Genomic DNA, 57355 nt, shown 5'->3' on the forward strand with positions numbered 1-57355 from the left:
ATTTATAGGTTCAAGTAAAGTAGCTAACGGACTGAAAAAACTACACCCGAAAGTGAACCGCTTACGAGCAATTCTAAGTCTGGATGCTAAGAATGCAGCTATTGTTACTCAAAATGCTAATCTTGATGTAGCAGTAAGCGAATGTATTCTGGGAGCGCTTTCATTCAATGGGCAGCGTTGTACAGCTTTAAAACTTATTTTCGTTCAAAAAGAAATTGCGGCAGAATTTACTATGAAGCTGAGTGAAGCTGTTGCTGCTCTGAAAGCAGGCTTGCCATGGGAAAAAGAGGTAAAGATAACACCACTTCCAGAAGTCAATAAACCACCTTATCTGAAAGAATGTATTGATGATGCGATAGCAAAAGGAGCCGCTGTTTTAAATAAAGATGGAGGCTATACCGAAGAATCATTTGTCTTTCCGGCAGTTGTTTACCCTGTAAATAGTGATATGAAACTGTATCATGAAGAACAATTTGGCCCTGTAATTCCTGTAGTTCCGTTTGAGGATATTGAAGAGCCAATCGATTATCAGGTACATGCCTCTCATGGAATGCAGGTGAGCATTTTCAGTGAAGATCCACAGGAAGTAGCAAAGCTGATTGATCCTTTTGTAAATCTTGTAAGCCGTGTCAACATCAATTGCCAGGCACAGCGTGGGCCGGACGTATTCCCATTTACCGGAAGAAAAGATAGTGCAGAAGGTACTCTTTCTGTTTTTGATGCCTTGCGCTCATTCTCAATAAGATCTCTGGTAGCCGCGAAACTTACAGACTCTAATAAAACTTTATTGAATACGATTGTAAGGGAACATGATTCTAACTTTTTAAGCACAGATTATATTTTTTAAAGTTAATAGCAAACTGTATTTAACATAAAATTGTAGATATAAAAAAAACATAACGATAAGCCTGACAGAAAATACTGTCAGGCTTTTTTGTTTTTTTACTAACTTCTGTAACATTTTTTTTCAATGGAAACTAACTGTATACAGTAACAAGTTATGACCTCATTAGAGCAAGCGTTTATCCATAAGATTGAAAAACATAAAGGAATCATTTTTAAGATTTCCAAAATGTATATGTCCGAAAAAGATGACCAGGACGATCTTTTTCAGGAAATAACCTGCCAGTTGTGGAAGGCATATCCAAACTTTAGAGGTGAAAGCGAATTTTCAACCTGGCTGTACAGAATTGCTTTAAATACAGCGATTATTTTCCTCAAAAAAGAGAAAAGAAGAAACTTTATTATTAACGAGAATTTATCCAATCATTTTATCCCTCAAGAAGATTATAATGATGAAAAAGAAGAGCGAATGAAAGAAATGTACAAGGCAATCCATTTACTCAACCCCATCGATAAAGCTTTTATTTTTTATTATCTGGAAGACATTTCAGGTAAACAGATTGCCAACCAAATGGGAATTTCCGAAGGTAATGCAAGAGTAAAAATGAACCGCGCTAAAAATAAATTGAAAGATATCTTAAATCAACATAGTCCTAACCCATATTAAATCATAATCCAATGAATATAGATGAATTGAAAAATACCTGGCATGAAGATAATACAGATGAAACCCCTGAAATAAGTATAGATCAGAGAAATAAAATAAATCTTCCCCTTGAAAAAGTACGCAAAAATATGCGTATGGAATTTTGGTGGGTAGTGGGAATTTTCGTTTTTGCATTCCTGGTTTGTTCAGTTTGCCAACCCTTTAAACTTCAATTGTATATCACTGTTTTGATTGCTTCAATGCTTATTGTTACCATTTTCTTTTACAGTAAGTTTTTCAAACTGTATAATAATATCAGTAATACAGAGCTTAAAACCAGCGATTCTCTAAAAGATCTTGTCACCCAGCTAAATCTGAATAAACAATATTATTTATCTTACTATATCAGTTTTGCACCATTTATAGTATGTGAAATTCTTATTGTCCTCGAATTTATACCTTGGCCACAGCCTTTAAGTGAGACTAAAATAGCATTCATTTTGATTAGCAGCCTTGTTGGTGGTTTATTTTTATTGTTTGTATGTGGTAAATTTTGGTTCCATCGTTATTATGGAAGATACATTGATCATATAGAGTCTCTGTTGAATGAACTGAGGAAGTAAATTTTAAAAGGATCGGCGGGCTGAAAGCCCGCCGATCCTTTTTATTATTGTAAAAAAATGTAGAATTTCTCAGTTTCCTTTTTATTTAATTTTTGTCAGCTTTTTCCTTTCCAATTTCATTCCGGATCCAATCCAGCTGAGGATCTTTTCTATCAATAATATCCTGCATACTTTCTTTGATCTCTACATTAGGAACAACGCCTTTATGGGTTTCTGAAAAATCAATATTCGGTTGTACAAGAAGGAGTCCGATCGGAAATCTGATCTCAGAATTTGGTAATTTCTGATAAGAATAAAAACCGGCTACCGTTCCGTCATTGGCTCCTCCGGTCTCTTCTCCTACAAGGGTTGCTCTTTTATCATTTTTAAGCTTTGCTGTAATGATGGAGGATGCAGAGAAGCTTCCGCCGTTGATCAAAACAAAGACTTTCCCATGGAAAGCTTCCTTATTGGGTTTTGTAGGTTTGTCAGCTTTCATTTTATAGAAAACTTTTCCGTCTTTTTTATAAGTACTGAAAGCCTGAGCAAAAAAGTAACTTGGATAGGAGATACTCTTAATTGCATAATCTAATGGAGAACTTTTTCTGAAATAGTTGGTTCTCAAAGGAATGTCCCGTGAAGTAACCTGAGAAGGTTTTATCAGAGTAAAAGGCTTATCAGTAAGGTAAGAATACAGATTATTGATCTCATAAAGAGAGCCGCCATAGTTGTTGCGGACATCAATGATAAGATAATCTGACTTTGCATTCTTTATCTTTGAAAAAGTCTTTTTATAAAATTCATCCGAATATTCTCTGGAGAAACTTTTCACTTTTATATAAGCGATGGTACTGTCTTTATCCAGAAATTTAAAACTTCGGTTATAAGAATTGCTGGAAGCGACATAATCGTTCAGTTTTTTTTCCTGAGTTCGCTTATTCATTTCCTTATCCATTTCAAGATCAGTATCAGATTTAGATTCCCGGCTCAAAATATAGGTATGTTTTTCTCCCTTATAAAGAGTCTCAATAGTGGCTCTGTCGGAAAGTCCATTTTCAGCTGTATAATAACTAAAGAATAGATCTTTCAAGAAGTAAGGTTGAAAAGTAGTATTATACCCATCGCTGCTAATCAGGTTTTTGTATTTTTTGATATAGTCTGAAACCGGAATATTGTTGATAGACAAAACTTCAGTTCCAGGTTGAATATTCTCAATGCCATCCCTGTTTTCCGTAATATACATCTGCTCTCCGGAAATATAATATTCAAATCTGCTGAACAACCCCTTTTTATGATCTAAGGTTTTGATTTCTCTTTTCGTAAATTTTTTTCTGGGAATTCTTAGTGAAAGATGTCCTTCCCGGATTCCAGCAATCACGGGCTGAAATTTAAAATAAAATTCTAGTGGAGTAAGTGGCTCGGTGATGGTTTGTTTAAGGCTGTCAAGCTTTCGTTCCAATTCCTTTTTGGGAATATACCAATAGAGTTGAGGATGCATCTGCTGAAGTTTTGAATAAGCAAAATCCACATCTTCTTTAAGCTGCTCCGGGGGAATACAGGAAGCCCGCTGTTCATTGTGCCTTTTAATAGACGCACATGAGGAAAGCATGGCCAGAATAAATATTACCGAGTAATTTTTCAATAGATCTTTGAGTTTTTTTAAGCTGCTAAAATAGAAAGTTTAAAATTAATCATTACTTAAATGAATAATAAATTTTCTGAAATACATGATAAATTTAGTTAAAAAAATGCACTCAAACACATCTTATTTTCATGTAAGTGCAAAAGTCGGTACCTTTGGAACTTATTTTCTTACAAATGATGTATTGGATTTTAACGATTGTAATTGTATTGATCGCAACCTATTTTATCGTAATCAATGGGATGGCATTTGGAGCAGTTCCGAAAGGAAAACGTTTGAAGCGAATCAAACAGTCGAAACTTTATAGAAATAAACAATTTCAGAATATCAGTCATACACCTTCCATTGCGGAAGGATATAAAATGAGCAAGGTAACCTATGATTTTTTCTTAGGTAAAAAGCATCCGTTATTGAAACCTTTAAAAGAAATTCCTTCTATTCATACCGATTTAAAGAGTCTAGACAAAAATACAGATGCCTTTATCTGGCTGGGGCACTCCTCTTATTATATACAAACAGACGGGGTTTCATTTTTAATTGATCCTGTGCTAAGTTTATATGGTTCACCTTTTAAATATTTCAACAAAGCATTCAAAGGTGCTGATGTTTTTAAACCTCAGGATATACCGAATATTGATTATCTGGTGATTACCCATGACCATTTTGATCATCTTGATTATCCTACTGTGAAGTCCATCAGAGATCGCACAAAAATGGCCATTGTTCCATTAGGAGTAGGAGCTCATCTGGAGCGATGGGGGTATACAGAATATCAGCTTATCGAAGAAGAATGGGAGACCACAGTTGAGTTAATAAATAATATTAAACTAACCTTTACCCCTGCCAGACATTTTTCCGGTAGAAGATTAAAGCAAAACGATACGCTTTGGACTTCCTATGTATTGGAGACTCCCACAAAGAAAATATTCTTGGGTGGGGACAGCGGTTATGATTCCCATTTTAAAACAATAGGAGAAAAGTATGGCCCATTTGATTACGCTGTTCTTGAAAACGGACAATATGGTGAAGCCTGGAGATATATCCATACTTTACCTGAAGATGTTATTCAGGCGGCTGTCGATATAAATGCCAGACATATTCTTCCGGTGCATGCTGCAAAATTTGCATTGGCACTTCACCCATGGAATGAGCCATTACAAAAAATAACAAGTTTAGGTAAAGAGAAAAATTTAGATATCCTTACCCCGAAAATCGGAGAAGTGGTAGATCTGAATAGCCGAGACCAGCAATTTACCGTCTGGTGGGACTAAGCATGCCAAATATCTTTATATCTTCTTGGATGATTTTCAAATTGTTGACGAACAAAATCACATTCCGGGTCTACAAGCAAATCTTTTTCTTCTGCATAGCGAACCAGCTCATCCAATAATAATTTGGCATAGCCTTTCCCTTCACGCTCTTCATCAAGCTTGGTATAATATACAATAAGAAGTCTTCCGTCAACCTCTATGGACATATAACCCGCTTTTTTCTCATCAATAAACAACTGCAGTTCATCCTGATATGGAGATACCATAAATTTTATATTTTCCATAATTATTGAGATTTGGTTGATAATAAAATAATATTGAGAACTCCCGAAAGCATTCTCTTCCTTAAAATTACAAAATTATTTAACATGAAATAATAGTTTTTGAAAATCTTAACGAATTTTATAAGAGGATGAGATAAAAGATAAAAGATAAAAGATAAAAGATAAAAGATAAAAGATAAAAGATAAAAGATAAAAGATCTTGTCGTTAAACAACTAAAGCATTCGGATATCAGCATCAATAGAGGAGGGCTTTAGCCCGCCTGAATAAATTTTAGAAACATTCCATTGGCTTTAGCCAAAACCTAAATCTCACAACCCGCATCCTGAACCCCGCATCTCGTACCTCACTCCAACCAAAAACCCTTCCTGTTTAATAGGAGTTAAAATCAGTAAAGAATAACCTAGTTATGATTGAGAATCAATAAAATGACTTATTGTTGTAATTTATTTCAAACATAATCAGTTGTTTATGGTTTTTATTAACAAGTATTGGGAATTATGATTAATAATTGGCACTTTAATTGACTATGTCATTATGTTTAATTTAAAAGAGGAATGAAATGAAAAAGTTATTGCTAACAGCATTTTTGATTGGGACGTTCAGTCTGAGCTACGCCCAATCGGATTATTATAATGATTATAGAAGGAGTATATCAGATATTAATTGGCAGACAGTAGTTGCAGATTTACTACTTTCTACAACACAAGCTAACCAAGTCTATGCATTGAATGACAGATATCGTGATTATAATTCATGGAATAGAGTATATGTGGTAGAGCCTGGAAGATGGAGAGGAGACCGATATTCAGAATTAGAAAGAATTCTTGGACGAGAAAAATATATTATTTTTAAAAATAGATATTATAGAGGACAAAATCCTGTAATTATATACGGACGAAATAAAAATGATTATAAAAGATACCGTAAAGAGCAGGAGAAATACTATAAAGAAAGAGCTAAGTATTACAAAAAACAAAATAAGCACAACCATGGACACCATGGTGACTGGGATTAACCATTATCAACTATTATATATATTCACTATTGAAATGGCTGGCATTCGTGCTAGCCATTTTTATTATAAGTAATGAGTAATATTGCCATTAAACAAATATTTCCTATACATATTAATATCAATAGGAGTGGGCTTTAGCCCGCTCAAATAAAAGAATAGCCTCCATACGGCTTTAGCCAAAACTTAAGATTCTTCGTTCTGCTTGTACGTTTTCAATAAGACTTTCACTACTTAGAAAATGTTCATAAAAATATCAATAGAATCAATGACCATCAGTACTTCCTGCTCCCATCTTTCATCTTCCCGCCTCTAAATTCCCTTTCTTAAAATTATATCCATTAATTTGTTTGAATTTTATAACTTTGAAATATGGAATCAAATGAATCAATACAAGGTTTTTATGAACGAAATGCTCCCGGATTTGGATCTTTATGTTTAGGGCCCAACAAAATGGGGCACTTTAATGTGTTTTCACGAGATCACTGTTCATTGTTATCACCATACAGCAGAAGAGATTATTATAAAATTTCACTGATTATAGGAAAAGGAAAGCTTCATTATGCTGATAAATGGATCTACGTAGATCGTCCCGCATTATTGTTTTCCAATCCTATTGTCCCTTATTCATGGGAAGCTGATGATGATAATCAGAAGGGATGGTTCTGCTTATTCACAGAATCATTTTTACAGAATGGGAGCCGTTTAGGAAATCTTCAGGATTCACCATTGTTTAAAATCGGCGGAACTCCGGTGTTCTTTCTGGATGAAGATCAACAAACGGTACTTTCAGATCTCTATATCAAAATGATGAAGGAAATTGAATCGGATTATGTTCATAAGTATGATATGCTGAGAGCCTATCTCCACCTGATGATCCATGAAACCATGAGAATGCATCCGGCAGAAACATTTGAACCTTACCAGAATGCATCCCAAAGAGTAGCAACCTTATTTATGGAACTGCTGGAAAGACAGTTTCCGATTGACAGCCCTGAAGCTTTTTTGAAGCTCAAGTCTCCCAATGATTATGCACAGAGTCTTTCCATTCATGTGAATTCTTTAAATCGTTCCGTAAAAGAAATTACAGGGAAAACAACAAGCCAGCAGATTACCGCAAGAGTGATACAGGAAGCCAATGCCTTGTTAACCCATACAGACTGGAATATTGCTGAAATTGCCTATGGACTGGGCTTTGAAGAACCTGCTTATTTTACCAATTATTTTAAAAAACAGACAGGAATAACCCCCAATACTCTAAGATTGAACCTTGTTTGAATTTTATAATTCTTAGTTTGAATTCTATATCGGTGATCGCTGTTGCATGTTCTAATTTTGTCCTATAAAATTAAAATCAAAACCGTCATGAAATTTAAAAAATTAGGAAACACTGGTGAACAACTTTCTGCTATTGGATTAGGTTGTATGGGAATGAGCTTTGCTTATGGGCCGGCAGATGAACAGGAAAGTATCAATACATTGCACAAAGCATTGGATTTAGGCGTTAACTTCTGGGATACCGCAGATATGTATGCTGACGGAGAAAATGAAAAATTAATCTCTAAAGTTTTAGTCCCTAATAGAGATAAAATTTTTATTGCTACAAAATTTGGATTCAGATTTAAAGATGGAAAAGCAAGCCATAGCGGTGCTCCCGGAACATACTTTGATGGGTCTCCGGAATGGATCAGAAAGGCTGTAGATTTAAGTCTTCAAAGATTAAAAATTGATACAATAGATCTTTATTACGCCCACAGAATTGATCCCAATGTTCCCGTTGAAGAAACAGTAGGAGCTATGGCAGAGCTGGTTAAAGAAGGGAAAGTAAAATATATCGGCTTGTCTGAAGCTTCTCCGGAATCCATCAGAAAAGCCAATAAAATTCATCCTATTGCTGCTTTACAATCAGAATATTCTATCCTTACCAAAGATATTGAGAATGAGATCCTGCCAACCATCAGAGAATTAGGAATTTCATTAGTGCCTTATTCACCTTTGGCAAGAGGTCTTTTTGCTAATATCAGTGAAGTACAAAATCTTGATGATAATGATTTCAGAAAGTCTTTACCTCGCTATCAGCAGGAATACCTTGAAAATAATACAAAATTAGCCAATGAAATCAATGAGTTTGCTGCTTCTAAAGGAGTAAAAGGAACTCAATTGGCATTAGCATGGGTCTTGAATCAGGGAGACGATATCATTCCGATTCCGGGAACCAAGCGTATTAAATATCTGGAAGAGAATGTGGCTGCTGCTAATATTGATTTATCTCAGTCCGATTTGAATATGATCGATGCCATTTTGAAAAAATATCCGAATGTAGGAGAAAGGTATAATGAAGGTTCAATGAAACTGGTCAACAACTAAATATTAAACTTACACTGGGTTTCTGAATATCAGAAGCTCAGTTTTCCTATAAAATATATTGCACTTATTAATCTAAAACATTTCCATTTCAGGAGGTGTTATTTTAGTTATAATGAATGCAGAAACACCATCAAAATTATGAATAGAAGAGAACTATTGAAAAACGGATTGCTGGCAGGAACACTAAGTCTTGTTCCTTTTTCAAATGTATTTGCAGAAACGAAGACCACCTCAGAAAAAACAGGAGATGATCTTTCAGGATTTAAAAAGATTAAACTTGGAGAATTAGAGCTGTTTATTCTGACAGACGGATATATTCATGAAGAAAACCTGAATTTATTTTCGCCAAGAGGAAACATTTCTGAATTGAAAACCATCCTTAAAGACAATTTCAGAGCTGATAACTATATTGATATGGCAATCAACATCCTGCTTGTTAAAACAAAAGATAAACTGATCCTAATGGATGCAGGAATGGGCATATTTGCTGATGAAAGAACTGGTTTTTTATTAAAAAGCCTTCAAAAAGCAGGATTCTCAGCCAATGATATTACGGATATTTTTCTTTCTCATGCTCACCCTGATCACATGGGTGGAGTAGTAGATAAACAGAATAAGTTTGTTTTTCCGAATGCTGCTGTTTTTATTTCAAAAATAGAGCATGATTTTTGGATGAATGCTTCCCTTAATGATTTTAATAACAGTGCTTTGAAGGCTCATCCCGAAATGCTGACTCAGATCATTCCGGCACTTCAGAATATATTGAAAGCTATTCAGCCAAAGTTGAAATTTTATGATTTAAACAAGACGCTGTATAATCACTTCAATTTTCAATTAGCTCCAGGGCATACACCTGGTTTAACTGTCACTACAATATCATCAGGGAATGAAAAGCTGATGTATGTTGCTGATCTTATTCACTCAGATATTATTCTTTTTCCTCATCCTGACTGGGGATTTTCAGGAGATACGGATCTGGATATTGCAACCACTTCGAGAAAGAAATTTCTTAAGCAGTTGGCGGATACAAAAACCAGAGCATTTGCTTCTCATTTGCCATGGCCGGGACTGGGCTTTACAAAAATAAAGACTCCGGGATTTGAGTGGATTCCTGAAAGTTTTATGAATTAGAAGATCCTTTAAGATATTGAATAAGAGCGGACTGTTGTCCTTATGATAGAGGAAAACAACCCGCTCTCGTTATTATGATTCATGTATCCGGCTTTAGCCAAAGCTTAAAGCTTACCCACTATCAGTTCTGAAGAATATAATTTTCTGAACATGAGATACGTGAGGGTAAGAACAGAGAAAGCAATGATGGCATCTACCGTTGCAGGAAAGCCAAGCACCACAATTTTGGAGAAAAAGGCAAAGATGATATCAAAGAACATTCCTGCAAAAACCCATTCTTTAAGCCTTAATAATGTATTGGGAAGCAGAAGGACTGCAATACCTGATAGTTTAAATACTCCTAAAATATAAATGAAATGTGGCGGATAGCCTAATTGACGGGTAATATCCCATACTACAGGGTTTTTAGTAAGTTCAAAGAAGCCGCTGGCTCCAAACCATAATGACATAAAAATTACTCCCGACCAATAAATGATTTTTGTTGTTCTTGTTTTCATTGTTGTATTGTTTTAAATATTATTGTACTGAATTGAAATTGAATTTTGCTGATCCGGAAATTTCTCCTGTTTTCGAATTCTGGATAAATGCTATCACTTCCCAGTTCTCCTTAGAAAATGATTGTGGAACTTGAAATATAGTTATTCCCTCTTGCTGTGTATTGAAGGCTATTGAGTTCTGTTGATGCACGATTTGCCAATGTTGTAAATGGTGGCCTTCATTTTCACCCTTGCCCACATCGGTAGAAGATTGTTTCTCAACCAAGGTTACCAAAAGCATGTTTTGAGAAGTTGTGGTAGTCCCATCATATTGTACCTGGATTTCATTTTGAGCCACCTTTGCAGAAAGACTGATGTTGGTATTTTGAGAACCCGATAATGCTGTTTGAAGTGCTTTGTTGACTGCATTTTCATCAGAACCCACAAACTCAGTTTTTCCATTGACAACTAATTGGGGAGTATACACCTGGGAATTTAGAAGATGACTGTACAGTTGTTGGTGTTGAGAATTTTCTGCAGAACTGAATCGGTCTTTCCATCCTAAGCGATTCCAATAATCAACATGATAGGATAAGATATAAACGTTTTTATTTTTATACTCTTTTTCAATCTTTCCCATCAGCTCATCGGCAGGTGGACAGCTTGAGCAGCCCTCCGATGTAAAAAGTTCCAAAACGGCGAAGCCATTGTCTGCTGTGGCTGGATTCTGTTTTACCTCTTCTTTCCCATCTTTTTGTACGAAGGCAAAAGCAGAAAATAATGATAAGGTTAAAACCCCGGTTGTAATTACATTTTTTAGTATCATATCTTTTAATTTGAATCAAAAGTAGATACTGTTGAGACTCAAAGAAATGTCAAAATAGCTGAATCAGACAAATTGAGGGGCGAACCCGGAAAATGAAAAGAAGAATATTTTTGTATAGGCTGGAAAATAAAAATTGCAACTCTATTGTAAGAGCTGCAATGATTGATTTTTAATAAGGAAAAGAGGATTATCTATTCTCCAGCCACGTGAAAAAGCTATGCGTTTTTTCTTTATTGATTAAAAGCTTTTCAGGAGTTTCAATGATAAGTTTTACCAGAATTTTACGTTGAAAATAGTGTTCCATTTCCTTAATTGCTTTAAAATTAACAAGATATTGCCTGTTAACCCTGAAGAATTGCTTGTCAGATACCTGTTCTGCAATCTGCCCAAGTGGCTGGGTAAGCGGAAACTGTTCTTTAGAAAATGTAACAAGGTGCGTAATTTCATTATGGATATAAAAATAGGCGATATCTTCAGTAGGTACAGTAGTGTATTTCTGATTTTTGAATACCAGGAAGCTGGTTTTTCCTTGTGGTTGGTTGATTCTCTGTAAAAGTGCATTCAGGTCAGGAAGTTCATTGTTCTGAAAGAAACTCTTTAAATCATCAACCTTTTTCAAAGCTTCTGCAATGTCTTCTCTGGAAAATGGTTTCAATATATAATCCACTCCTTTACTTTTAAAAGCATCCAGCATGTATTGGTCAAAAGCTGTACAGAAAATCACAGGGCATGTAATGTCCACAGCATTGAATATTTCAAACGAAAGACCATCTGAAAGTTGGATGTCCATAAAGATGAGGTCTGGTTTTATACCGTTTGATAATGCTTCTATACTGCCTTCAATGCTGTCATAGACTCCCAGTATCTTTGAGTCCGGTTTAAGGTCTGATATTAAATTCTGCAGGGACTTTGCCGCTCTGAATTCGTCTTCAATGATGATGATATTCATGGATCAATGGTAGTTTTATCTGAAATGTTTTTTCGTCTGAATGAATAATAATATCCTGCTCCAGTAAATGCTTGTAGCGCATTTTAATATTGTCAAGGCCTACTCCCAGGGAATCTTCTCTGCTAAGTTTACGTTGAACAGGGTTTTCAATAATGATATGTTTTTCAGTGTTATATATTTTAATGTGAAGAGGCTTGCTTTGTGAAACGATATTATGTTTGATGCAGTTTTCAACCAACAGCTGAAGAGTAAATGGCGGAACTAAAGTTTGAAACGTTTTTTTATCAAGTTCCTGAGTAAAGGCTATGCCATCGCCAAAACGTGCTTTTTGGAGGAAGAGATAAGCATCTACAATTTTCATTTCTTCCTGGATGTTGATGAGATCCAGTTTTCTGCTTTCGAGAGTGAAGCGGTAAAAATCAGAAAGCTTTACAATGAAATCAACAGTTTCTTCGTCATGGGTTTCAGCCATAGATTTCAACGTATTCAGGCTGTTGAAAAGGAAATGTGGATTGATCTGTTGTTTCAGTAATTCGTATTGAGCGCCAAGATTGTCGCTTTTTACTTTTTCCAGTTCCAGTTCTACCTGCTGGCCGGTATAATTATTCTGCAAAAGCGTTAAAAACATATAACACACCAAATTGATAAGAATTCCGCGTACTTCCACCATCAGCATCACAGGGCCAAAATTGATATGCGAAAGGATCAGCTGCTGAATCCATGCTAATCCGAACATAATAACCATTCCAAACGCCAACACTACCAATAGCCTTGAGTAGGAAATATGTTGTCTCCGTTTCACTGTACGATTCAACATATAGATATTGACATACCACATGATTACTGAAAATGCAGCAGTGATAGCTGAATTTACAATGGCTTCCTTCCAGTTGAATTCATGGGAAGCGAGCTGAGGTACAGATGATAAAATCCCAAGAAAAATGGAACTTATCCAGATAATGGCTAGTGAAATTCTTATTTTTTGCTGCTGCATCAGGACAGTAGATTTAAGAAGGTTAAATTAATGCTTTTTATTGCAAAATGATTATATATCTTTTGTTTTAAGGTCTGCTAACCGGGAGATAGCTCATAAAATAATGTATTCTTTCTTCTTTATTGAAAGAAGTACTCTTTACGGCTGTATTTTGTATTTCATAAGAAACATTTCCTGTAGTATCTGTTTGAATCGTTTCAATACTGACTAATTCACCTGTAATTGTCCCTCCGATATATTGCGGATTGTCATGATAACGCCATGTAACCAGTTTCATTAAAGATCCTGCATCAGGTGTATTGCTTGCTTTTGACAAAGATTCTAAAGCTTTTTCATTGCCATATAATGCAGACATGGTTTTGTTCTTAGGATTTAAAGAGGTAGAAATAAACTGAAGATGACCTGGATCAAAAACCACTCTCATCAACCCGTTATTGTTATCATTGTTTTTCTTGCTGCACGAAGTAAGTGATATAAAACTTACCAGTAGGATCACTATTGTATTTTTCATTTTTTTTGTAGATTTTGAATAAGTCTTTGGGTATTTACTTTCATGGGGACATCAAAAAGATAGCCTGTTTTTTCTGCCAACTGCCTGTGGCAGGCAATGCAGGATTCTTTAGCAAAAGATTCGCTTTTGCCGGTAGGGTGAAGGTCTTTCCCTGAAAACTTGGCAAATCCCCAACCTTCAGTATCTGTATATTTTTCGGTATCTTTTACCATAAACTGAGCATTAATGAATTCTCCTGCTCTGATTTCTCCATTAGATAGCTCTTGCTGTTTCCATACAGATTTTACTACAATGCTGCCATCCGGCCACGGGTGAAAATTTTCTGTTTCAATGGCCTTTACAGCAATGTCATTTCCATAAATAACCCGAATAGAATTATCGAAAAGAGTACTCATGCTAATAACTTTCCAGTTCTTGAAATCATCAGTGTATTGAACACCGTTAGGTGAGACAGGAAATTTATTATTAGAAGTGACAATTGCCTGAGGTATTGGGATTATTTCCTTATTTTTTACAGGAATATTAGCTGCAGATAGAGAAAGCGTATATTTTTTTACAGTTTCAATATCCTTTTGGGTAATCTTGGCAGAAGGGTGGAGGATTGTATATTCATGGAGAGGCATTTTTCCGCTTTGTATCATATTCAGAATAGCATACATTTTTCCTTTGTGTTCGGCTGGAGAAAGCTTCTCCCATTCTGAAAAATTAAGGACTTCTCTTGCTCTTTTCACATCTTTATTTACAGCCCATGAAATAGGAGCTATTTTGTCATACCAACTAAGGTTCTGTTGATTAGAATGGCAGCTAAAGCATGAGTTTTCAAGAATAGCAATAACTTCTTTGGGAGCTTCAATTTTTCCTGTAACCGGTTTTCCTTCGAGGGGCTGGCTGAATAGCTGCAATCCACCAAAGATCCCTAAAATCCCAAGAAAGGCAATCGCAATGGGATTTCTTTTTTTCTTTACGGTATTCATAATGAGTATTATTTTCTGTTTTATGGTTCAAAAGTAAGTGAGCAGAATGGGCTCTGAAATGAGAAAAAGGCTGAACCGGACAAAAAGGTGGGTGAAAAATGAATTTTACGAGGTGAAAGTTAAAAAAAAATCCCAGAAAAATAATTTTCGGGATGTATTAGGCAGTGTTTATAAAGTGATGCGGGTGGTTTCTGTCTTTTCACTTTGATCTGTTTTTGTACTTTGTTTACAGGATAAAACTAACAGAAAAGTTAATAAAAGAAGAAGTGAGTCTTTCGTAATAATGAGTTTTATTCTTGTAAATATAGAAAAAATCACAAAAAATAGAGTGGAGTACTGCTAAAATCAAAAAACCTCGCAAATTGCGAGGTTTTTGTATGATGAATTGAGTCTCTAAAGATTAGATTCCGTCAATAATTTCATTTAAAACAGTGCTAGGTCTCATTGCAGCATACGTTTTATACGTATCCGTTTTGTAGTATCCTTCGATATTTTGAGGTTTACCTTGAGCACCGATTAATTCAGCATTGATTACTTCTTCGTTTTCCTTCATGGCAGCAGCAACCGGAGCAAACTGAGCGGCTAATTCAGCATCAGCAGTTTGGTTAGCTAAAGCTTCAGCCCAATACATTGCTAAATAGAAGTGAGAACCTCTGTTGTCGATCTGACCTACTTTTCTTGCAGGAGATTTATCCGTAGCTAAGAATTTAGCGTTAGCTTCATCCAATGCATCTGCTAACACCTGAGATTTTGTATTCCCTTGAGTTTGTGCTAAATGCTCTAAAGAAGCTTGTAATGCTAAGAATTCTCCTAAAGAATCCCATCTTAAATACCCTTCTTCTAAGAATTGCTCAACGTGTTTTGGAGCAGAACCTCCAGCACCTGTTTCAAATAAACCACCACCATTCATTAATGGAACAATAGAAAGCATTTTTGCAGAAGTACCCAATTCAAGGATTGGGAAAAGGTCAGTTAAATAATCTCTCAATACGTTTCCTGAAACAGAAATTGTATCTTTTCCTTCTCTTGCTCTTTTTAAAGTTTCAGTCATAGCATCTTTTACATCAAGAATTCTGATGTCAAGACCTGTTGTATCGTGATCAGCAAGATATTTTTCTACTTTTTTGATGATTTCTCTATCGTGAGCTCTTCCTTTATCTAACCAGAAGATCGCAGGAGTATCAGAAAGTCTTGATCTGTTGACAGCCAATTTCACCCAGTCTTGGATAGGAGCATCTTTTGTTTGACACATTCTGAAAATATCATTCTTTTCTACTTTTTGAGAAAGAAGAACATTTCCTGCTTCGTCCTGAACCTCTACAGTTCCGTCAGCAGATAATTGGAATGTTTTATCGTGAGAACCATATTCTTCAGCTTTTTGAGCCATTAAACCAACGTTTGGAACGGATCCCATAGTTGTTGGGTCTAATTTTCCATGTGCTTTCATATCATCAATTACAGACTGATAGAAACCTGCATAAGAACGGTCTGGAATGATACAAACAGTATCTTCTTCGTTTCCGTCTTTGTTCCACATTTTACCTCCGCCTCTTACAAGAGCAGCCATAGATGCGTCAACAATAATATCAGAAGGAACGTGGAAGTTAGTAATTCCTTTATCAGAATTTACCATTGCCACTCTTGGCCCTTCAGCTAATGCTTTTTCAATATCAGCTTTGATGTCAGCCTCCTGTGCATTTCCTTTGATTTTTTCAAAAAGATCAGCAAGACCGTTATTTGGATTAATATCTAAAGACTTGAAAGTCTCAGCATATTTAGTGAATACTTCTTTGAAGAAAGTTTCTACGATAGCTCCAAAAATAATTGGATCAGAGATTTTCATCATGGTAGCTTTAAGGTGAGCCGAAAGAAGTACATTTCTTTTCTTAGCTTCTGCGATAGCTTCCTGAACGAATACTTTCAAAGCATTAAGGTTCATTACAGAAGAGTCAATTACCTCACCAGCCTGAAGACCGGCAAAATCTTTTAATACTGTTTCAGCACCATCATTTCCTTTGAATACGATTCTGTATTTTGTAGCGTTTTCTAATGTTGTAGAAGTTTCTGTTCCGTAGAAATCACCATTGTTCATGTGAGCTACATCAGTTTTGCTGTCAGAAGCCCAATCTCCCATTCTGTGAGGATTAGCTTTTGCATAGTTTTTAACAGCTTTTGGAGCACGTCTGTCAGAGTTACCTTCTCTTAATACAGGGTTTACAGCACTTCCTAATACTTTAGCATATTTAGCTTTAATTGCTTTTTCTTCATCATTTTTAGGTTCAGCAGGGTAGTTTGGTACTGCAAAACCTTTTCCTTGTAATTCAGCAATCGCTGCATCTAATTGAGGAACAGAAGCAGAAATATTTGGTAATTTGATGATGTTAGCATCCGGTTGAGTTGCCAATTCTCCTAATTCAGCTAAAGCATCACCAATTTTTTGATCATCCTTTAAGAATTCAGGGAAGTTAGCTAAGATTCTGCCTGCCAGGGAAATATCCGGAACAGCGATTTCGATATCTGCTGATTTAGTGAAAGCTTTTACAATAGGTAAAAACGAGTGAGTAGCCAGCATTGGTGCTTCATCCGTTAATGTGTAGTAAATTTTTGATTTTTCTGACATTATACTGTTATTTATTATTTGAAATTAAAGTCCCACAAATTTACTAAATATGATTGTTTTTTTAGGGAATTTTTAAATAAAAAAAGAAGCAAAAAGCTTCTTTTGATTTTTATATCTGAACAATGGTATATTCTCCGGTTCCGTTAAAATTGATATTAAATTCAACCTTGAAGTTTTTAGGAGTAGAATTAAGGTTGGGAATTTGAATCAGATCACCTCCGATATCCAGACTTCCGTCACTTAAATTATCCCCTAAGGATTCATCATATCCGTTTGCTGGTAAATTAATTTTGAATCCTGAGAAATTAGATGATGTTAAGCCGCTTATTGTTGTTGAGAATTTCTGAGTAGCCTGGTTATAAGTGGCAGGAGAAATGATAATAGATGGATTACTGGAGTTAGGTGTAATTTTTGGTGTTATATTCATAAGCTGAAAACGTATGCCACCAAGTCCGAAATTCTGTATTCCAATAGAATAGAATCCATTGGAAGAAGCTGTGAGATAGGTGCCGTTTGTTACTAAATACCCATTATCTGCTCCATACACTTGTGCTGAAGATGCAGGAGAAGTGATGAACTTAACCTGTGTATTGGAAGACAAATATTTATATCCGATTTTCTGACTATTTACATTTCTTAATTGTTCAGCAGCCGTAGCATTAAAGTTATTGTATGACCCATACATGTATAAATCAGCAGGGAATACATTATCAGAATTGGGTGTCGTAGGTAAAGTTAGGTTTCCTGAATTATCAACACTCAAGGTATAGTGAGTACCATTAGGAGAAACCAGCGTGATGCCTTGTCCCGCACCTGTCACAACAGTTTTACTCACCTGGGCATAAGGAACACTCATCAATTGATTAACTCCAACATTTACATAATTAGAGCCTCCTTGCGGATCCATTTCTACTTTTACAAATTTTGTATTGCTTCCCCAATTGATAGCCCCGAAACTCCCTGTTGTTGCTGCTCCCTGTCCGATATTAAGATTAACAAGCCCTTTAGAGTTGGTTGTTTTATTATGAGTTTCACTATATAAAACATTCCCTGTAGCGGCATTTTCCAGAATGCTTATTTTTAAAGAAACATTCCCGTTTGAAACAGGAGCTCCTGAAGCATTGAAAGCAATGGTCTGATAACTGAAAGCTTGTGGAACCTGTGCACAAAATAAAGCCGTAAGACATAATCCTATGGAAGTATAAAGTTTTTTCATGTTGAATAGTTTTTAAGGTTTTTTGATAATTTTAACTGGTTTGATATCAGGATTTTTGAAGGATACCATGTATACTCCCGGAATAAGAGTTCTCAAATCAAGTTTTCCCGATTCCAGTCTGGATTTTAAAACAAGTTTCCCTGTAAGGTCATAAACTTCAGCTTCCTCAATCTTGGATCTTGAGCTTAATGTAATATGAATGAAATCAGCAGTCGGGTTAGGATATATTTTAGCCTGTTCTTTCTCTATTTGAATTTCAGATGCCCCCAGCACTTGTAAAACCGATTGATAAAGGATTCCCATTGTGCCGGAATTAGCTTGTTCAGGATCTGTCGGGATAACGTAGATTTCGCCAACAGAATAAGCAAGATTCTCAGATGAAACAGCTCCGGAATTAATACTTCCTATTGCAGATTGGGAAAAACCGAAAATAGGTACTCCGAACAGTACAAGAGTAATTTTTTTTCGCATGTTTATTAATTTTTTAGGATCGCGAATATAAATAAAATTTTGTTTAAAATCTTGATTGATAGATAAAAGCATTTTTAATTTTACTTTAAGATTAATTTAACCTTATATTTCACAGGAAACTTTTCTATTTTGATTAAATTTGAAAAACTAAAAAAATAAATATTATGTCAACGACAATCACTTTAAAAGGAAACGAAGTACACACTATAGGAACATTACCAGCAGTAGGAACTACTGTTAAAGATTTTGCATTGGTAGACTCAGGATTAGCTGTGAAAACTCTTGAAACTTTTGGAGGAAAGAAAAAAGTATTCAATATTTTCCCAAGTATTGATACTCCTACTTGTGCAGCTTCTAGCAGAAAATTCAATGAAGAAGCTTCAAAATTAGAAAATACTGTGGTAATCAATGTTTCAAAAGATCTTCCATTCGCATTAGGAAGATTCTGTGCTGCTGAAGGATTGAACAACGTTGAGACTCTTTCAGATTTCAGAAGCAGCTTTGGTGATGATTATGAAGTAACAATCACAGATTCTCCTTTGAAAGGATTATTAAGCCGTGCCGTAATTGTTACAGATGAAAACAATAAAGTAGTTTACACGGAGCAGGTTTCAGAAATTGCTGACGAACCTAATTATGATGCAGCGCTTGCCGCATTAAACCAATAGTAGAAATAATTTTTGTAGAAAGCCTTGTGAATATATTTTGCAAGGCTTTTTTTGACCTCTAAATAGATCATGATATGATATCAAATCATTACGAAAAATACGGAGAACTGTTTCAGGTAGATCAGGAACATTTTGATGAGTTTTATGCCCTTCTTAACGATACCCATATTGTAAAATCAGATTTCTTTCTGAAGGAGGGAGAAAAGTGCAAGTATTTGGGGTTTATCAAAAAAGGAACAATCAGATGTTTTTATATCAATGATCAGGGACGTGAAATCAATTTTGGGTTCTATTTTGAAAATGAATTCTTTACTGATTATGAAAGTATACTTTGTGATACCGTATCCAATATGAATATTCAGGCATTGGAAAATTGCGAGATTTTATTATTAAGCAAAGAGCATCTGCAAACATTATATCAGAAAGAAGCTTATTGGCAGAAATTCGGACGGGTGATGAGCGAGAAAATTTATTTGGATGCCAAAAAAAGAATAGATGACCTACTATGCCTGTCTCCGGAAAACAGATATTTAAATCTTCTAAAAAAGGAACCACTGCTTTTTCAGAAAATAGCACAGAAACATATTGCCAGTTATCTGGGCGTTACAGAACAATCATTGAGTAGAATCCGAAGCAGAATCGTAAATTAACTTAAGTTAATGCCAAATGATATTTTTGTTGGTAGCTTTACCATTATCAAATTTTAATACTTATTATTATGGAACAGAAAGATTTAACCATTATTTTGGTACATGGAGCTTGGGGAGACGGATCTCACTGGCAATACATTATTCCTTCCCTTACAAAAGCAGGCTATAAAGTAAGAAGTGTTCAGAATCCTCTTACGTCATTACAGGACGATATTGAAAAAACAAAAGACCTTATTGATGCTCAGGATGGGAAAGTTCTTTTAGTAGGACATTCTTATGGAGGTGCGGTGATTTCAGGAGCCGGAAATCATGACAAGGTTGTGGGGTTAGTCTATATAGCAGCCTTTGCTCCGGATGCTGGTGATAGTTTAGGGGCTTTACTAGGAAGAAGAGAATCTCCGGGTGGGGCAAGTATTTATCCTGATAATAAAGGTTTTTTATGGATTAAATATGATGAATTTAAATCCGCATTCTGCCAAGATTTGGATGATGAGAAAGCTTTGGTGATGGCGTTATCTCAAAAACCTATTCATGGGCAGTGTTTCGGAGATACAGCAGGTGAACCGGCATGGAAAACAAAACCAAGTTGGTACCAAATATCATCAAATGACCGTATGATCCCTGCTGAAACTGAAAAAGAAATGGCAGAACGCCTTCAGCCTAAAAAGGTAATCACATTAGATGCAGGGCATGCTTCATTAGCTTCGCATCCTGACGAAGTTACGCAGCTGATTTTAGAAGCAGCATCTTCACTTTAAAAAAGATAGATTAAAATAAAGATTAATAAAGCTCTGGAAAATTTTAAGTATTTTCACAGAGCTTTTTTATTAAAAAAATAAAGATGGTAAAAAGAATCGTAGCCAATATAAAAACAGATGATCTCACAAAAGGGAATCTCTTTTATCAGGATATTTTAGAGCTGGATGTTTTGATGGATCATGGTTGGATCAAAACTTTGGGTACTGAAGAAGAAGCTAAAGTACAGATTAGTTTTGCTGAACAGGGTGGTAACGAGACCGAAGTTCCGGATTTGTCTATAGAGGTTGATAATATAGATGAAGTGTATGATAAAATGGAGAAAGCAGGGTTTAGGATTGTTTATGATATTACTAATGAAGACTGGGGAGTGCGCCGCTTTTTTGTAAAAGATCCATTTGGAAAAGTTATTAATATTCTTTCCCATCAATAAAAAAGTAACATCATTCAATAGGAACGGTCTTTAGTCCGTTTTCATCAAAAAGAGAATCATCTGGCTTTAGCTAAAACTTAAAAATAATCTATTCAATCCCTGATTATTATGAAAGCAGAACAAATTATTCCTATCCTAAGAATCTTCGATTATCAGAAAACCCTTGAATTTTATATTGACTGGCTTGGCTTTGAAATAGCTTGGGAGCATCGTTTTGAAGATGATATGCCTGTTTATATAGAGGTTAAAAAAGATAATATCATTCTTCATCTGAGCGAACATTACGGAGATGCAAGTCCCGGAAGCAGTATTTTTATCTGGGGTGAAGGTGTGGCAGAATACCATAAAGAACTTATTGATAAAAAGTATAAATACAATCGCCCCGGACTTGAAAAGACATTCTATGATGCTGTTGCATTTACGGTGCATGATCCTTTTGGAAATAAAATTATTTTCAATGAAAAATACAATCAGCACAAACATGAAGCCTTAAAGTTCCATTCAATAGAATAGAAAGCAATCGTACTCAATCTATTATTGTTGATGAAGAATGATAGAAAATCATAAATCATTCCCTCTTTAACTTGATTGAAATCATCATCTGTTTAGAATATTAAGACTAACTTTGTTTCTTTACAATAGAAAATGAAACGTTCAGGAACAGCAGATCTACCTCTTCACTATGGCAAAGTACCACCATGGCTGTATGAACGTATGTCTATTCTTGGGCTTTCCATTGTTGAAGCAATCCTTACAGATTATGGTAAAGATGAGGTTCTTCGCCGGTTAGCAGATCCATTTTGGTTTCAGAGTTTTGGAGCTGTTATGGGAATGGACTGGCATTCTTCAGGAATAACTACTTCAGTAATGGGGGCTTTGAAACGTTCCATTAATCCCAATTCTCAGTCGTTGGGATTGTATATCTGTGGCGGAAAAGGAAAATTTTCCAGAGAAACCCCATCAGAGCTTATTCAGATTGCTGAAAAAACAGGTTTGGATGGGAATGAGCTGGTAAGAGCCAGTAAGTTATCCGCTAAAGTAGATAATACGGCTATTCAGGATGGATATCAGTTGTATCTGCATAACTTTATCCTGTCAGACAATGGAAGCTGGAGTGTTATTCAGCAGGGAATGCATGACTCTGACGGAACAGCAAGGCGTTACCATTGGCATTCCGCAAATATAACTTCCTTTGTGGAAGAACCTCATACCGGAATTAATGGGATTTCAAGAGGACGAATTTTAAATCTTACGGATTCCGAAGCTGCTGAAAACAGAAAAGGAATCCTGGATATTTCCCACACAGATTCTATTGACGTGATGAAGGATTTTTCAAGATTAATTCTTCCTGCCCATCATGATGTGCAGGCCTCTGACGTAGATCTTAAACGGTTGGGAGCTCTTTTGTATATGACCCGAGAGCAACAACCACAAAATTTTGAAGATTTATTGATGCTGGAAGGAGTAGGCCCTAGAACGATGCAGTCTTTAGCTCTGGTAAGTGAAGTGATTCACGGAGCACCATCAAGATTTTCTGATCCTGCGAGATTTTCTTTTGCTCATGGAGGAAAAGATGGCCACCCATTTCCGGTTCCGATTAATGTATATGATGAAAGCATTAGTATTCTTAGAAAAGGAATAGAAAAATCAAAACTTGGAAATTCAGATAAGCTGAATACTTTGAATAAACTTCATCAGATTGTAGCTGCTGCTGAAAAAGACTTTACTCCCGATTTTGATATTCAGGAAGTCATTGAAGAAGAACGTCAGAATTCATGGCGTTTTGGTGGAAAAACAGTGATGGATGATGCTCAGAAACCTGCTCCTCCTAAACCTATTCAGCTCTCTTTATTTTAAAGAAAGAAGCAAATCCAATTACTGAGAAACTTCATTTTAAATCTTAACTTCTCTATAACAACGATCACTATGGTATAGCAATTCCCTTCAGTTGGAGGGGAGGGGCAAATCTTCGATTTGACAGGGTGGTTTTCTCCAGTACTTAAACTTCTGTTTAAATATGTGATATTGCTAATTTATCTTAAATTCAGTGAAATATGTGGTATTAAATCATAAATAAATCATTTTGTTTAATTAAAGTTATGGATATTTCAATTTAAAATTTTAATTTTAAAGTCTTAAAAAAATGACCTGATGACCTATAAATCCCTAGAAGTGTGTTACGATTTTCCGTTTTTTCTTCAGGAAGAACTTGATGAAATATTTAAGGCTCATGAAAAAACATCCTTTCAAAAAGGAGAGTTTATCCTTGAGGAAGGAAAAATGGCAAACGAATATTATATTCTGGATAGCGGATTGGCTCGTTCATTTGTTAATGATTTTAATGGAAATGAAGTTACTACCCATTTTTTTGTTGAAAATGAGGTGATTATTGAGGTTCTCTCCATGTTTCAAAGGATTCCGACACAGGAAAATATTGTCTGCATCACCGACTGCGAATGCTGGAAACTGGATTATGATACTTTCCAGGAGCTTTTTCACAAAATTCCTAACCTAAGAGAATGGGGAAGAGCATGGATGTCTAAAGAACTTTTTGATTATAAACAAAGATCGGTGGAAATGTTCACCCTTTCAGCGACAAGAAGATATCTGAATTTGTTGGAGCAAAAATCAAAGGTTATACAATTTGCCCCTTTGAAGCAGATTGCTTCTTATCTTGGAGTGACAGATACTTCTCTGAGCAGAATTCGTAAAGAATTGGTCTCTCATCCTAAGAAAATTTAAATCTTGCCTTATGGCAAGTTGATTTCCATTACTCCTTGGTAATTTTGGGTAAAAGTTTAACACCAAAAATTATTAAAAATGAAAATCAATCAAATCTATATCAATTTACCTGTAAAAGACGTACAGAAAACCAGAGCATTCTGGACAAAGCTTGGTTTTTCTATTAACGAACAGTTTTCAGATGATAAAGCAGTATGTGTGGTGATGAAAGAAGATCACATTTACACGATGTTTCTGAAAGAAGATTTTTTTCAAACCTTTACCAATAGACCTTTTGCAAAAGGAGATACCACACAGGTGCTTCTTGCTATTGGCGTAGAGCGCAGAGAAGAAGTAGATGAGATGGTAAATACAGCTATTGAAAATGGGGGTTCCAAATACAGTGAGCCTATGGATCACGGATGGATGTATCAAAATGCTTTTGCAGATATTGATGGTCATCAGTGGGAAGTAATGCATGCAGATCCTTCGCAGTTTCCAGACAATATCTAACCAATTTTATTTTCATATCAACATAGAAGTCATGTCAAACGAAATAGAATTAGTAAAAAATCAAATCAATATTACCTATAAAGTAATTTTGATTAATACAGAAGGAATTACCCATGAAGAGTCAATGATTTTTCCTAATGGGGAAGGCAATTGTATGAATTGGGTCTTAGGGCATCTTATTTATATCAGAAATGGTCTGCTGAATATTTTGGGCGGAGAATCGATTTGGGATGCCGAAAAATTTTCGGGGTATAACAGAGGAGCTATTGCTTTAGAAAGAAAAGATGAATTTGTAAATTTTGATGAACTGAAATCTTACTTAAAACAATCCCAAGAAAAATTAGAAGAGAAACTGATTGGCCTTGGACACTTTCCTGTTGAACAGATCAGCGATATTGCAACTCTTTGTTTCCACGAAAATTATCATAGTGGACAGCTTGGATATATCCGTAGGCTTCTGGGAAAACCGGGAGGGATAAAATAATAGCACAAAGAAGTTGATTAACCTTGGAAATCTGTGAAAGAAAAATAGATTCCAGACTGCCCTTCTGAACTTTGTTCGCAGATCTTCAATCTGTACTCTGAATAATAAAAGAAACTGTTGACTTTTTATTTTATTTCGGGGATGGTGCAGATTAGGCAGATGATTGAGGCTTAAAAACGTATGAAATCTGTAAAATATACCGGGAAAAGATCTGCATTACTCAATTTTATCGAAGATAAAATCTTTGCGCCTTAAAAAATATAGAGTTTACAAATTATTCGCGCCTTTGCGTTTTTCTAACCATTAATTAATATAAAAAAATAAAATAATGAACACACCAAAATCAAAAAAAATGGAGCTCATTATTCCGGCTTATAGAATGCATACCCAAAGCTTTGTGAATGTTTTGGATGGCATTTCGGAAGAAGATGCACTCAAAAGAATTGAAAACAAAACCAATCATATCGTTTGGATGGCAGGAAACTTCTTGAATATGCGTTATGGTTTGGGAATGGTATTAGGTCTTCAGGATCAGGATCCTAATAATGACCTGTTTTTTCAGGGAAAAACATTGGATGAAAGTTATACCTATCCAACATTAGCCGATTTGAAGAAAAACTTCCATGATATTTCTCCAAAAGTATATCAGAAGTTGTTTGAAGTAACGGACGAAGAATTGGATGAAATCTTTGAAATAGGAATGAATATTCCCTTTATTAAAGAAACCAAACTCAATTTTGTAGGAATGTGCATGGGTCGTGAAGACTATCTCAGTGGGCAAATCGGTTTGATGCGAAGAGTTTTAGACTATCCGGGAATGAAATATGATGTAGATGAAAACCTTACCTATTAATGATGAGCCCGGTAGAAAAAGGATATAAGCGAGTTAACGGAATTCAGCTGTATTATGAAATCTATGGTTCCGGAAAGCCTGTAGTTTTGATTCATGGAGGCGGTTCCTCTATTTTATATGATTTCAAAGAGGTCATTACAAGGCTGGAAAACAAATTTCAGCTTATAGGAATAGATCTTCAGAATCATGGAAGAAGTGAACATCGTGATATTCCTGAAACATTTGAGCAGGATGCTGATGATGTGGCTGCACTTTTATCAGAACTGAATATTGATAAAGCTTCATTCTGGGGCTTCAGTAATGGCGGAAATACAGTCATGCAGATTGCACACCGTCATCCGGGGAAAGTAGAAAAGCTGGTGGTTGCCTCAGCGTTTTATAAAAGAGAAGGAATGATGGACGGCTTTTTTGAAATGATGGCGGAAGCCACTTTTGAATCGATGCCTGAACCTTTCAAAATCAATTTTTTAAATCTGAATCCTGACTTTTCTAAACTGGAAAACTTCTTTGATAAAGACAGTAAGAGAATGCAAACCTTTGTAGACTGGGATGATAAAGTGCTGAGTTCTATAGAGTCCCCAACCTTGTTCATAAGTGGAGATAAAGATGTGATGAAACCGGAACATACCATAGCGATGTGGCGGTTGGTAGAGAATTCACAGGTAATGATCCTTCCTGCAACACATGGAGTGTATATGATGGCTGATTTTGATGGCAGTCTCAACGAAAATTTAGTCAACTTCACGATAAAAGAAGTAGAAACATTTTTAAATACATAAAAATACAGATTACATTCAATTTTTTCACATCAGGACATTGGTGCTATTTGTGAAACTATTCGTGGTCTAAATAAAACAATAAATAACAATTAAAATTAAAAAATCATGGCAAAATTAAATCCGTACTTAAATTTCGATGGAAAAGCTGAAGAAGCTTTCAACTTTTACAAATCTGTTTTTGGAGGAGAATTCGTAGGCGAAGTTCATAAAATGGGAAATGCTCCCGGCACCGAAAACCTTTCTGAAGAAGAAAAAAACAGAGTGATGCATATTGCATTGCCTATTGGAGGAGACCTTTTAATGGCTTCCGATATCGTTCCCAGCTTCGGCCAAAAGCTAAACGTAGGAAATAATAATTATGTTTCTATTTTTCCGGATTCAAGAGACGAGGCAGACAGGCTTTTCAAAGGACTTTCTGAAGGCGGAAATGTAGAAATGCCAATTGAAGACCAGTTTTGGGGCGACTATTTTGGAAGCTTTCAGGATAAATATGGTGTTCATTGGATGGTAAATTATAATGAACAATACGGGAAATAATCTTATATTTAACTAATTATAAAAGGAGATGCCCGTTTTCGGGCAGCTCTTTTGTTTAATCATTAAAAAATAGAACTATGGATCCAATTAAAATAGACATCACCATTTTAGCACCGGTAGAAAAAGTATGGAATTATTTCAATGAACCTAAGCACATCACAAAATGGAATTTTGCCCATGAAAGCTGGCATTGTCCTAGTTCTGAAAACGACCTGAAGGTAGGGGGAAAGTTTAAAAATAAAATGGAAGCAAAAGATAAAAGTTTTGCATTTGATTTTGAAGGAGTATACGATGAAGTAACCCCACACGAGCTTATAAAATATCACATGGAAGACGGACGTAACGTAGCGGTAATCTTTGATAAAATAGATGAGAATACCACAAAAGTCACTGAAGTTTTCGACCCTGAAAAACAAAATTCTGTGGAAATGCAGAGAGATGGCTGGTATGCTATCCTTAATAATTTCCACAAGTATGTTGAGAACCATTAACTATATTTTTTGTAGCCATGATCAATTTAGTTATCATGTCAAAGAGTTTAAATTCCATTTATACTGTCAATTATGATCCTGAAGATGAATTTCTTTTAGGTGTCATTGCAGTACCAGCAAGGAGAGCCTTGAGAAAGGAAAAGATAGATTCTTTGGAAAAGCTGTCGGATTATTCTGAAAAAGAGATCTTACAGCTGCATGGTTTCGGAAAAAATGCAATAATGAAGCTGAAAGATCATATGAAGGAGCACCAAATGTGTTTTAAAGAAGCATAAAAGTAAAAAGACTTGATTTTTTATCGTGTCGTTGCAATGAAATGAATAGAATTTTCTTTTGACTGCAGGGACACTATATCTTTTTGCTTTATGTTGTCTTTAGCACATTTTAATTTGTTAATATAAAAACAATTGTAATAACATTCTGAATACAAACTGAAGATTTGCAAACGTAGTTCAGAAGTGTAATGAAGAATCTCAACGTAGAGAATCTTCCCAGATTTCCAAGATGCCGAAAACTTTTAAACTCAATGATCTGCTCAATCCGCGAGATAAAAAAACAAATAATGTTTTTGTTATTCTGAGCGAAACAAAGCGAAATGAAGAATTTTTAGCATAATAAATGAGACAGAATCTTCAAACTTGTCAAATAAACAACATACAACTCAACTTTAAAATTTAAACTTATGAATAACAATATTTTTCCATGTCTCTGGTATGACGGAGATGCCAAGCAATCTGCTGAATTTTACTGCAAAGTTTTTGGTGGTGAGATTGCTGTAGATACTCCAATGGTAATGAATATTGATCTGTTTGAACAAAGATTTATGCTGCTCAACGGTGGCCCACAATTTAAGAAAAATCCTTCCATATCTTTTACGATACTTTGTGAAACTGAAGATGAAGTTCAGAAGTACTGGGATCAGCTGGTAGAGGGTGGCATGGCTTTAATGGAGCTTGGTTCCTATTCTTGGAGCCCAAAATACGGATGGGTACAAGACAAATATGGGGTAACCTGGCAACTGTTTTTTGGAGAAAAAGCAGAGGGGCAAAAGATTGTTCCTACTTTGATGTTTATTCATGAAAATAATGGTAAGGCTAAAGAAGCTATGGAGTTATATACCCAAACCTTCCCTGATTCAATAATAGGTGATATTCTAACTTACGGACAAGGAAGTGAAGGTCATGATATACAGGAGCCGATTGAAAATGTACAGCATGCTCAAGTAACCATTGATAATTACACCTTATACTGTATGGATAATTCTTATGATCATCAGTTTGATTTTAATGAAGGAATTTCAATGGTTGTAATGACTGATGATCAGCAGCAAACCGATACTTACTGGAATGCACTTACTGCAAACGGTGGAAGAGAAAGTATGTGTGGCTGGCTAAAGGATAAATACGGGCTGAGCTGGCAGATTGTTCCTAAAAAGCTGATCCAGCTGATGAATGATCCTAACCAGGAAAAAGCTTATAAAGTGGTACAGGCGATGATGAAAATGCAGAAAATTATTATTCAGGATTTAGAAGACGCTTATAACTCTTAAAGATATTTCGGCGTATTGTTTGATGCTATTTAGAAAAGGATTTGCTTATGAAAACACAGAACAAATCAAAATCTAAGTCTAAAGTCCCTAAAGAAGGGATGTTTCCGGAAATTATCAGAAATGATTATCTGGGAAGTCGAAAGTTATTGAATAAAAAAGCCATTATTTCAGGCGGCGACAGCGGAATTGGGCAGGCGGTAGCCGTTCATTTTGCAAGAGAAGGAGCAGACGTTGCTATTATTTATAAAGAAAGTGATGACGATGCTAAAGAAACAAAAAGACTGGTAGAAAAAGAAGGAAGAAAATGTCTTTTGATTAAAGGAGATCTTACCAGAAAAGCATTCAGAACAAAGAGCCTTGTTAAGATCAAAAAAGAATGGGCAAGTATTGATATCCTTGTCAATAATGCAGGGATTCATACCTCGAAAAACAATCTGGAGAAAATTTCTGATGAGCAGATTCAAAAGACATTTGATACTAATATCATTTCCATGATCTCTTTTACCCGGAATTTTCTTCCGTTAATGGGAAAAGGAGGCCGGATTATCTGTACAACTTCTGTTACAGCTTATCGGGGAAGTGATCACTTAATTGATTATGCGGCAACAAAGGGCGCTGTATTATCTTTTATCCGTTCTTTGTCTGATAATCTTGCAAAAAAAGAAATTTTAGTGAATGGTATTGCTCCTGGGCCTATCTGGACCCCACTTGTAAAAGAAGCATTTGATGATCTTTCAACCTTTGGAAAAGATACCCCTTTGAAAAGAGCAGGTCAGCCATCGGAAGTTGCTCCGGCTTATGTTTTTCTTGCCTCTAAAGATGCCAGTTATATCACTGGAGAAGTGATTCATATCAATGGCGGCGACTTTGTTGGAGGGTAAATTGTAAGCAAGATCTTGCATTTGGCATATTGTCTGATTCTCAATGTATTAAATTTTCAAATCCTCAAACTTAAACATACCACTTAATATATAAAAATATGGAAAAGTTATCATACGAAATAGAAATCAATGCAGAACCCGAAAAAGTTTGGAGCGTCCTTTGGAGTGATATTACTTACAGACAATGGACTACTGCTTTTACGGATGGTTCTTTTTATGAAGGAGCATTGGAAGAAAATAACATTGTTAAATTCTTGGATCCCAAAAACAATGGGATGTACAGCAGGGTTATAAAAGTGATTCCCAATCAGGAAATAACATTTTTACATTTAGGAGAAATTTATGAAGGAATTGAAGTAGCCCAGGAATGGGGCGATGCCACGGAAGCTTACTTCCTTGAAGAAAATGATGAAGGAACTTTATTGAGAACAGTTATTAATACTCCGGATGAGTTTAAATCTTTTTTTGAAGAAAAATTCCCAAAAGCAATGAATATTATTAAACATCTTTCGGAAAATCAGCTGTAAAGAGACACCCATTTAAAAAAAACAACCAATCACAAAAATCTAGAATATGGAAACTTTATCGTACGAAACAATAATAGAGGCTCCTCTACAGAAGGTCTGGGATATTCTTTGGAGTCCTGAAACCTATAGCCAATGGACAAAATACTTCGGAGCAGGATCTTCCGTCATGAAATCCGACTGGCAGGTGGGTGGAAAGACTTATTTTCTTAATGAAAAAGGAGATGGGATGGTTTCTACCATAGACAGTCTGGATGAACCCCATCAAATCGTTTTTAAACATTTAGGAATGACTGAAAACGGAGTGGAAGATACCCAAAGTAAAGAAGTGATGGAATGGAGCGGCTGTTTTGAAAAATATTTTCTGACAGATCTTGATGGGAAAACCAAGCTTCATACCGAGGTTCAGGTAGACAGTGAATGGCGTGATCATATGAATACCGGATTTACTAAAGGATTGATCGTTGTAAAGAGCCTGGCGGAAGGTGTTAACCTTAGCTCAGTGTAGCAGGGTTTAAAGTTCAATGTTGTTGGAAATACAATTTTTATCTCAATTCTTTTAGTTTTTATTTTTTTTTCGATTAATTCAGAAAAATATGAAGTTATTAGTCATTCTCTTCGGTGCATTTATATTGGCTTTACTGGGAACCATGGTGTTTCAAGGGAAGCCGGATCTTTTATTTTCGGGAAATCTTGGTATGGCGGTTTTCATCATATTCACAGGTTTTTCTCATTTTAAATTTCAGAAAGGAATGGCGATGATGATTCCTGATTTTATTCCCGCTAAAATGTTCTGGGTTTATTGTACCGGTTTCTTGGAAATCGCTGCAGGAATAGGATTGATGATTCCAGCTATTCGTGAAATGACGGCTATTTTACTGATTATTTTTTATGTATTGGTTTTTATAGCCAATATCAAGTCATCTCAAAAGAAGATTAATATTTTTAAAGCAGATTATACCGGGCCGGGAATGCACTACCTTTATACACAAAGAATTCCTATGCAGATTATTTTAATAGCCTGGACATGGTATTTCGGAATTTATTTACAGTAATTATATAAGCAGTCCTAGAGGCTGCTTTTTTATTAAAAAAATATCAAAATAAATGTTAATTATTGTAACGTTTTGAATTCATAGTTGTCTTATATATAAAGAAACTGATTTTTTATTGAAAAAATATTGAATTAGGGGCTTTGTTTTTTAACTTTAAAACGTAAGTTATGAATCTAAATTCCAAAATTTTCGGTACAGCTTATATCGTACTTTCTACTATTATGATCAACGCACAAAACACAGCAGCTAAACTTCCGGGAGATCCCACACTTCCTTCCAGCAAAGCCAATCTTGAAAAATTAGTATCCTATGACAAAGGAAATTTTAAATACAAAGTGGAAGATTATTTTGCAAGACCAAAAGCTTCTGCTTTTAAAATTTCTCCTGATGGAAAATATCTTTCTTATAAGGAAAAAGATAAAGACAGTAAAAATCATGTATACGTTAAAGAACTGAGTACAGGCAAGGTGACCAAAGCCATTGTTGAAAAAGATGATCTGATTAAATCGTATGGATGGCTAAATAAGAATCGCTTATTCTATACACAGGATAAAGGAGGAAACGAAAATATACACCTGTATGCTGCCAATGTAGACGGAACCAATCTTAAGGATCTTACACCATTTGATGGAATTACATTAGGCTCAATCATTCCTGTAAAAGATACCGATTTTGTTGTTGTTACCATGAACAAAAACAATAAACAGATTTTTGAACCTTATAAAATTAATTTTGTAACAGGGGAGATGACTCAACTTTATGAAAATAAGGATGTAAACAGTCCTATTGATGATTATATTTTCGATAAAGACGGTAATTTAAGAGGCTATAGTATTCTTGAAAACGGGTTGACCACGAAAACGTATTATAAGGATTTGCAAACTGGAAAATTTAACCTTCTGAAATCTGCAGACTGGTCTGATACTTTCAGCATCATTAGGTTCAATGATAATTCCAAAAATAAGGATGAAGCTTATGTAGTGACTAATTTGGATGGTGATAAAGCAAGAATTGTTTTGTATGATCTGAAAAAAAATGCAGTGATTAAAGAAGTATACGCCAATCCTGTATATGATGTAAGTTCAATAAGTGTAGCGGGTAAGAACAGAAATTATGAGCTGGATTATATCAGCTATGAAGGCCTGAAAGGAGAGACCGTTCCTGTAAGTAAATTTTACAAGGAAATTGATGATCAATTAAAAGCTCAGTTTAAGGGAAAAGAATTTGCTGTTGTTTCAGCAGATGATAACGACGAAAAGCTATTGGTAATGGTAGCTAGCGATAAATTATACGGAACCTATTACGAATATGATACCAAATCAAAAGAATTAAAACTTCTTTATAATCTCATGCCACAGCTGAAAGAAGAAGATATGGCTGAAATGAGACCTATTGAATTTAAAAGTAGAGACGGATTAACGATTCGTGGATATATTACCTTACCAAAAGCTGCACTAGAAGGCAAAAAAGTTCCTTTAGTGGTTAATCCTCACGGTGGGCCACAAGGAATAAGAGACCATTGGGGCTTCAATCCGGAAACTCAATTGTTTGCAAGCAGAGGATATGCTACGCTTCAGGTAAATTTCAGAATCTCAGGCGGCTATGGAAAAGAGTTCCAGAAAGCCGGATATAAGCAGATTGGAAGAAAAGCCATGGATGATGTGGAAGACGGAGTGAAATATGCGATCAGCCAGGGTTGGATAGACAAAGATAAAATAGCAATTTATGGAGGAAGTCATGGAGGATATGCCACTTTGATGGGCTTGATTAAAACACCTGACCTTTATGCTTGTGGAGTAGATTATGTAGGAGTATCCAACATTTTTACCTTCTTTGCTTCTTTCCCGGAATATTGGAAGCCTTATAAAGAAATGGTAAAACAAATCTGGTATGATCTGGATAATCCTGAAGAAGCTAAAATTGCGAAAGAAGTATCTCCTGTATTTCAGATTGATAAAATCAAAAAACCACTATTCGTAGTACAAGGAGCCAATGATCCTAGAGTAAATATCAATGAGTCTGATCAGATCGTAAAAGCTATGCGCGCAAAAGGTTTTGAAGTGCCTTATATGGTAAAATATGACGAAGGACACGGATTCGGAAAAGAGCCGAACAGAATTGAACTGTATAAGTCTATGCTTGGGTTCTTTGCAGAGAATTTTAATAAAAAATAAATCAGTAATTTTTATAATTTTGGAAACGGAGGACGTGATGTCTTCCGTTTCTTTTTCATTGCGAGTAAAAACGGAAGGTCTGCGAACAAAGTTCAGAAATGTAGCGTGGAATCTATATTCCTCCCACAGATTTCACCAATTACAAGATACATTGTTTATAATCTACTATTGTAACTAGATTGAATTCTTCTATAGGAAATATAGCAGTATTTTCTAGCCCTGATAGCAGCGGTTACCCCGCAGCGTACGCCGGCATTAGCATGGTGCGAGGAGTATGAGCGGATAGCAGGAAATAGCTCCCCAAAGAATGAGTAGTAAGCAATGAGCAATAAATAATGAGATGCAGCTATATAAAAACAGATGAAATAAAACCCCGATAAATGCTGGGAAATTTGAATTGTAAGAAAAATATTTTAAATTTATTAAAGTAAAATAAAAAGGATAGCCGTCATAGCAGTATGGAGGTTGTCGAAAAAATAACAATGCCACAGAAGGATAAAGAAAGCATCATTTCACAAACCGTTTCCAACTACGGTGGGAAGCTGATGTCTTATATTCGTCCCAAAGTGAAAAACACGGAGGATGCAGAAGATATTCTGCAGGAAGTGTGGTATCAGTTCAGCAGTCTAACCAATCTTTCCGAGATCGTGAATGTTGGAGGCTGGCTGTACAGAGTAACGGCGAATAAAATTACAGACCGTTATCGTAAAAAGAAAACAGAAAATCTGGAAGATTTCGTCTATGAAGATGAAGACGGAAGCTTTTCTATCAAAGATATTTTATTGATGGATGAAAGTGCCGGGCCTGAAGTGAAAATGTTTCAGGACGAGATTTGGAAAAAACTGTTTGAAGCACTTGATGAACTTCCCGAAAAGCAAAGGCTGGTCTACGTAGAAAATGAACTGAACGACAAGACCCTCCAGGAGATCGCCGATGAACAAGGAGAGAACATCAAGACCATCATCAGTAGGAAAAACTATGCTGTGAAGCATTTGAGAAACAGATTGAGAAGATTATACGAAGATTTAAAAAGTTAGAAAAAGAAATTATGAATCATAAACACAAAAAGGGCTGGATTTTTTTATTGTTATGTCCGCCATTAATTCTCTTAGCCGTTACCTGGATTGTAATGTCGCTTTGGAATTGTCTTCTTCCTGAAATTTTAGGGGTAAAATCCATTACATTCTGGCAGGCAATGGGAATCCTGATCTTAAGTAAGATTCTTTTCGGAGGTTTCCATTTCGGAAAAGGAATGAAAGACTTCAAAGAGAGAAAAATGAGAGAGAAGATGGAAGGTTTGTCGCCCGAGGAGAAAGAGAAATTTAAAGAAGCCTGGAGAAACAGATGTTCCGGAGGATTCTTCAACAGAAATAACGAATAATTTAAAAATTTTAAAGAAGTAGTAAAGTAAAATTAAAATTCATTCGTCTTTATAAAAAACAAGAAGTAGTAAAATTTAAAATTTTGAAAAAATGAAAAATTCAGCATTAAAAGGAGCTCTTGGAGCACTAGCCGTTGTAGGTGTAGCCTTAATCGCTAAAAAAGCAGCACAAAGAAAAAGATTTATCAGAGGTATTTTTGATGAATACGGAATCAAAGAAAAATCCCCATTCGGATTAGCTGATAAGATCAGAGAAATGAATGACGAGGACTATCAGGAACTGAAAGGAAAATTCAAAAAAGAATTCAGTTCAAGATGCTGCAAAAAGGATAATACTTGTGAAGCATAAAAAGTAAAATACTAAATTGAAATTGTTTAATTCGGGCTCGGGGAAGCAAAGCTTCCCGAGCCCGAATTTTTTATTGTAAAACCAATCATCAAAATGGTAAGCAGAATTTAAGAATGTTTTGGCAGTGAATGTGTTGATTAAATACTAAATTTGCTTTCCTTTTATTTATATTATAATGACACTGAAGCATATTTTTATTACCATAATTACTCTTTTTTCTATAGCCGGATATGGACAGAAATCTGAATTGAAACAGAAACAATATATTTTCTTTCTGCACAATAAATTTCTGGAGGATCATTCAGCTGATGAGGCTCATCCTAAATATGGTATTGTGGAGTATGAAAAGGTACTTCACGAGTTGAAAGATAGCAGTAATGTTGTTCTTTTTGAAAAGAGAAAAGCTAATACAGATCCGGCGGTATATGCGTTGAAAATAAAGAAACAAATTGGTCGTTTGATAAAGAAGGGTGTTAAAGCTGGGAATATTACGGTTGTTGGAACCTCTCAAGGCGGTTATATTGCACAATATATTTCCTACTATGCAAAAAATCCGGATCTTAAATTTGTTATTATCGGAGCCAGTTTTAAAGATGATTCTTTAGAAAAAGATCCGAATTTTAGATTGTATGGAAGAATACTTTCTATCACAGAGAAGTCAGATGATGGCCATGTTCCTCTTTCTCAGGAACAGCGATTTATAAGATCAAATATTAAAGATTTTAAAGAGATTGAGCTTAATACAGGTCTAAACCATGGTTTTTTATTTAAAGCTCTGGATGCATGGATTATTCCAACAAAGGAATGGATCAATCGTAAATAACTATAGAGAATACCAGGTAATTAATTTTTTATGGTTTGTTGGAAAAACAAAATAGTATAGATTTTTTTTGCAACAAATACATGAATAAAAGGTATTTTACTTTAAATATCAATTAAAAAAAGTCCTTTCTATGTTCCTGTATGGTTTAAAAAAATTACCACGTAAGAGTATAGATGTTCTGCAAATAAACTCATTCGGGCATTAGTGCCATCAAACATACGGTATTAAAATACTTGCTCTTTAAAAACATAAAGCTTTTCAATATTCTTTGCGGCTCTGCGCTTGCCAGCACCGATATCAAACTTTGGAATTGTGAGAAATAACAGCTTATTATTTCCAGTGAATTCAAAGCAAAAAGGAAAATAAATCCTTATTTTTGTATTGTTCAATGAAAGATTACTACTATTTTCTCGGTATATCCCAGGATGCTTCAGAAGAAGACATCAAAAAAGCGTATCGAAAACTATCCTTGAAATATCATCCAGACAAAAATGATAATGACGATTTCTTTGCAGACCGTTTTCGTGAAATTCAGGAAGCTTATGAAATGTTGAGTGATTCTTCAAAGAGAAAAGCGTATGATCAGAATTTGGAAAGCCATCAGAGAAGTTTCAGATATAACATTCCTCCAGCCATAAAGACTTTTACTGCCAATAAGATTCATGCGAAAAAAGGGGAGGAGATTATTATCAGCTGGCAAACAAGTAATGCTGATGTCGTAAAGGTTTTACCTTTCGGACTTGAAAAACCTTATGGAGAAAGAATCTTTAAGATCACAGAATTTAAAGATGGAAAATTCCAGTTATTGCTTCATGCAACCAATTCACTATTGCATAAAACCGTAGTTCAGGGAATTACCATTACTGAGGTTTTTGAAAATGATACCGAGAGATTCAAAAGTACAGTAGATGAAATGTTTAAACCACAGCCTCAAACAGCGATTAACAAATCAGGCCAACCCAAAATTATTATGTTGTTTTGGGGAGTTATTATATTGGCAATTGCCTTATATTTCCTTATAAAGGAATTTCTTTAAGCCATTTTTTTCCTTCCTGGGCACTTTTTACATCTTTTCCCTTTCTTGAATTTTTTACAACAAGATTTCTTTTCACAGAACATCTCTTCATTGTTGAATGCATATACGGGAGCCAAAGGCGGAACTTTAAACGGGACAATCATATTCATGATGCAAATATATTAATTTAGAATAAATATAATTAATAAAATTTCATAAATTTCTTAAAACCTGATGGATAGCAGTTCGGACACCTGTTTATAGAGTAAAATGATTTAAAATCATACTCTATTGAAGAGTGAATTTTTCACACTTTTTCATACCAAAGTATTTACTTTTTACCTGTTATTAATAAAAACAAATTTTAGTTATCTTGAATACTTACTGAAAATTTTATCTGTTTTTTTAATGAATATTTCATTGTGTTTTTGATAATGAAATATTGATATTATTAAGTACTATGTGTGAAATAATAATAATAGTTGTTTAAAATGCATGAAACTTTATTTACTAGTTATCAAAAGCTGATTAACTTGTAATAAGTAAACTATTTAGTGAATTATCATTGATGATATGCTGTTGTACAATCGTGTAAAAAATTGTAATTTTACCCATCTTTTTACAAACAAAATCTAATAAATAAAAATGAATACAGAACAGTTTGTGAGCCGTCACATTTCCCTAAATGAAGCCGATAAACAGGCGATGTTGGAAAAACTTGGCGTTTCTAGTATTGAAGAGTTAATTTCTCAGACCATTCCTTCTTCTATCCGTTTAGAAAAAGATCTTGAGATCTCAGATGCACTTTCGGAATACGAAATGTTAAACCACTCTAAGGAGCTGGCATCAAAAAACACTGACTATACAAGTTATATCGGTTTCGGATACCACAATACCCTTTTACCATCAGCTATCCAGAGAAATATCTTTGAAAACCCAAGCTGGTATACTGCCTATACGCCATACCAAGCTGAGATTGCACAAGGAAGATTGGAAGCTCTACTTAATTTCCAGACTGTAGTATGCGACCTTACAGGTTTTGGTCTTGCGAATGCTTCTTTGCTGGATGAATCTACTGCTGCTGCTGAAGCAATGCACATGTTCTTCAACAACAGAACGAAAGATCAGAAGAAAGCAGACGCTAATAAATTCTTTATCTCTGACCTTGTATTGCCTCAAACAATCTCTGTATTGAAAACTAAGGCTGAAGGATTAGGAATTGAAGTTGTGATAGGAGACCACAAAACGCATGCATTTGATGCATCTTATTATGGTGTTTTATTACAATACCCTGGTAAAAACGGAATTGTTCTGGATTATACAGAAAACATCGTAGAATATAAAAAATTAGACCTTCAGGTAGCTGTTGCTTGTGATCCAATGGCATTGGTGAAATTAAAGTCACCAGCTGAAATGGGTGCTGACTGTGCAGTAGGTACTTCTCAGAGATTCGGTATTCCATTAGGATATGGAGGCCCTCACGCAGCATTCTTTGCTTGTAGAGAAGAATATAAAAGAGATATTCCTGGAAGAATCATTGGAGTTTCTCAGGATATGTACGGAAAACGTGCACTAAGAATGGCGTTGCAGACAAGAGAACAGCACATCAAGAGAGAGAAGGCAACTTCTAACATCTGTACTGCTCAGGTTCTTTTAGCAGTAATGGCAGGAATGTATGCCGTTTATCACGGTCCAAAAGGATTAAACTATATCGCAGATCAGATCCACTTTAAAGCAAATGCTTTGAAAGGAGGTCTTAAAGCTTTAGGCTATCAGGTAGTAGAAGAGCCAATCTTCGATACAGTGAAAATCACAATGGCTGAGGATGAGAAAGCTAGATTAGTAAGATTGATGCTGGATCACAGACTTAATCTTAATTACTTTACGGAAGGAGTTGTAAGTATTGCTATCAACGAAAGTACTACATTGGAGAAATTAAACTATCTGATGGCTTCTTTTGCTCAGTTCAAAGATAAGCAGACTTTCAAATTAGAAATCAAAGAAGGATACAGCATTCCTGAAGAAAACCTTAGAAAGGATCAGATTCTTACAGAAGAAGTATTCAACAGATATCATACAGAAACAGAATTGATGCGTTACATCAAGCGTCTTGAGAGAAAAGATTTATCATTGACTCACTCAATGATTTCTTTAGGATCTTGTACTATGAAATTGAACGCAGCGACTGAAATGCTTCCGCTTTCATGGGCAGATTGGGGTAGTGTACACCCATTTGTACCGGTAGATCAAGCAGGAGGATATCAGCAAATGATTGCAGAGCTTGAAAAAGACCTTGCAACAATTACTGGTTTTGCAGGTACTTCATTACAGCCAAACTCTGGAGCTCAGGGAGAATATGCAGGATTAATGGTAATCAGAGAGTACCATATCTCAAGAGGAGACCACCACAGAAATGTAGTTTTGATCCCTCAATCTGCACACGGAACCAACCCAGCTTCTGCTGCAATGGCAGGAATGAAAATCGTAGTCGTGAAAAACCTTGAAAATGGAGAAATCGATTTCGAAGATCTTAAAGCTAAAACAGAATTACATTCAGCGAACTTATCAGCTGTAATGATTACATATCCGTCTACTTACGGATTCTTTGATGCTAACATCAAGGAAATTACTAACCTTATCCACGAGCACGGAGGACAAGTATATATGGATGGTGCGAACATGAATGCTCAAGTAGGATTTACAAGTCCAGGAAACATTGGAGCAGACGTTTGTCACTTGAACCTTCACAAAACTTTTGCAATCCCTCACGGAGGTGGAGGTCCTGGAGTAGGGCCAATCTGTGTGGCGAAGCACTTAGTACCATTCCTTCCTTCCAACGCGAATATCAAAATTGGAACTAAAGAAGCAATCGACGGTATTTCTGCAGCACCTTACGGTTCAGGATTGATCCTAAACATTTCTTATGCTTACATCAAAATGTTAGGAACAGACGGATTGAAAAAAGCTACAGGACATGCAATCATGAATGCTAACTATCTTAAAGCAATATTATCAGAGCATTTCCCAATCTTGTATTCAAACGAAAACGGAAGAGTAGCTCACGAGTGTATCGTAGATTTCCGTCAGTTCAAGTCATTAGGAATTGAAGTAGCTGATGTAGCGAAGAGATTGATGGATTATGGTTTCCATGCTCCTACAGTTTCTTTCCCAGTGGCAGGAACATTAATGATCGAGCCTACAGAATCTGAAAGCAAAGCTGAGATCGATCGTTTTGCAGAAGCTTTAATCTCTATTAAGCAGGAAATTGATGAGATTGCTAACGGACAGGCAGATCCTGCAAACAACGTATTGAAAAACGCTCCTCACACAGAGCAATTGGTGATCTCGGATTCTTGGGATAAACCATACAGCAGAGAAAAGGCAGCTTATCCATTAGAGTGGGTAAGAGATCACAAATTCTTCGCTTCTGTATCAAGAGTAGATGAAGCTTACGGAGACAGAAACTTAGTATGTACTTGTGAGCCGATTGAAGCTTATATGTAATTAGAATTTTCTCTAGATATATCAAATCCCTCTCACACTGAGAGGGATTTTTGTTTTTTATAATTCCGCAAAGTCGGGAGACTTTGCCAGCGTAGTAATTTTTTTGAAGTGTAAATGGTTTACCACTTTTTTCAATGAAGCCCAACAAAAAAAGCCTTTCAAAATTTTGAAAGGTCTGAATGTGTTATATTTATTTTGTTATCTTCTCTTATAGCTGTAGGCCACCAAAATGGCTACTCCCATAGTAAGCACTGTTATCATTGAAATCGTTTCAATAGAGATTCCACTTTTCATCTGTGTGTTTTCTTTTTCACAAGAATAAAAGAATAATACTGTCAATAATAGACAGCTCGATAGTAATTTTCTAATCATAATTGCATTTATTTGGTTATTAATGTCTTATAATCAAAAAGTATACCGATTTTGTAGACTAAAAAAAGGGAGGGCTTCTATTATGTGTTAAGCTTAATTTTCGTTTATTTTTCTTGAGACTTTATTTATAATGCTCTGGTATTGAATATAACCAGCAATAGTTATTAAGATAAAGAATATACCAGGTACAACAAGTTCCAGAATCCAATGCTGAACAAGAAAATAAAAAATAAGATAAAGAACACCGGCATAGATCAGGTTGAAAAGAATAGGGTAGAAAGCTCCGATTTTGTAGGTTAGTATCCTTGTATTCTCGTCATAGATAAAGTATTCTTTGGCGGGAGATATGGTGATGGGATATCGGTTCGAGAAATCCAGCTTCACAAAATTTTCCTTTCCTGTTATAGTGCTGCCTTCAATTTCTATAGTATTCATGTCTCTTTCTACGAATGAATCACGTACAGCATCAATGACATTTTTTGAGGTTTTTCCTTCCTTTATTTTTGTTTTAAATGTATAGAACATACTCGTTATTCTTTACTCTTATCATGGTTTCCTTCGTTCCAGTAATAGCTGTCAGGATAGATTCTTGCTCCAAATACAGCGGTTCCAACACGTATAAGAGTTGATCCTTCTTCTATAGCCGTTTCAAGATCTCCACTCATTCCCATCGATAATTCCTTCATTTCTACCTGAGGAATATTTTCTTGTATGATTTTCTGTTGCAGATTTTTGAGGATTTTAAAGCATGGTCTTACCTTTTCTGTTTCTGCACTGAATAATCCAATGGTCATTAAGCCTTTTATTTTCAGAGTAGAGAATTCGGCAACTTTTCTGATAAGTTCAATGGCTTCATGGGGTTCAACTCCAAATTTACTTTCCTCATTAGAGGTGTTTACTTGAATTAAAACTTCAATTGTCCTGTTTGCTGCTAAAAGTCTTTGATGTAGTTTTTCTGCCAGCTCTAAACGATCCAGTGATTGAACGCAGCTGACTTCATATTTCAGAATATCTTTAATTTTATTGGTTTGAAGATGTCCAATAAAGTGATTGTGGTGAGGAATTTCTTTCAGATCTTCATATTTCTCTTTAAGTTCCTGAACTTTGTTTTCTGCAATTAAGGATTGCCCGTTTTCCAGTGCAATCTTAATACGTTCTGCAGAGACTGTTTTGGTGGCCAGCAAGAGTTTTACGTCATCAGAGTTCCTGCCCGCTTTTTCACAGGCATTTAAGATCCTTGTATGGATGATTTCCAGATTGTGAAGAAGGTCTTCTTTCATGATCGGATGGTTTCTTTGGCTTCCAGTTTTTTTATCAATGCTGTTTTTACAGCTGTTAAAGCATGGTCTTTGGCTTCTGCAAAAGAAATGGAGTACCTTCGTTCAATAGTCCTCATATCCTCCGGAAATTGGCTAAGCAGTGTGTCATAATAGGTATCCAGAAACTCAGTAGAAGGCATCTCATAATTGATTCTAAGCTGAAAACGTCTCAACAAGGCCGTGTCAATAATTTCAGGATGATTGGTGGCACAAAGCAAAAGGGCATTTTCAGGATAATAATCAATGAGCTGGAGTAAAGTATTAACAAGTCTTCTCATTTCTCCAACATCCTTATCATCACTTCCTCTTGCTTTTCCGATCTGATCCAATTCGTCAAGGAATAGTACAGATCTTTCTCTTGCTGCTTTATCAAAAATCATTTTAATATTCTGTGAGGTTTCTCCAATTCTTGAAGAAACAATATTGCTTAGATTTAAAATGATAATATTCTTTCCAAGAGCGTTAGCAATTGCTTTTGCCGTCATTGTTTTTCCACATCCGGAGCTTCCCTGAAGAAGGATTTTATGATTTACCGGAAGGCCATATTCCTGCAATTCTTTGCTGTAAGTGTGCTCTTTGATAAGCTGTACAAGCTGGTCTCTGTTGTCTTTGTTCAGAAATACATCGTTAAGGCTTACTTGTTCTTTATCTTGAATAATAAGATTGTACAGATTCATGATGATAATTAATAGTTCTTGAATCTAACAAAGATAAGGCTTTATTATATGGTGTTGAGTATCCTGATTGAGAATAAATAACTAGGCCAGAGATCTGTAAATAAAAAATAAATCCGAACGAATGCTCGGATTTATCATTTGGATATTAAAATTTGTTATGAAACTAAGATCTTTTTGCTTATGTTTTTGGGCCCTTTTACCTCATTGGTAAAAGAGCAATCTGATTTCTCAGAATAAAAACATAAAACAATATAATTAGTATAGTTTTGCTATAGGCTTATTTATTTTAGTGATTAGTTTCTTTCTCTTCTTACTGTCATAAAATATGATGAGAATACTACTAAACATGTTGCGATACCGATATAAGTTACCATTTTGTATTATTTTTAATTATTTGACTTTTTTTTATCAATCTTTCAATTGCAATATTACAGCTTTCAAATCATGTGCCAAAGTAAATCACTATGATGTATATCAGTGTGTTATGAGTGTTTTATTTAATTTTTAAGAGATTTTTTGTTTACATTTTGTTAATGTATTATTGTGAATTTATTAATATATTTATTGTTCTGACTTTAAAAAAATGTGAAAACGTTAACCGTTTGCAGACTTATATATTAGACTTGATAAAACAAACAATAAATAATGCGATGCATAACACTGTTGTAAAATGATTTTTTTGAGTGTAAAATTTCCGCGAGAAAGCAATTTCTATGTTAAGAAAATTTATTTTTATCGCTAATTCTTATGTTGAATATTTTTGTCAGCTGTCAGGTTCTATGACATTCCTGTTATGCCAAAATCGGAAAATGATGTCAGTTTGATGATTCTAAAAGCGAATCAGAAAGATAAAATACAGAAGTTATAGGAAGTAGGTGGTAGGTTTTATTATTTTTGTATAAATAATACTTTATGGAACGCAGTTATCTTTTTTTGGCTTTAGCTATTGTATTTGAGATCATAGCCACTACCTTTCTGAAAAAATCAGAAGAGTTTTCTAAGATCGTACCATCAGCTATTACTGTCATAGGATATGCCTGTGCCTTTTATTGTTTAAGTCTGAGCCTTCGACAGATTCCTGTGGGAATTACATACGCTATCTGGTCTGGGGTAGGAATTGTTTTCATCACCATCATTGGAGCTGTTGCCTTTAAACAGACTCCTGATTTGCCTGCCATGATCGGTATCGCATTGATTATAATTGGAGTAATTGTCATTAATGTATTTTCAAAGATGGGAACCCATTAGTACTTGATTGGATTATAGCTCATCTCTATCAAATTATTAATTGTTCATTATCGATTACTTATTTTAACCTCTGTAGGGTGGATTGGAAAAATTGAAACAGAAAAACCCTGTCATAAAAAATTTCCAAACTGTTTTCAATCATAAAATCAGTATGATGAGCGGTATTGGTAACTGTTTCTTCTTCTACAAACACAAACCAGATTTCAGAAAGGGCATATCTTCTTTTGAACTCTTCAGAAGTATTGCAGTCTAGAAAAAATGAATGTTTCAGATCATAGAAAAAAATTCCCTTCCTTGTTCCGTTGTGTTCTATGATATTAATAGGATGTTGGATATAGTTGAGAATTTTGATAGTAGGATCAAAACATTCTATAAAGTGATGCAGATCGATGAGTTGTATTACTTTTTCTTCCTGTTGAGATTCTGTCATAAAAAAACACTCTGATGTAATCTCTTCCGTTAATTCCTGAAAAACTGCTAATTCCATATGCATTAATTAAACGCTGCAAAGAAAAGCAGAATACGACTGCATAAATTTGTTTTTATACAAAACCGCCGGTATTTTATACGAAATCCGATCGTGAATGGAGGCTATAATTGGTATAATAAAATGTGGGTTTTGTATAATATTATAAGAATAAGCTAGGGGATTACCTATTTTTGTATGGAGATATAAAACCAGGAATATGAAATACAGGTTATGGCAATTTAAAGAAACGCTTGCAATGGACTTTCTGGTGGAAGAACGTTACAAATTTGGCAGGCATGTTTTGTTTCTTGTATCCTTTTTTCTTTGGTTATATAGTGCTCGCTTCTGGCAAGCTTTTTCAGGAATATATCAATGGTATGTACTATTCTTTGTATATGGAATACTGATTACGATGTTGTACATTAATATTTATATTCTTGTACCTCGGCTTTTCTTTAAAACAAGATATATTGCTTATTTGGCGTTCCTGATACTAATGGGAGTCATAGGAGTTAATCTTATTGGGTACGGTTTTAGAAATGTTTTTGTTGATTTCAGGATTGGGAATATACCAAGAGAAACAGAAAAAGGAGGTGTTTATGAAGGTATCCTGATGTGTATTCCGATCATTCTGACTACCACCACAGTTAAACTTCTGCAGAAATGGATTAAGGACAATCAAAGGATCAATGAGCTGAGCAACCTTACCATGCAGATGGAATTGAATGAATTGAGAAATCAGATCAACCCTCATTTTCTATTCAATATGCTGAATAATGTAAAAGCACTCATCAGAACAGATCCGGCAAAAGCTTCGGTGGTGATCGTTAAACTTTCGGAATTTCTCAGATACCAACTTTATGAAAACAGTGCAGAGAAAACCTTATTAACTTCAGAAATTGATTTCCTGTCCAATTTTTTAAACCTTGAAAAAATAAGACGCGAAAACTTTACCTTTGATATTCAAACAGAAGCGGAAAACAGAACAGTACATACCACCTTTATCCCTCCGAATCTGTTTACCACTTTTGTAGAAAATGCTGTAAAACATAGTGTCGACATTAGCGGTAAAGAATCTTATGTGAAAATAAATATCAGTATTGAAGGGCAGAATCTTTATTTTCAATGTGTCAATTCCAGAGATCCTAATTATATTATTTCAGATAAAAAGAATAGTGGACTCGGTTTAGCTAATATTACCAGAAGATTAAAATTGCTTTATAATGATACTTTTGATCTGAAAATAAATTCGGAATCTAAAGAATATATTGTCCATTTAAAAATTCCTGTATAATGAATTGTATTATAGTTGATGATGAACCTTTAGCAAGGTCAGAAATGCGTTCACTGATCAATGAAACTTCAAAAATTGATATTTTGGGTGAATTTTCCAACGCTCCTTCTGCATTGGATTTTCTCAAAGATAATGATGTAGATCTTATTTTTCTGGATATTGAAATGCCGATGGTAACAGGATTGGAATTTGCAGAAATGCTGCCCAAAAGATCGCTGATTATTTTTACCACAGCTTATTCCCAATATGCTTTGAAAAGTTATGAATTGGAAGCTGTAGACTATCTTTTGAAACCCATTGATTCGCAAAGACTTGAAAAGGCCATCAATAAAGCGATATTATATACTGAATTGCTCTCTAATGATACGATAAAGAATACTGTAGAATCCAATACTAAAGATTTTTTATTCATTAAAGCAGAACGCCGATTTTATAAGATCAGTTTTTCAGACATTAAATTTATAGAAGGACTGAAAGATTATGTAGTCATTCATACCAAACAGCAGAAGCTTATTACCGCAATGAACCTCAAAACCATTCATCAGAAAGTTTCAGGGGAGAATTTTATCCGTGTAAGTAAATCATACGTTGTGAATGCGGATTACATTGATTCATTTGACAATCATAATATCTATATTGAAGAAGCAGAAATTCCTATTGGAGAAGTGTATAAGGCAGAATTTTTTACAAAATATGCAGGTGGATTGTTGGGCGCAGATTAATATTGTTGTTAAATGACTATTGATATAGTTACTTATGGTATTTGCTCTATCAATAGGAGTGGGCTTTAGCCCGCCTCAAAAATAAAAATCATCAGGCTTTAGCCAAAACATATCATTCCGTAGAAATTTCAATATAGCACATCCAAAATGCAAGACGAAATTTCTACAGAATGACAAAGATTATCTTTATTGTTTCTGCCCCACAAAACGAATTACGGAACCTGTTCCGTTATGAAATAAGCCTTCTTTAAGTTCAATTTCGGTTTCCTGAAGTTCAATGATAGAATAATTAGGGAAATCGGCTTTAATCTCTTCAATAGAAAATAAATCCTTTATGTCTCTCGGGCCACCTACTTTTTCATTTTTTGTGACATAATCAAAATGGTTTTTACTGAAAGCTTCAAAAATGATAAATCCGCCTTTACGAAGGTATTGATCCAGCATTTGATGGATTGATGATTTAATGTCTCCTGGAAAATGAGCGTAGATAAGGGCTATAACATCAAATTGTTGCTTCTGGTAACCCAGTGTTTGCAATTCTCCAATCTGATAATCAATGGTTACATTATTTTGTTCTGCCAGTTTCAATGCTTTTTGTCTGCCTTGTTCGCTGATATCAAAAGAAGAAGCTTTCCAGCCTTGTAATGCAGCATACACAGAGTTTCTTCCTTCACCATCGGCAGGAAATAGAATCTCGCCAGGATTTAATTTTTTAAGTTGCTCTTCCAAATAAATATTAGGTGTGGTACCGTATACAAATTCTTCATGGGTGTACCTTTCATTCCATTTATCAAGCCATGTACTGTCTTTCATTATTAATAGTTTAAGTTATCTCAAATGTAGCGTCTTTTTATCTGTATTTATCAACGGAAAAAGCTTTGATAGCAATAGATTTTTTGAATGATAATGTGTGCTTAATAAATATTAAAATACTATTCCGTACAATTAAAATTTGGAGTAATTTTGAAAAATGATGAATTTAAACCAGATTTTCACCAATCAACGTACAGGTAACAATCCAAATACTAAGGTTTCAAGAACTGATTTTCAGAGAGATTTCGACAGAATTATCTTCTCTTCTGCCTTTAGAAGACTGCAAAATAAAACCCAGGTTTTTCCTCTTCCCGGAAGTGTTTTTGTACACAACAGACTGACACATTCTTTAGAAGTATCATCTGTGGGAAGAAGTTTAGGAAGTAGTATTGGTGAATTCATTGCTGAGGACTATAAAAATGAACTTACAGAAGATTCAAAGAATTTTTATCTACATAATTTAGGAAATGTAATTGCTGCAGCATGCCTTTGTCATGATGTGGGAAATCCGGCTTTCGGACATTCCGGAGAAGATGCTATTGCGAGTTATTTTGAAAGAAACGAAAAAGATCTGAAATCGAAATTCAATGAAAAAGAATGGGCAGATCTGGTAAATTTTGAAGGAAATGCCAATGCGATCAGAGTTTTGGCTCAGCAGCAGCAGGGAAAAGATGCCGGAGGAATTCAGCTTACATTTTCTACCCTGGCGAGTATTGCAAAATATCCATGTGAAGCAGTAGCAAAGAAAAAAGGAATTATCCATCGTAAAAAATTCGGATTTTTCCAGAATGAAAAAGATATATTCCTTGAAATAGCAAAAGGAACCCAGCTAATCTCCGAATGTGAAGAACCATATATCTTCAAAAGACATCCATTTGTATGGCTGGTAGAAGCTGCTGATGATATCTGTTACAATATTATCGATATGGAAGATGCCCATAGATTGGGAATTGTTTCCACTGCAGATTGTAAAAATTTATTTTTTGAGCTGGTGAAGTCTGAAACAGATGATGTTCAGAGAATTGAGACAAAATTAAATTCTATCTCCAATGAGAACGAACAGATTTCTTATTTAAGAGCAAAAGTAATCAATGCCTTAATTAATAAATCGATTGAAATGTACAAATATAACTTTCAAACGATTCTTGAAGGAAATCTTGACAATGGTTTATTGGATATCTATAAAAAAGAAAATAAAGCATTACAGGACATTGAAAGCTTTTCTGTAGAAAAGATTTATAACCATAAAGCCGTTGTAGAGATTGAAAACGCAGGATACAATGTAATGTACGAATTGCTGGATCACTTTATACCTTCCATTCTGAAACCGGAAGATCAGAGAAAATCTTATGATAAAAAAGCTTTGAAATTGCTTCCAAGACAATTTGTATATGAAAACGGAACCGATTACCAGAAAGTGCTGGGAATCATAGATTTTGTTTCCGGAATGACAGATAACTATGCTACCGACCTTTATAGAAAAATAAAAGGAATTGAAATTGGAATGACGGTTTAATTCTAATGATATGAAGGTTTGAGGCTGGAAGCTGGAAGTTATTTTCCATACTTTAATAACCTCCAGCTTCCAGCCTCAAACTTCCGCCTTAAATATCCATGGTTTAAATATTATTCCTATCTTTAGGAGAATCAATATTTAAAAACTAAACTATGGGCATTTTTCTGACACCTGTTATTATTTTTGGGCTTATTATTTTATTTGCCTCGTTTTTTGTCGTTAAACAGGAGACGGCAGCAATCATTGAACGTTTTGGAAAATTTCAGGCAGTAAAGCATTCAGGACTTCATCTTAAACTTCCCATTATAGATCAGATCGCTAAAAGATTAAATCTTAGAATTCAACAGTTGGATGTCATGATTGATACTAAAACATTGGATAATGTGTTTATAAGGATGAAAATTTCCGTTCAATATCAGGTCATCAGGAGCCAGGTAGGAGATGCTTATTATCGATTGGAAAATCCCGAAAATCAAATTACTTCATTCGTTTTTGATGTGGTGAGAGCAGAAGTCCCAAAACTGAAACTCGATGATGTTTTTGTAAGAAAAGATGATGTGGCAATTGCTGTAAAAAGCGAACTTCAGGAAGCTATGAATAGCTACGGATATGATATCATCAAGGCATTGGTAACGGATATTGATCCGGATGAGCAGGTGAAGCACGCCATGAACAGAATCAATGCCGCTGAAAGAGAAAAAACCGCAGCAGAATATGAATCTGAAGCACAGCGAATTAGAATTGTTGCCGTTGCAAAAGCAGAAGCGGAATCCAAGAAACTACAAGGACAAGGTATTGCCGATCAGAGAAGAGAAATTGCAAAAGGACTTGAAGAATCAGTAAGAATGCTGAATAATGTAGATATTAATTCTCATGAAGCCTCAGCATTGATTGTTGTGACTCAGCATTATGATACCTTACATTCTGTGGGAGCAAGTAACAGAAGCAATCTTGTGCTTCTTCCGAATTCACCTACTGCAGCAAGCGGAATGCTAAATGACCTTGTTGTAGCAATGACCACTGCCAACACGGTAGGAGAAGCAAACAAAGGAAAATACCCCGAGCCACCTCAGAAATAATCCGGATATTAAGGAGAAAGGAAGTAGGAAGCTGGAAGAGGGAAGTTATTGTCGTCGAAAGCAGTGATGAAACTCTTTTTATAAAAGCTTTTTTGGCTAAAATCTATGCAGATTGATGAAGATAAGTGTACGGTCTGTCATTACTTCCCTCTTCCAGCTTCCTAACTATAAAATAAAAGAGCTTCAGAAATTTCTGAAGCTCTTTTATTTTATTTCTTTGTTTTAGAAACTTGCTCTACTAATGTATATTTAATAGAAGAAACATCTGCCGGTGGGTTAGCGATTTTTTCTGTTTTTACTTTTAAAACATATTCGTACCCTGGTTCGTAGTTAAATCCTTCAATATTGCTATAGAAATTACTCCAGTTTTCAGAAGCGTTTTCTTTTACCTGTAAACACTTCATACGACCAGCACCTGCAGAACAATCTACTGTCTGTGCTCCTACGATAAGTGTTTTTTCTCCAGCTGCTGCATCTTTTTTAATTTTAGAGACTTGCTTGATCAATGTGTATTTAATTGAAGAAGCATCAGCCGGTGGATTAGCGATTTTTTCAGTTTTTACCTTTAAAACATACTCATACCCTGGTTCATAAGTAAATCCTTCGATGTTTGTGTAAAAATTAGTCCAGTCTTCTGAAGCCTTTTCTTTTACTTGCAAACATTTCATAGGAGCTACTCCTGTACAGTCTGCTGTTTGTGGCCCTACGATGAATGTTTTTTCATCTGCAGCGGATACTCCGGCTGTCGTTGTACACTGTGTCATTGCGAATAATGCTAATGCGGGTGCTGCCCCTTTTAGAATTGTTGCTATACTTTTCATAAACTTGATTTTTCACCATACCTCGCAATTACCATGCCGAAATTTTCTTTAATTAGTGGATTTCAGGGATTGTTTTTTCATTTTTTAATCATTTAATTTGAAGATTTTAATAAGCAAAATCAAAGGAAATGATATCTTGAATATCATAAAACGAAGATGAGAAATATTGGAGACCAGGAAATTATAAACAGAGTTAAAAGCTCTAAGTAGAATTTTGTTGTATGACAAAAACTAAGGAAATAGAGAGTTTAAATTTTGCTAAAAAAAGAAGAGAAAGAAATTGAATTGATGAAAAAAATATTCATATTAATGTCTGTTGTTTCTATCACAGGTCATGCATTTGCTCAAAAAGTAGATAACGCATTGCAGGGATATTTTGAAGAACAGGGAAATGAGACTTTCTATAAAAGTTTCAACTTTGACGGAAATGGTAAAATAGTAGATGGATTTAAAAGCAGTTATTATTTTACAAGAAATGATAGTCTAATTGTGATTCCGGATAAGGATGTATTTATTTTTAAGATTAAAAAAGATAAATTAGTTGGTATTTCAGATTGGGTTAAGAACGGAATTTGGGTTCGTAAAAAAGACAGCACTGAAGTCAATAACAGGGTAAATCCTGTGGAGTCACAGAGAAGAGCCGTTTTATTGGCCGGCTATTATGATAAGACTAAAAATATGTCAGGGCTGGATGCATTGTTCTCCAATACCAACGACTATACCCGGATTAGTGTTGACTTTTGCAATCAAGGATTAGCTAAAGCTTGTCTCAATGCATTTGGTTTGAAGATGATGGAATATACTCCGGGCTTTTTTGGTGATCTTGAAAAAATTAAAGATAAAAAGCTAAAACCTCACCCTGAGCTGATAGAACTTTCCCAAAAGATGATCAACCTTGGTGAGATGGAGGGTTATAATGTCTTGGGGGCTTACTATCATCTTTTAGGACTTCGGGAAAAAGCTTTTGAAACCTGGAAAGAAGGTGAAAAACATGGTGACCCGGCTTCTATGATGTCGATGGGACTTATTGAAGTGGGAGAAGAAATGGATAAGGCTCCAAAAAGTCCTGCTATTAAAAAGAAAAAGAAAAAATAATGAAGAAGCTGCTATTTTGTTCCGCTCTGTCTTTGGGTACTTTGGGGAGCGCACAGAAACTAAAAAAAGAAGATGTTGTAGGATTTTGGAAATTAAAAGAATCCGGGTTTTATGAAGGAAAAAAGAAGGAGGTTAAAGCTTTTGATAATTGCCGACTGATGCGTAACTATGCGATAAGAGAAGATGGTTTTGCAGTCTATAACTATATAGAAGGAGAAGTAGGAAATTGTATTCCCTCAGAACCAAGACTTTCTTTTTGGAAGATTGTGGGCAATAGGATTCAGTTCTATATGGATGATAAAAATATTCTTGAAGAGGTAGTCGTTACCCTGCATAAAGATAAAACAATGACTTTCTCAAGCTATATTCCTGTCCCGTTTAAGGATAAAGATCCCGAGCTGGAAAAGGAATTAAATACCGTACATTACGACATTCTTGAAAAACAATATTGATTATAGTACTCAACTTTTAGTCTTATGAATTATGTAACTATTATCTATCTTTTAAATTTGCTTGTATATGCTATTTATTTCTTTGGTAAAAGTGGGAGCGAAGCAGATATTACCCTCACAGGCTGTATAATTTCAACGATAATGTCGCTTCTTTTAGTCTTTGCAGGTTATCTTAATGCCAAGCAAAAGAAGACCTATAGATCCGTTCTTTGGATGTTTTTTGTAAATCTATTGTTCTTTATAATGTCTGGGGTATTTGATCAGTTTGGAAATAACTTTAATTTATTTTCAACAGTGGGGAATGATAATTTTATTTTTACCTTGGCTTTAATAGTTTATAATGGCTATTTATTTCCTTTGATTGTGGAACTGGAAAGAACTGGTTTTTCCCTTATTTTACCACTTTTATTATCTTTTATTCTGCCATCATTAGGATATTGGATAGGAAGGATAACGACTCCGAAAAAATCAACTTCATCTGAAGGAATTTAACCTGGATTTGAGAATAAGGTCTATGTCATTCCAACGAATGAGGAATCTCTGCTAAAATGGGATTCTTCATTTCACTTCTGAACTGCTTTCGCAAACCTTCAGTTTGTATTCAGAACGACAGATAGCATAATAGGTTATTAAGGGGGGCTGCTTAAAGAGCGAAGCTAATTCTTAATACTCTTCTCATCTTAATCTTTCTTCTTGCGATGATAGAACCTTTGCAGAATTATACAAAGCCAATGAATGTTGGAATGAAATTTAAGGTTTTTGGATCTGGCTATTTGTTTCTTTAAACTTTTGTTTACCGATTAATAATTCAAAGAAAAGTCTAAAATCTGAGATTAGCGACCATAATGGATATTTAAATGTGGCGGGTTTATTCCTTTCAATAACGGCATGGCTAAACCATGCAAATCCATATCCCACAATCGGAATATACCATAGAAATCTTTCCTTTCCCGAACTGATAACATAGCCTATTACAACAAATACCAGCAATGTTCCAATAAAGTGGAAGATCCTGGTTCCTGTTTTACTGTGTTCCGTAAGATAAAACTGATAAAATTCACTGTAGGTTTTAATTCTTTCAGGCATAGCGGTATTAGTTTATTGTTTCTGTTGGAGTTACAGCAATAATGTTGCCGATTTTATAATAAAGGGTACAAAAAGAAAAAGGCAAAATAACTGATCCTGTTATTTTGCCTTTTTTTAACGTTTTATACTTGTTTTAGCTATTCTTTAGTTCTTTTCCCAGCTTACTGTTTTTGTAACCATAGAAGAAGTAAATAAACATTCCGATCAGGAACCACATTCCAAACCAGAACCAGTTCTCATGGCTCATCCCGGTAAGAAGGTATAAACATGAACTCAATCCTACTAATGGAATAAGAGAAAGGTTCTTGATAAAAGCAACCCCGCATAAGATTATGTTGATCAGAATAAAGAAGAAAATAGACGCTCTGAATTCTCCTTCTTTAGGGTCGCTCCAATTCATTAATGTTTGGAAAAACTCCGGTTGCCAGTAGTAGAAAGCAATTAATCCACCAATGAAAACAACGGGAAATATGATCTTACCATTGATGTAAGGAAGGTGGAATCTGCCTTTTATTTTTTCTTTAGCCGGAAGCATAAGAACTCCTGCACACACTAATACGAATGCGAAGATTGTTCCGATACTGGTAAAATCAAGAATGAAAGTTTTATCTGTAAATAGAATAGGAATTCCCACGACAACTCCTGTAACGATAGTTGCAAAAGAAGGTGTTTTATATTTGGGATGAATTTTTAGAAATTTCTGAGGCATCAATCCGTCACGGCTCATAGCATACCAGATTCTTGGCTGTCCCATCTGGAAAACCAATAATACCGTAGTAATAGCAACGATAGCCACGAAAGAAACAACAAGCTCCATCCATGCTACATTGGCATTCGTTTTTTCAAAGATGAATGAAAGCGGATCTCCCACACCATCAAATTTTCTGTAATCTACCATACCTGTTAATACCAATGTAAGAGCAATATAGATTACCGTACATAGTACTAATGAGATAATCATCCCTTTTGGTAAGGTCTTTTGAGGATCTTTAGTCTCTTCAGAAAGTACACTTAAAGCATCAAAGCCAATATAGGCAAAGAAAACCCCTGAAACAGCACTCATAACTCCTGTAAAGCCATTAGGCATAAAGGATGGGCTTCCCGTCGCAGGGCTTATGGGTGTCCAGTTGTCAGTATTGATATATGCAAAACCTACCAGGATAACCAATAGGATTACTCCTAACTTTAGAATAACCAATGAGTTGTTGAAGTTTTTACTTTCCTTCACTCCTACATAACAAAGCCATGTGATTAATCCATTGATGACCAAAGCGGGAATATCAACGATGAATTTTAGATTCCCAATTAATGGAGCTGATGCCCAGGCATTTAAAAGCTCTTTGTTTTCAGAACCGTTTAAGAAAGCTTTCTTAGCTTCTGTGTAGCTGCAGGTTAAATAATCAGGAATATGCATTCCAAGTCGTCCTAAAAAGCTGGTGAAATAATCAGACCATGAAAAAGCTACATAAATATTTCCGAAAGAGTATTCCATGATTAATGCCCAACCAATGACCCAGGCAATTAATTCTCCAAAACTGGCATAAGCATAGGTATATGCAGATCCTGCGGTAGGAATTCGGCTGGCAAACTCGGCGTAGCATAAAGCGGTAAAACCACAAGCAAAACCACAAATCAAATAAAGAAGAATCACCCCTGGGCCACCTCTGAAAACGGCTTCTCCCAAACTGCTAAAACTTCCTGCTCCGATAATTGCCGCAATACCAAAAAATACGATGTCCCATACACCTAAAACTCTTAAAAGTCCTGTTGAAGTATCTGTATCCGAATAGACTTTCCTTCTAAAAAGTTGACTCATTCAATAAACTATATTTGATTTGAAAAAAACAAATGTAATGATTTTTTATTTTGATGTTAACAGTCGTTAGTAACATTTAGGTAAAAATGCTTAACGAAAACCCTTTAGTCTTTATAAACAGGTATTTCCACATAGCTGCTATTATACCATTTTATTTCTAAAGGTTCTTTCGCATCTTGTATTGTTTCATCACTTACATTTTTACCTGTTCCGTAGTTAACCTGCCAGTTTTTACTTCTATTGGCTCCTACTAATACGATCAGTTTACTTCCTTTTTCTATTTTTTTACTCATAAACATTGAGTTCTTTATTGGAATTTGTTCCTTTTTACCAGGTTTAAGAAGTTGGCGTACAGAATTGTCTTTTGCATAGCTTGTTCTGACAAGATGAGTGGATAATGAAAATATTTTTCCATCCGGCTGTACCTGATATAATTGGGTACTGCTGTCAAAATCTTTTTTATTAACGGAAACATTGAATACACCGGATAAGTTTCCACTTAGTATAATGTCTTTATCCAAAACCTCACTTTCAAAGTACATATAATTAGTCACATTTACACTGTCTTGTGTACTTACTTTATGGTAAAGCTCCTTCGGAGCTCTATCTTTAAAGTCAATGGTTTGTTGTGTGAATCCTTCCAATGAAGGTTTTTCAAAAGCTGAAACATTATTTTTACGATCCCGAAGATAAAATTTAAGGGTAGAAGAATGCATTTTATCAAGAGTTGAAACATGTTTCCATGCATTGGTATTCATAACCTGGAAGTTTACTTTATCTTGTAAAAGATCCGGTTTTTTTCCATTTTTTAAAATATAATCAAACCATGAAAAAGCCAGCTCATCAATACTAATTCTGGCCACAGGGTCTATGAGATTCCCATAAGCATAGTTATAGCCATAGCTTTGTGCTGCCGCATGATCATAAGGGCCAATTACTAAGTAATGATTGGGCTTCTTATTATATTTATGATGCTCTTTATAATAATACAATGCTCCTATCTGGTCAGCATCATAATATCCTGTAGTCGTTAGAATAGGGATATTGATGTTGGCAAAATCATTTTTATAAGGAACCATCTTCTGCCAATATTGATCATAGCCTGGGTGATCCAGCCATCTTTGAAATATCTTATTGGGTTTACCGCTTATGGTATCCAATGCTCTGAAAGATTTTCCACTTTTATACCATGCTGTATTGATAGAGTCCCATTTTGTATAATTGTTGAAATCCGCGTCATCAGTTAGCTTATTGTTGGTCACAAATCGTATCCAACGCATCATATAGCTCATAAATACATTATTCTGAGCAGGATAGTCTATCCCAATTCCTACAGAGACTTGAGGAACAATGGTTTTTAATGCCGGGTGTAGCTTTTTAGCAGCTGCCCATTGGCTGAAACCTAAATAACTTCCGCCCATCATACCTACTTTCCCATTACTCCATGGCTGTTTGCTTATCCAGTCTATTACTTCGTAAAGATCTTGTGATTCATGCTCGAAAGGGTTGTTGATATCCTCACTATCTCTTTTTCCACGGGTATTGACAACAGCTCCTACATAATTATAGACGGCGGCTTTTTTAGCAATAGATGCATCTA

At 35.2% G+C, this 57355-nt stretch carries 62 protein-coding genes (2 of these 62 cut by a window edge); 42 read left to right on the forward strand and 20 right to left on the reverse strand.

What is annotated here, in order from left to right; translation table 11 throughout:
* The 3 genes from GTR01_RS09515 to GTR01_RS09525 form a co-directional block, all read left to right on the forward strand.
* Positions 1-847: the 3' portion of an NADP-dependent glyceraldehyde-3-phosphate dehydrogenase gene (locus GTR01_RS09515; RefSeq protein ID WP_160137606.1), read on the forward strand. 782 nt of this gene lie to the left of the window's left edge; only the last 847 of its 1629 coding nucleotides appear in the window; the start codon falls outside the window, past its left edge; the stop codon is at positions 845-847.
* Between the two features lie 153 nt (positions 848-1000).
* A complete protein-coding gene (locus GTR01_RS09520) occupies positions 1001-1510 on the forward strand; it encodes an RNA polymerase sigma factor (RefSeq protein WP_160137607.1) in 510 nt (169 codons plus the stop codon).
* An 11-nt stretch (positions 1511-1521) separates the two neighbouring features.
* On the forward strand, positions 1522-2112 hold the full coding sequence (locus tag GTR01_RS09525; RefSeq protein WP_160137608.1) for a hypothetical protein: 591 nt from the start codon (positions 1522-1524) through the stop codon (positions 2110-2112).
* A gap of 85 nt (positions 2113-2197) precedes the next feature.
* On the opposite strand, the gene GTR01_RS09530 is transcribed toward GTR01_RS09525, so the two are convergent.
* Positions 2198-3733: a S41 family peptidase gene (locus GTR01_RS09530; RefSeq protein ID WP_160137609.1), complete on the reverse strand. Its 1536-nt coding sequence runs from the start codon at positions 3731-3733 to the stop codon at positions 2198-2200.
* A gap of 155 nt (positions 3734-3888) precedes the next feature.
* Between GTR01_RS09530 and GTR01_RS09535 the strand changes: the two genes are divergently transcribed.
* A complete protein-coding gene (locus GTR01_RS09535; protein WP_228452199.1) occupies positions 3889-5004 on the forward strand; it encodes an MBL fold metallo-hydrolase in 1116 nt (371 codons plus the stop codon).
* Here GTR01_RS09535 and GTR01_RS09540 read toward each other — a convergent pair.
* Positions 5001-5270 carry a GNAT family N-acetyltransferase gene (locus GTR01_RS09540; RefSeq protein ID WP_228452200.1) on the reverse strand — a complete coding sequence of 90 codons (270 nt, stop codon included), beginning with the start codon at positions 5268-5270 and terminating at the stop codon, positions 5001-5003. The genes GTR01_RS09535 and GTR01_RS09540 overlap by 4 nt on opposite strands.
* 578 nt (positions 5271-5848) lie before the next feature.
* Between GTR01_RS09540 and GTR01_RS09545 the strand changes: the two genes are divergently transcribed.
* The 4 genes from GTR01_RS09545 (at position 5849) to GTR01_RS09560 (ending at position 9799) form a co-directional block, all read left to right on the forward strand.
* The gene (locus GTR01_RS09545; RefSeq protein ID WP_160137610.1) at positions 5849-6304 is read left to right on the forward strand and encodes a hypothetical protein; all 456 of its coding nucleotides are present in this window, start codon (positions 5849-5851) and stop codon (positions 6302-6304) included.
* A 369-nt stretch (positions 6305-6673) separates the two neighbouring features.
* Positions 6674-7579 (forward strand): helix-turn-helix domain-containing protein, encoded by a 906-nt coding sequence (locus GTR01_RS09550; protein ID WP_160137611.1) that lies wholly within the window; start codon positions 6674-6676, stop codon positions 7577-7579.
* Positions 7580-7666: 87 nt separating this feature from the next.
* Positions 7667-8668 carry an aldo/keto reductase gene (locus GTR01_RS09555; RefSeq protein WP_160137612.1) on the forward strand — a complete coding sequence of 334 codons (1002 nt, stop codon included), beginning with the start codon at positions 7667-7669 and terminating at the stop codon, positions 8666-8668.
* A gap of 138 nt (positions 8669-8806) precedes the next feature.
* Positions 8807-9799 (forward strand): MBL fold metallo-hydrolase, encoded by a 993-nt coding sequence (locus tag GTR01_RS09560; protein ID WP_160137613.1) that lies wholly within the window; start codon positions 8807-8809, stop codon positions 9797-9799.
* A gap of 104 nt (positions 9800-9903) precedes the next feature.
* Here GTR01_RS09560 and GTR01_RS09565 read toward each other — a convergent pair whose 3' ends face one another.
* From GTR01_RS09565 to GTR01_RS09605, 9 genes are all read right to left on the reverse strand, one after another.
* Positions 9904-10296 (reverse strand): DoxX family protein, encoded by a 393-nt coding sequence (locus GTR01_RS09565; RefSeq protein WP_160137614.1) that lies wholly within the window; start codon positions 10294-10296, stop codon positions 9904-9906.
* 19 nt (positions 10297-10315) lie between these two features.
* A complete protein-coding gene (locus tag GTR01_RS09570; protein ID WP_160137615.1) occupies positions 10316-11101 on the reverse strand; it encodes a DUF1223 domain-containing protein in 786 nt (261 codons plus the stop codon).
* A gap of 187 nt (positions 11102-11288) precedes the next feature.
* Positions 11289-12050, reverse strand: a complete 762-nt coding sequence (locus GTR01_RS09575; RefSeq protein ID WP_160137616.1) for a LytR/AlgR family response regulator transcription factor — start codon at positions 12048-12050, stop codon at positions 11289-11291.
* A complete protein-coding gene (locus GTR01_RS09580; protein WP_160137617.1) occupies positions 12031-13044 on the reverse strand; it encodes a sensor histidine kinase in 1014 nt (337 codons plus the stop codon). The genes GTR01_RS09575 and GTR01_RS09580 overlap by 20 nt, the downstream gene beginning before the upstream one ends.
* A 67-nt stretch (positions 13045-13111) precedes the next feature.
* Positions 13112-13555 carry a hypothetical protein gene (locus GTR01_RS09585; RefSeq protein ID WP_160137618.1) on the reverse strand — a complete coding sequence of 148 codons (444 nt, stop codon included), beginning with the start codon at positions 13553-13555 and terminating at the stop codon, positions 13112-13114.
* Complete coding sequence (locus GTR01_RS09590; protein WP_160137619.1) at positions 13552-14529, reverse strand: heme-binding domain-containing protein; 978 nt, start codon at positions 14527-14529, stop codon at positions 13552-13554. Before GTR01_RS09590 ends, GTR01_RS09585 begins: the two co-directional genes overlap by 4 nt.
* Before the next feature lie 400 nt (positions 14530-14929).
* Complete coding sequence (locus GTR01_RS09595) at positions 14930-17149, reverse strand: NADP-dependent isocitrate dehydrogenase (protein ID WP_160137620.1); 2220 nt, start codon at positions 17147-17149, stop codon at positions 14930-14932.
* A gap of 109 nt (positions 17150-17258) precedes the next feature.
* Positions 17259-18365, reverse strand: a complete 1107-nt coding sequence (locus GTR01_RS09600; protein ID WP_160137621.1) for a hypothetical protein — start codon at positions 18363-18365, stop codon at positions 17259-17261.
* Between the two features lie 12 nt (positions 18366-18377).
* A complete protein-coding gene (locus GTR01_RS09605; RefSeq protein ID WP_160137622.1) occupies positions 18378-18836 on the reverse strand; it encodes a T9SS type A sorting domain-containing protein in 459 nt (152 codons plus the stop codon).
* Between the two features lie 164 nt (positions 18837-19000).
* Between GTR01_RS09605 and tpx the strand changes: the two genes are divergently transcribed.
* From tpx to gcvP, 26 genes are all read left to right on the forward strand, one after another.
* The gene (gene tpx, locus GTR01_RS09610) at positions 19001-19504 is read left to right on the forward strand and encodes a thiol peroxidase (RefSeq protein WP_160137623.1); all 504 of its coding nucleotides are present in this window, start codon (positions 19001-19003) and stop codon (positions 19502-19504) included.
* A 74-nt stretch (positions 19505-19578) separates the two neighbouring features.
* Complete coding sequence (locus tag GTR01_RS09615) at positions 19579-20154, forward strand: Crp/Fnr family transcriptional regulator (RefSeq protein ID WP_160137624.1); 576 nt, start codon at positions 19579-19581, stop codon at positions 20152-20154.
* Between the two features lie 68 nt (positions 20155-20222).
* Positions 20223-20912 (forward strand): alpha/beta hydrolase, encoded by a 690-nt coding sequence (locus tag GTR01_RS09620; protein WP_160137625.1) that lies wholly within the window; start codon positions 20223-20225, stop codon positions 20910-20912.
* Between the two features lie 83 nt (positions 20913-20995).
* Positions 20996-21343, forward strand: coding sequence for a VOC family protein (locus GTR01_RS09625; protein WP_160137626.1), 348 nt, complete (start codon positions 20996-20998; stop codon positions 21341-21343).
* Positions 21344-21451: 108 nt separating this feature from the next.
* Positions 21452-21856 (forward strand): glyoxalase superfamily protein, encoded by a 405-nt coding sequence (locus tag GTR01_RS09630; protein ID WP_160137627.1) that lies wholly within the window; start codon positions 21452-21454, stop codon positions 21854-21856.
* Between the two features lie 132 nt (positions 21857-21988).
* Entirely contained in the window at positions 21989-23200 is a 1212-nt protein-coding gene (locus tag GTR01_RS09635; RefSeq protein ID WP_160137628.1) for a DUF763 domain-containing protein, read from the forward strand.
* A gap of 294 nt (positions 23201-23494) precedes the next feature.
* Entirely contained in the window at positions 23495-24085 is a 591-nt protein-coding gene (locus tag GTR01_RS09640; protein WP_160137629.1) for a Crp/Fnr family transcriptional regulator, read from the forward strand.
* 78 nt (positions 24086-24163) lie between these two features.
* The gene (locus tag GTR01_RS09645; protein WP_160137630.1) at positions 24164-24577 is read left to right on the forward strand and encodes a VOC family protein; all 414 of its coding nucleotides are present in this window, start codon (positions 24164-24166) and stop codon (positions 24575-24577) included.
* A gap of 31 nt (positions 24578-24608) precedes the next feature.
* On the forward strand, positions 24609-25061 hold the full coding sequence (locus tag GTR01_RS09650; RefSeq protein ID WP_228452201.1) for a hypothetical protein: 453 nt from the start codon (positions 24609-24611) through the stop codon (positions 25059-25061).
* Positions 25062-25389: 328 nt separating this feature from the next.
* Entirely contained in the window at positions 25390-25914 is a 525-nt protein-coding gene (locus GTR01_RS09655; protein ID WP_160137631.1) for a DinB family protein, read from the forward strand.
* A complete protein-coding gene (locus GTR01_RS09660; RefSeq protein ID WP_228452202.1) occupies positions 25914-26693 on the forward strand; it encodes an alpha/beta fold hydrolase in 780 nt (259 codons plus the stop codon). Before GTR01_RS09655 ends, GTR01_RS09660 begins: the two co-directional genes overlap by 1 nt.
* 105 nt (positions 26694-26798) lie before the next feature.
* On the forward strand, positions 26799-27230 hold the full coding sequence (locus GTR01_RS09665; protein ID WP_160137632.1) for a VOC family protein: 432 nt from the start codon (positions 26799-26801) through the stop codon (positions 27228-27230).
* 77 nt (positions 27231-27307) lie between these two features.
* A complete protein-coding gene (locus GTR01_RS09670) occupies positions 27308-27721 on the forward strand; it encodes an SRPBCC family protein (RefSeq protein ID WP_160137633.1) in 414 nt (137 codons plus the stop codon).
* A gap of 35 nt (positions 27722-27756) precedes the next feature.
* A complete protein-coding gene (locus GTR01_RS09675) occupies positions 27757-27996 on the forward strand; it encodes a hypothetical protein (RefSeq protein ID WP_228452203.1) in 240 nt (79 codons plus the stop codon).
* 407 nt (positions 27997-28403) lie between these two features.
* Entirely contained in the window at positions 28404-29270 is an 867-nt protein-coding gene (locus GTR01_RS09680) for a VOC family protein (RefSeq protein WP_160137634.1), read from the forward strand.
* A 47-nt stretch (positions 29271-29317) separates the two neighbouring features.
* A complete protein-coding gene (locus GTR01_RS09685) occupies positions 29318-30151 on the forward strand; it encodes an SDR family oxidoreductase (protein WP_160137635.1) in 834 nt (277 codons plus the stop codon).
* 98 nt (positions 30152-30249) lie between these two features.
* Positions 30250-30678 (forward strand): SRPBCC domain-containing protein, encoded by a 429-nt coding sequence (locus GTR01_RS09690; RefSeq protein WP_160137636.1) that lies wholly within the window; start codon positions 30250-30252, stop codon positions 30676-30678.
* 46 nt (positions 30679-30724) lie between these two features.
* Positions 30725-31183 carry an SRPBCC family protein gene (locus tag GTR01_RS09695; RefSeq protein WP_160137637.1) on the forward strand — a complete coding sequence of 153 codons (459 nt, stop codon included), beginning with the start codon at positions 30725-30727 and terminating at the stop codon, positions 31181-31183.
* Between the two features lie 88 nt (positions 31184-31271).
* Positions 31272-31730 carry a hypothetical protein gene (locus tag GTR01_RS09700; RefSeq protein ID WP_160137638.1) on the forward strand — a complete coding sequence of 153 codons (459 nt, stop codon included), beginning with the start codon at positions 31272-31274 and terminating at the stop codon, positions 31728-31730.
* Positions 31731-31897: 167 nt separating this feature from the next.
* Positions 31898-33904: an alpha/beta hydrolase family protein gene (locus GTR01_RS09705; protein ID WP_160137639.1), complete on the forward strand. Its 2007-nt coding sequence runs from the start codon at positions 31898-31900 to the stop codon at positions 33902-33904.
* A 482-nt stretch (positions 33905-34386) separates the two neighbouring features.
* The gene (locus GTR01_RS09710) at positions 34387-34941 is read left to right on the forward strand and encodes an RNA polymerase sigma factor (RefSeq protein WP_228407645.1); all 555 of its coding nucleotides are present in this window, start codon (positions 34387-34389) and stop codon (positions 34939-34941) included.
* An 11-nt stretch (positions 34942-34952) separates the two neighbouring features.
* The gene (locus GTR01_RS09715) at positions 34953-35285 is read left to right on the forward strand and encodes a hypothetical protein (RefSeq protein ID WP_129057177.1); all 333 of its coding nucleotides are present in this window, start codon (positions 34953-34955) and stop codon (positions 35283-35285) included.
* 91 nt (positions 35286-35376) lie between these two features.
* The gene (locus tag GTR01_RS09720; RefSeq protein WP_068943721.1) at positions 35377-35634 is read left to right on the forward strand and encodes a hypothetical protein; all 258 of its coding nucleotides are present in this window, start codon (positions 35377-35379) and stop codon (positions 35632-35634) included.
* Between the two features lie 175 nt (positions 35635-35809).
* On the forward strand, positions 35810-36457 hold the full coding sequence (locus GTR01_RS09725; RefSeq protein ID WP_160137640.1) for an alpha/beta hydrolase: 648 nt from the start codon (positions 35810-35812) through the stop codon (positions 36455-36457).
* A 388-nt stretch (positions 36458-36845) separates the two neighbouring features.
* A complete protein-coding gene (locus tag GTR01_RS09730) occupies positions 36846-37493 on the forward strand; it encodes a DnaJ domain-containing protein (protein WP_160137641.1) in 648 nt (215 codons plus the stop codon).
* 624 nt (positions 37494-38117) lie between these two features.
* A complete protein-coding gene (gcvP, locus tag GTR01_RS09735) occupies positions 38118-40976 on the forward strand; it encodes an aminomethyl-transferring glycine dehydrogenase (RefSeq protein WP_160137642.1) in 2859 nt (952 codons plus the stop codon).
* A gap of 465 nt (positions 40977-41441) precedes the next feature.
* Here the strand turns inward: gcvP and GTR01_RS09740 are convergent, their stop codons facing one another.
* From GTR01_RS09740 to GTR01_RS09750, 3 genes are read right to left on the reverse strand one after another with little or no spacing between them, the layout of a single operon-like run.
* Positions 41442-41873 (reverse strand): hypothetical protein, encoded by a 432-nt coding sequence (locus GTR01_RS09740; protein ID WP_160137643.1) that lies wholly within the window; start codon positions 41871-41873, stop codon positions 41442-41444.
* Positions 41874-41878: 5 nt separating this feature from the next.
* Positions 41879-42628: a YggS family pyridoxal phosphate-dependent enzyme gene (locus tag GTR01_RS09745; protein WP_160137644.1), complete on the reverse strand. Its 750-nt coding sequence runs from the start codon at positions 42626-42628 to the stop codon at positions 41879-41881.
* Positions 42625-43344, reverse strand: coding sequence for an AAA family ATPase (locus tag GTR01_RS09750; RefSeq protein WP_160137645.1), 720 nt, complete (start codon positions 43342-43344; stop codon positions 42625-42627). Before GTR01_RS09750 ends, GTR01_RS09745 begins: the two co-directional genes overlap by 4 nt.
* Before the next feature lie 912 nt (positions 43345-44256).
* Here GTR01_RS09750 and GTR01_RS09755 point away from each other — a divergent pair.
* A complete protein-coding gene (locus tag GTR01_RS09755) occupies positions 44257-44592 on the forward strand; it encodes a DMT family transporter (RefSeq protein ID WP_160137646.1) in 336 nt (111 codons plus the stop codon).
* Positions 44593-44650: 58 nt separating this feature from the next.
* On the opposite strand, the gene GTR01_RS09760 is transcribed toward GTR01_RS09755, so the two are convergent.
* Entirely contained in the window at positions 44651-45079 is a 429-nt protein-coding gene (locus GTR01_RS09760) for a hypothetical protein (protein ID WP_160137647.1), read from the reverse strand.
* A 199-nt stretch (positions 45080-45278) separates the two neighbouring features.
* Here GTR01_RS09760 and GTR01_RS09765 point away from each other — a divergent pair, with 199 nt between their 5' ends.
* Both GTR01_RS09765 and GTR01_RS09770 read left to right on the forward strand, forming a co-directional pair.
* Positions 45279-46355, forward strand: coding sequence for a sensor histidine kinase (locus GTR01_RS09765; protein ID WP_160137648.1), 1077 nt, complete (start codon positions 45279-45281; stop codon positions 46353-46355).
* Entirely contained in the window at positions 46355-47077 is a 723-nt protein-coding gene (locus GTR01_RS09770; RefSeq protein WP_160137649.1) for a LytR/AlgR family response regulator transcription factor, read from the forward strand. The genes GTR01_RS09765 and GTR01_RS09770 overlap by 1 nt, the downstream gene beginning before the upstream one ends.
* Before the next feature lie 186 nt (positions 47078-47263).
* On the opposite strand, the gene GTR01_RS09775 is transcribed toward GTR01_RS09770, so the two are convergent.
* Positions 47264-47890, reverse strand: coding sequence for a class I SAM-dependent methyltransferase (locus tag GTR01_RS09775; RefSeq protein WP_160137650.1), 627 nt, complete (start codon positions 47888-47890; stop codon positions 47264-47266).
* Between the two features lie 160 nt (positions 47891-48050).
* Here GTR01_RS09775 and GTR01_RS09780 point away from each other — a divergent pair, with 160 nt between their 5' ends.
* On the forward strand, positions 48051-49406 hold the full coding sequence (locus tag GTR01_RS09780; RefSeq protein ID WP_160137679.1) for a deoxyguanosinetriphosphate triphosphohydrolase: 1356 nt from the start codon (positions 48051-48053) through the stop codon (positions 49404-49406).
* Positions 49407-49558: 152 nt separating this feature from the next.
* Positions 49559-50485 carry an SPFH domain-containing protein gene (locus tag GTR01_RS09785; protein WP_160137651.1) on the forward strand — a complete coding sequence of 309 codons (927 nt, stop codon included), beginning with the start codon at positions 49559-49561 and terminating at the stop codon, positions 50483-50485.
* A gap of 209 nt (positions 50486-50694) precedes the next feature.
* Here GTR01_RS09785 and GTR01_RS24590 read toward each other — a convergent pair whose 3' ends face one another.
* Complete coding sequence (locus GTR01_RS24590; protein WP_228452204.1) at positions 50695-51306, reverse strand: DUF4377 domain-containing protein; 612 nt, start codon at positions 51304-51306, stop codon at positions 50695-50697.
* A 288-nt stretch (positions 51307-51594) separates the two neighbouring features.
* On the opposite strand from GTR01_RS24590, the gene GTR01_RS09795 reads away from it, so the two are divergent.
* The 3 genes from GTR01_RS09795 to GTR01_RS09805 are packed head-to-tail and all read left to right on the forward strand — an operon-like array spanning position 51595 to position 53345.
* The gene (locus GTR01_RS09795) at positions 51595-52401 is read left to right on the forward strand and encodes a hypothetical protein (protein ID WP_160137652.1); all 807 of its coding nucleotides are present in this window, start codon (positions 51595-51597) and stop codon (positions 52399-52401) included.
* Positions 52401-52853: a lipocalin family protein gene (locus GTR01_RS09800; RefSeq protein ID WP_160137653.1), complete on the forward strand. Its 453-nt coding sequence runs from the start codon at positions 52401-52403 to the stop codon at positions 52851-52853. The genes GTR01_RS09795 and GTR01_RS09800 overlap by 1 nt, the downstream gene beginning before the upstream one ends.
* A gap of 24 nt (positions 52854-52877) precedes the next feature.
* Complete coding sequence (locus GTR01_RS09805) at positions 52878-53345, forward strand: hypothetical protein (RefSeq protein ID WP_160137654.1); 468 nt, start codon at positions 52878-52880, stop codon at positions 53343-53345.
* 258 nt (positions 53346-53603) lie between these two features.
* Here GTR01_RS09805 and GTR01_RS09810 read toward each other — a convergent pair whose 3' ends face one another.
* The 3 genes from GTR01_RS09810 to GTR01_RS09820 all read right to left on the reverse strand — a co-directional run.
* A complete protein-coding gene (locus GTR01_RS09810; protein ID WP_160137655.1) occupies positions 53604-53939 on the reverse strand; it encodes a DUF962 domain-containing protein in 336 nt (111 codons plus the stop codon).
* 133 nt (positions 53940-54072) lie between these two features.
* A complete protein-coding gene (locus tag GTR01_RS09815) occupies positions 54073-55755 on the reverse strand; it encodes an APC family permease (RefSeq protein ID WP_160137656.1) in 1683 nt (560 codons plus the stop codon).
* A 104-nt stretch (positions 55756-55859) separates the two neighbouring features.
* On the reverse strand, positions 55860-57355 hold the 3' portion of the coding sequence (locus GTR01_RS09820) for a CocE/NonD family hydrolase (protein ID WP_160137657.1). The gene runs 748 nt beyond the window's last position; the window shows 1496 of its 2244 coding nt (coding positions 749-2244); its start codon lies off the right edge, out of view; it ends in the stop codon at positions 55860-55862.

Origin of the sequence: Chryseobacterium sp. c4a (genome assembly GCF_009900745.1) — a bacterium.
In the GTDB taxonomy this organism is placed as follows: Bacteria; Bacteroidota; Bacteroidia; order Flavobacteriales; family Weeksellaceae; genus Chryseobacterium.

What these genes read in the sequence shown, in the direction of transcription:
- GTR01_RS09520 (WP_160137607.1), top strand. Translation starts at nt 1,001, where the DNA reads ATGACCTCATTAGAGCAAGCGTTTATCCATAAGATTGAAAAACATAAA.
- GTR01_RS09525 (WP_160137608.1), top strand. Translation starts at nt 1,522, where the DNA reads ATGAATATAGATGAATTGAAAAATACCTGGCATGAAGATAATACAGAT.
- GTR01_RS09540 (WP_228452200.1), bottom strand. Translation starts at nt 5,270, where the DNA reads ATGGTATCTCCATATCAGGATGAACTGCAGTTGTTTATTGATGAGAAA.
- GTR01_RS09545 (WP_160137610.1), top strand. Translation starts at nt 5,849, where the DNA reads ATGAAAAAGTTATTGCTAACAGCATTTTTGATTGGGACGTTCAGTCTG.
- GTR01_RS09550 (WP_160137611.1), top strand. Translation starts at nt 6,674, where the DNA reads ATGGAATCAAATGAATCAATACAAGGTTTTTATGAACGAAATGCTCCC.
- GTR01_RS09555 (WP_160137612.1), top strand. Translation starts at nt 7,667, where the DNA reads ATGAAATTTAAAAAATTAGGAAACACTGGTGAACAACTTTCTGCTATT.
- GTR01_RS09560 (WP_160137613.1), top strand. Translation starts at nt 8,807, where the DNA reads ATGAATAGAAGAGAACTATTGAAAAACGGATTGCTGGCAGGAACACTA.
- GTR01_RS09565 (WP_160137614.1), bottom strand. Translation starts at nt 10,296, where the DNA reads ATGAAAACAAGAACAACAAAAATCATTTATTGGTCGGGAGTAATTTTT.
- GTR01_RS09570 (WP_160137615.1), bottom strand. Translation starts at nt 11,101, where the DNA reads ATGATACTAAAAAATGTAATTACAACCGGGGTTTTAACCTTATCATTA.
- GTR01_RS09575 (WP_160137616.1), bottom strand. Translation starts at nt 12,050, where the DNA reads ATGAATATCATCATCATTGAAGACGAATTCAGAGCGGCAAAGTCCCTG.
- GTR01_RS09580 (WP_160137617.1), bottom strand. Translation starts at nt 13,044, where the DNA reads ATGCAGCAGCAAAAAATAAGAATTTCACTAGCCATTATCTGGATAAGT.
- GTR01_RS09585 (WP_160137618.1), bottom strand. Translation starts at nt 13,555, where the DNA reads ATGAAAAATACAATAGTGATCCTACTGGTAAGTTTTATATCACTTACT.
- GTR01_RS09590 (WP_160137619.1), bottom strand. Translation starts at nt 14,529, where the DNA reads ATGAATACCGTAAAGAAAAAAAGAAATCCCATTGCGATTGCCTTTCTT.
- GTR01_RS09595 (WP_160137620.1), bottom strand. Translation starts at nt 17,149, where the DNA reads ATGTCAGAAAAATCAAAAATTTACTACACATTAACGGATGAAGCACCA.
- GTR01_RS09600 (WP_160137621.1), bottom strand. Translation starts at nt 18,365, where the DNA reads ATGAAAAAACTTTATACTTCCATAGGATTATGTCTTACGGCTTTATTT.
- GTR01_RS09605 (WP_160137622.1), bottom strand. Translation starts at nt 18,836, where the DNA reads ATGCGAAAAAAAATTACTCTTGTACTGTTCGGAGTACCTATTTTCGGT.
- tpx (WP_160137623.1), top strand. Translation starts at nt 19,001, where the DNA reads ATGTCAACGACAATCACTTTAAAAGGAAACGAAGTACACACTATAGGA.
- GTR01_RS09615 (WP_160137624.1), top strand. Translation starts at nt 19,579, where the DNA reads ATGATATCAAATCATTACGAAAAATACGGAGAACTGTTTCAGGTAGAT.
- GTR01_RS09620 (WP_160137625.1), top strand. Translation starts at nt 20,223, where the DNA reads ATGGAACAGAAAGATTTAACCATTATTTTGGTACATGGAGCTTGGGGA.
- GTR01_RS09625 (WP_160137626.1), top strand. Translation starts at nt 20,996, where the DNA reads ATGGTAAAAAGAATCGTAGCCAATATAAAAACAGATGATCTCACAAAA.
- GTR01_RS09630 (WP_160137627.1), top strand. Translation starts at nt 21,452, where the DNA reads ATGAAAGCAGAACAAATTATTCCTATCCTAAGAATCTTCGATTATCAG.
- GTR01_RS09635 (WP_160137628.1), top strand. Translation starts at nt 21,989, where the DNA reads ATGAAACGTTCAGGAACAGCAGATCTACCTCTTCACTATGGCAAAGTA.
- GTR01_RS09640 (WP_160137629.1), top strand. Translation starts at nt 23,495, where the DNA reads ATGACCTATAAATCCCTAGAAGTGTGTTACGATTTTCCGTTTTTTCTT.
- GTR01_RS09645 (WP_160137630.1), top strand. Translation starts at nt 24,164, where the DNA reads ATGAAAATCAATCAAATCTATATCAATTTACCTGTAAAAGACGTACAG.
- GTR01_RS09650 (WP_228452201.1), top strand. Translation starts at nt 24,609, where the DNA reads ATGTCAAACGAAATAGAATTAGTAAAAAATCAAATCAATATTACCTAT.
- GTR01_RS09655 (WP_160137631.1), top strand. Translation starts at nt 25,390, where the DNA reads ATGAACACACCAAAATCAAAAAAAATGGAGCTCATTATTCCGGCTTAT.
- GTR01_RS09660 (WP_228452202.1), top strand. Translation starts at nt 25,914, where the DNA reads ATGATGAGCCCGGTAGAAAAAGGATATAAGCGAGTTAACGGAATTCAG.
- GTR01_RS09665 (WP_160137632.1), top strand. Translation starts at nt 26,799, where the DNA reads ATGGCAAAATTAAATCCGTACTTAAATTTCGATGGAAAAGCTGAAGAA.
- GTR01_RS09670 (WP_160137633.1), top strand. Translation starts at nt 27,308, where the DNA reads ATGGATCCAATTAAAATAGACATCACCATTTTAGCACCGGTAGAAAAA.
- GTR01_RS09675 (WP_228452203.1), top strand. Translation starts at nt 27,757, where the DNA reads ATGTCAAAGAGTTTAAATTCCATTTATACTGTCAATTATGATCCTGAA.
- GTR01_RS09680 (WP_160137634.1), top strand. Translation starts at nt 28,404, where the DNA reads ATGAATAACAATATTTTTCCATGTCTCTGGTATGACGGAGATGCCAAG.
- GTR01_RS09685 (WP_160137635.1), top strand. Translation starts at nt 29,318, where the DNA reads ATGAAAACACAGAACAAATCAAAATCTAAGTCTAAAGTCCCTAAAGAA.
- GTR01_RS09690 (WP_160137636.1), top strand. Translation starts at nt 30,250, where the DNA reads ATGGAAAAGTTATCATACGAAATAGAAATCAATGCAGAACCCGAAAAA.
- GTR01_RS09695 (WP_160137637.1), top strand. Translation starts at nt 30,725, where the DNA reads ATGGAAACTTTATCGTACGAAACAATAATAGAGGCTCCTCTACAGAAG.
- GTR01_RS09700 (WP_160137638.1), top strand. Translation starts at nt 31,272, where the DNA reads ATGAAGTTATTAGTCATTCTCTTCGGTGCATTTATATTGGCTTTACTG.
- GTR01_RS09705 (WP_160137639.1), top strand. Translation starts at nt 31,898, where the DNA reads ATGAATCTAAATTCCAAAATTTTCGGTACAGCTTATATCGTACTTTCT.
- GTR01_RS09710 (WP_228407645.1), top strand. Translation starts at nt 34,387, where the DNA reads ATGCCACAGAAGGATAAAGAAAGCATCATTTCACAAACCGTTTCCAAC.
- GTR01_RS09715 (WP_129057177.1), top strand. Translation starts at nt 34,953, where the DNA reads ATGAATCATAAACACAAAAAGGGCTGGATTTTTTTATTGTTATGTCCG.
- GTR01_RS09720 (WP_068943721.1), top strand. Translation starts at nt 35,377, where the DNA reads ATGAAAAATTCAGCATTAAAAGGAGCTCTTGGAGCACTAGCCGTTGTA.
- GTR01_RS09725 (WP_160137640.1), top strand. Translation starts at nt 35,810, where the DNA reads ATGACACTGAAGCATATTTTTATTACCATAATTACTCTTTTTTCTATA.
- GTR01_RS09730 (WP_160137641.1), top strand. Translation starts at nt 36,846, where the DNA reads ATGAAAGATTACTACTATTTTCTCGGTATATCCCAGGATGCTTCAGAA.
- gcvP (WP_160137642.1), top strand. Translation starts at nt 38,118, where the DNA reads ATGAATACAGAACAGTTTGTGAGCCGTCACATTTCCCTAAATGAAGCC.
- GTR01_RS09740 (WP_160137643.1), bottom strand. Translation starts at nt 41,873, where the DNA reads ATGTTCTATACATTTAAAACAAAAATAAAGGAAGGAAAAACCTCAAAA.
- GTR01_RS09745 (WP_160137644.1), bottom strand. Translation starts at nt 42,628, where the DNA reads ATGAAAGAAGACCTTCTTCACAATCTGGAAATCATCCATACAAGGATC.
- GTR01_RS09750 (WP_160137645.1), bottom strand. Translation starts at nt 43,344, where the DNA reads ATGAATCTGTACAATCTTATTATTCAAGATAAAGAACAAGTAAGCCTT.
- GTR01_RS09755 (WP_160137646.1), top strand. Translation starts at nt 44,257, where the DNA reads ATGGAACGCAGTTATCTTTTTTTGGCTTTAGCTATTGTATTTGAGATC.
- GTR01_RS09760 (WP_160137647.1), bottom strand. Translation starts at nt 45,079, where the DNA reads ATGGAATTAGCAGTTTTTCAGGAATTAACGGAAGAGATTACATCAGAG.
- GTR01_RS09765 (WP_160137648.1), top strand. Translation starts at nt 45,279, where the DNA reads ATGAAATACAGGTTATGGCAATTTAAAGAAACGCTTGCAATGGACTTT.
- GTR01_RS09770 (WP_160137649.1), top strand. Translation starts at nt 46,355, where the DNA reads ATGAATTGTATTATAGTTGATGATGAACCTTTAGCAAGGTCAGAAATG.
- GTR01_RS09775 (WP_160137650.1), bottom strand. Translation starts at nt 47,890, where the DNA reads ATGAAAGACAGTACATGGCTTGATAAATGGAATGAAAGGTACACCCAT.
- GTR01_RS09780 (WP_160137679.1), top strand. Translation starts at nt 48,051, where the DNA reads ATGAATTTAAACCAGATTTTCACCAATCAACGTACAGGTAACAATCCA.
- GTR01_RS09785 (WP_160137651.1), top strand. Translation starts at nt 49,559, where the DNA reads ATGGGCATTTTTCTGACACCTGTTATTATTTTTGGGCTTATTATTTTA.
- GTR01_RS24590 (WP_228452204.1), bottom strand. Translation starts at nt 51,306, where the DNA reads ATGAAAAGTATAGCAACAATTCTAAAAGGGGCAGCACCCGCATTAGCA.
- GTR01_RS09795 (WP_160137652.1), top strand. Translation starts at nt 51,595, where the DNA reads ATGAAAAAAATATTCATATTAATGTCTGTTGTTTCTATCACAGGTCAT.
- GTR01_RS09800 (WP_160137653.1), top strand. Translation starts at nt 52,401, where the DNA reads ATGAAGAAGCTGCTATTTTGTTCCGCTCTGTCTTTGGGTACTTTGGGG.
- GTR01_RS09805 (WP_160137654.1), top strand. Translation starts at nt 52,878, where the DNA reads ATGAATTATGTAACTATTATCTATCTTTTAAATTTGCTTGTATATGCT.
- GTR01_RS09810 (WP_160137655.1), bottom strand. Translation starts at nt 53,939, where the DNA reads ATGCCTGAAAGAATTAAAACCTACAGTGAATTTTATCAGTTTTATCTT.
- GTR01_RS09815 (WP_160137656.1), bottom strand. Translation starts at nt 55,755, where the DNA reads ATGAGTCAACTTTTTAGAAGGAAAGTCTATTCGGATACAGATACTTCA.